This is a genomic window from Streptomyces sp. NPDC085866 (assembly GCF_044541035.1).
Taxonomy (GTDB): domain Bacteria; phylum Actinomycetota; class Actinomycetes; order Streptomycetales; family Streptomycetaceae; genus Streptomyces.
Genome location: NZ_JBITSQ010000013.1, coordinates 110530 through 168200 on the forward strand (window position 1 = coordinate 110530; position 57671 = coordinate 168200).

The window sequence follows — 57671 nt, forward strand, 5'->3', positions numbered from 1 at the left end:
CCCCGCGGACGTCGTCTACGTGGGCCGCCGCTGGACGCTGGGCGGCTGGGACCTCCCCCGGCACCCGCTGTACAACCCGTTCGCCTACGACACACCGAAGAAGAAACGGGACGGCACCCGGGCCGAGGTGATGGCGATGTACCGGGCCCGCCTCCTGGAGCGCCCGGATCTGCTGGACCTGGTCCCGGACCTGCGCGGAAAGACCCTGGCCTGCTGGTGCGCACCCGAGCTGTGCCATGCCGATGTACTGGCGGAACTGGCCGACACGGACGAAGTGGCGCAGCTCTCGTAGCATCCACCGAACAACCCCATGGCGCTGGCCTGCACAAATCGCCAGTAGAATCCGTCTACGTGACTTCAGCGCCCGCCAAGCCCCGCATCCCGAACGTCCTCGCCGGACGCTACGCCTCCACCGAGCTCGCCACGCTCTGGTCGCCCGAGCAGAAGGTGAAGCTGGAGCGGCAGCTCTGGCTCGCCGTGCTGCGGGCCCAGAAGGACCTCGGCATCGAGGTGCCGGACGAGGCGATCGCCGACTACGAGCGCGTCCTCGACACCGTCGACCTGGCCTCGATCGCCGAGCGCGAGAAGGTCACCCGGCACGACGTGAAGGCCCGTATCGAGGAGTTCAACGACCTCGCCGGGCACGAGCACGTGCACAAGGGCATGACCTCCCGTGACCTGACGGAGAACGTCGAGCAGCTGCAGATCCGGCTCTCGCTGGAGCTGATGCGCGACCGCACGGTGGCCGTGCTGGCGCGGCTGGGCAAGCTGGCCGGCGAGTACGGCGAGCTGGTCATGGCCGGCCGCTCGCACAACGTGGCCGCGCAGGCCACGACCCTCGGCAAGCGCTTCGCGACCGCCGCCGACGAGCTGCTCGTCGCCCACGGCCGGGTCGAGGAGCTGCTGGGCCGCTACCCGCTGCGTGGCATCAAGGGCCCGGTCGGCACGGCGCAGGACATGCTGGACCTGCTGGGCGGGGACGCCTCGAAGCTCACCGAGCTGGAGGACCGGATCGCGCGGCACCTGGGCTTCTCGCAGGCGTTCACCTCGGTCGGCCAGGTCTACCCGCGCTCACTGGACTACGAGGTCGTGACCGCGCTGGTGCAGCTGGCGGCGGCGCCGTCCTCGCTGGCCAAGACGATCCGGCTGATGGCCGGGCACGAGCTGGTCACCGAGGGCTTCAAGCCGGGCCAGGTCGGTTCCTCGGCGATGCCGCACAAGATGAACACCCGCTCCTGCGAGCGCGTCAACGGCCTGATGGTGATCCTGCGCGGCTACGCCTCGATGACCGGCGAGCTGGCGGGCGACCAGTGGAACGAGGGCGACGTCTCCTGCTCGGTGGTGCGCCGCGTCGCGCTGCCGGACGCGTTCTTCGCGCTGGACGGCCTGCTGGAGACCTTCCTGACCGTGCTCGACGAGTTCGGCGCCTTCCCCGCCGTGGTCGCCCGTGAGCTGGACCGCTATCTGCCGTTCCTCGCCACCACCAAGGTGCTCATGGGCGCCGTGCGCTCCGGGGTCGGCCGCGAGGTCGCGCACGAGGCGATCAAGGAGAACGCCGTCGCCACCGCGCTCGCGATGCGCGAGCAGGGCGCCGAGCGCAACGACCTGCTCGACAAGCTCGCCGCCGACGCGCGGCTGCCGCTCGACCGGGAGCAGCTGGCGGCGCTGATGGCCGACAAGCTGTCCTTCACCGGCGCGGCCGCCGACCAGGTCGGCGTGGTCGTCGGCCGGATCGAGGAGATCGTCAAGCAGCGCCCGGAGGCCGCCGGCTACACGCCCGGAGCGATCCTCTGACCCTCCCCCAAGCTCTCGGCTCCGCTCGAGCAGGGAAGTACCCCCTTACCCAGGCGGAACTGGAGGCCGCCCGCGACCGTCTCGTCCCTGACGTGGTCGCGGACGGTCTCCAGGTGCTGTTCTGCGGCATCAACCCGGGGCTGATGACGGCGGCCACGGGCCATCACTTCGCCCGCCCGGGCAACCGCTTCTGGCCGGTGCTGCACCTGTCCGGGTTCACCCCGAGGCTGCTGAAGCCCGCGGAGCAGCAGGAGCTGCTGTCGTACGGGCTCGGCATCACGAACGTGGTGGCCCGGGCGACCGCGCGGGCCGACGAGTTGAGCGCCGAGGAGTACGTGGAGGGCGGGCGGCTGCTGACGGCCAAGGTGACGCGACGGCGGCCGAGGTGGCTGGCCGTGGTCGGGGTGACCGCCTACCGGGCGGCCTTCGGGGACCGCAAGGCTCAAGTGGGGCCGCAGGAGCGGACGATCGGGGACACGCGGGTGTGGGTGCTTCCCAATCCCAGCGGGCTGAACGCGCATTGGACGGCGGCGACGATGGCGGAGGAGTTCGCGCTTCTGCGGGAGGCCGCGAGCGGCGCGTCGGATCAGGGGGGATCCGTTTCGGTCACGACGCCGAGGAGTTGAAAGGACAGCTCCTTGTCCCACTGGGAGACGCCGAGGGCGACCCATCGGCCCGTCCCGGCCGCCTCCCACAGGTGGACGTCCGGTACGTGGCCGCTGAGTCCGGCCCACGGCTCGGCTATGTCCTCGCCCTCCGTCGTCCGGCCGAAGACACTGCGCAGGCTGAAGTGCTGCGGTGGCCCCCACCGGTCGGTGAGCCGCTCCGCGAGGCCGTCCCGGTCGGCCTCGTACTGTGCCGCGGTCTCCTCCCGTTCGGTGCCGTCGTCCTCCCAGAACTCGCCGCTGGTCTGTAAGGCGACCACGTGATAGCCGGGCCCGCTCTCGCCGTGCTCCGTCCTGCCGTGCGCCGTGGGGAACTCCCGTGCGCACAGCAGGTCGATGAGGGTCAGACACTTCGCGATGTCCATGTGATCCAGTAAAGCGGGCCCCACTGACAATTGGCGGGCCGTCAGGCATGGCTGCACCAAGCCGTCGGGCCGCCCCGTGCCGGGCCGCCGGAGCCCGGCACTCGCCGGGGTGGGCCCGGCCGAGTACGATCCGCCCAACACGCGCGCGAGCTGGGAGGACGGACGGTGGGGCAGCTGACCGGCGGCGATCCCTCGCTGCTGCGAAGGATCAATTCCGCGGTGGTGCTGCACGCGCTGCGTGCCACGGACTGCGCGACGCTCACCGAGATCACCCGGGTCACGGGACTGTCCCGGCCGACCGTCGAGGGAGTCGTGGAAGGGCTCATCGAGGCGGGGCTCGTCGTCGAGAAGGCGGCCGAGGAGGGCACCGCACGCCGTCAAGGGCGACCGGCTCGCCGGTTCCGGTTCCGTGCCGAGGCCGGGCATCTGCTGGGCCTGGAGATCGGCGCCCACCGCGTCGCCGCGCTCCTCTCCGATCTGGACGGACGGGTGCTGGGCGCGCAGGCCAAAGAGGTGGACGAGACGGCTCCGGCGGACGAGCGCCTGGAGCGGCTGCGCGGCGCCGTCGCCGAACTGCTGCGCCGGGCCGGGGTCGCGCGCAGCTCGCTGCGGGCGGTGGGCGTGGGCACTCCGGGCATCGTGGAGGCCGACGGCACGGTACGACTGGGCACGGCCCTGCCGCAGTGGACGGGCCTGAAGCTCGGCGAGCGGCTCAGCCGCTCCTTCAAGTGCCCGGTGCTGGTGGAGAACGACGCCAACGCGGCGGCCGTCGCCGAGCACTGGAAGGGTGCGGCGACGGAGACGGACGACGTGGTGTTCGTGCTGGCCGGGCTCAGCCCGGGCGCGGGTTCACTGATCGGCGGACGGCTGCACCGGGGATACGGCGGGGCGGCCGGTGAGATCGGCGCCCTGCATCTGCTGGGCCGGGAGGCGACTCCCGAGACGCTGCTGTCCACCACCGACGAGCCGCTGCACCCGCTGGACGAACAGGCGGTCGCCGAGGTGTTCGCACTCGCCCGCGAGGGCGACCAGCGGGCTCGGGCGGCCGTCGAGCGGTTCATCCAGCGCCTCGTCCACGACGTGGCCGCCCTGGTGCTGGCCCTCGACCCGGAACTGGTCGTGATCGGCGGCTGGGCGGCCGGCCTGGACGGCGTACTCGATCCCCTACGCCGCGAACTCGCCCGCTACTGCCTGCGCCCACCCCGGGTGACGCTGTCTCTCCTGGGCGAGGCAGCCGTGGCCACAGGCGCGCTGCGGCTGGCCCTCGACCACGTCGAGGAACAGCTGTTCGCGGTGGAGGGCACGGTCACAGCACGGCGGTGAGACGCGGGCGCGCCCCGGCAGGAGCTCCAGGGCACGGCGAACCGGCGGACTACTGTCCGCGTCCGCCCCGGGTAGCGCTGCCACTCCTCGGCGAGGCAGCCATGGCCACAGGCGCACTGCGGCTGGCCCTCGACCACGTCGAGGAACAGCTGTTCGCGGTGGAGGGCACGGTCACAGCACGGCGGTGAGACGCGGGCGCGCCCCGGAGTTGTTCCGGGGCGCGTTGGGGTCGGCCGGGGCTCAGGAGGCCCGCTGCTCGGGGTCGTGGTGTATCTCCACGTCGGGCGAGTCGCCGAAGGTGAGGCGGCAGGTGTCGGCGCGGTAGGTCGCCACGGAGAGGGCCACGGTGCGGCCGCCCGCGAAGAAGCGGGTGGTGACGACCAGGACGGGTGCGCCGGGCAGCCGGTCGAGATCCTTGGCGTCGTCCGCGCGGGCCGAGCCCAGCTCGACGGCGCGGTCCTGGCCCTCCAGCTCCTGGCGCTGCAGCTCGCGCAGCACCGCACGCGCGCGTGCCGGGCCGGACGGGGCGTCGATCGCGGTGAGATCGGGCACCGAGGCGGCCGGGACGTAGAGCAGTTCGGTGGCGACGAGCTGGCCGTGGGACATCCGGGAGCGGCGCACGATGTGTACCGGCTCGCCCGAGTCGGCCTCCAGGGCGGCGGCCACGGCCACCGGCGGCGCGGACTGGACGCAGTCGACCGGCTGCCACGCGTCGTCCGCGGCCCCCGGCCAGGCGTGCTGCTCGCTGCCGACGGCCACGCCCACGCGCGGGGGTGCGACGGTCGTGCCGACACCGCGGCGACGCTGCAGCCGGCCCTCCAGCTCCAGCTGCTCCAAGGCCTGGCGGAGCGTGGCGCGGGCCACGCCGAAGCGGGCGGCGAGGTCGCGCTCGTTGGGCAGGATCTCGCCGACCGAGAACTCGGAGTCGAGTGCCTCACTGAGCACAGTTTTGAGATGCCAGTACTTCGGTTCCGGCACCGATTCCAGCTGCTGGGTCCCCACCCTGTCCTCCGCAAGAGCCGTGGTCCGGCGGTTTTTAGCGCCCTTGTTTATTAAAGGTTGTTGCACTTATCTGCGACCATAGGGCGGCCGAAACCCTTGGTCAAGACCAATCCTCGATCCCTGAGGCAACGCACAGGGGCGGCGCCGTGGAGCGTTCACGAGGCGTTCGCACGCGGCCGCATGTGTGACATCGCGGCAAAGCCCGCGTCGTACGACCTGGGCTTTCAGGGCGGTACGGCTCATCTGCCGGCCAGGGACCGCAGCTTGCCGGAGTTACGGATGAGGTACACGGTGCTGGTGTGACCGTCCGCGACGTCCACCTGGAAGACGGTGTCGGGCTCCCCCCCGAAAGGGTGAGCATCGCGTGCGCGTCGTTGACCTCGGGCATGCGGTGGGCAACTCCCACGAGGAAGGGCCGGTGCTCTTCGAAGACGTCGGTCGCGATGTCGCCGCTCGCCGTCCCGTCCCATCCCATCCGACACGCCAAGCGGTGATCAGGTGGAATCATCACGTTTTATAACGGCCCAGACCACAATGTCCCGCGGACCGCCGGTGGCCGGCGGCCGGGGTCCGGGAGGTGACCGATGCGCTACGCGGTGCTGGGCACGGGCGAGGTGGGCCGCACACTGGCGGGCAGGCTGGTGGAGCTGGGGTACGAGGTGACCCTCGGTTCGCGGACGAAGGACAATCCGATCGCGGTGGAGTGGGCTACGGCCGCGGGCGGCCGGGCCCACGCGGGCTCGTTCGCGGACGCGGCCGCGGCGGCCGACGTGGCCATCAACGCGGTGGGCGGCCGGGTGGCACTCGACGCGCTGCGGGCGGCGGGGGCCGAGCACCTGCACGGCAAGGTCCTGCTGGACGTCTGCAATCCGCTGGCCTTCGAGGACGGCCGGCTGCGGCTCGACCCGGTGGAGTCGGACAGCGTGGCCGAACAGATCCAACGGGCCTTCCCGCACGCGCGCGTGGTGAAGACGCTGAACACGGTCAACTGCCAGGTGATGGTGGCTCCGGCGCGGGTGCCGGGCGACCACAACCTGTTCGTGTGCGGTGACGACGACGCCGCCAAGCAGCAGGCGACGGAACTGCTCGGGGAGTTCGGCTGGCCGGCGGACCGGGTACTGGACCTGGGCGGCATCCGTTCGGCGCGGGCCGTGGAGATGCTGCTGCCCTTGTGGTTCAACCTCTTTCAGAAGTTCGGGCACGCGGACTTCAACTTCGAGGTGCGCCGAGGGCATTGAGGACGGCGCGAGCGCGGCGGCGCCACATCAGGGGCTACCCGTCGGTAGCAATTGCTGACAAGCTGTCTACGGCGTCCGTCAGCAGCCCAGACGAGGAGCACCCCCATGTCCGCCACCGTCTCCTTCACGGTCCCCACTCCGCACGGCCCGAAGGACGTGATCGTGTCCTACGCGCGCGTGGGACGCGGTGAACCGCTGGTCCTGCTGCACGGCATCGGCCACCACCGGCAGGCCTGGGACCCGGTGGTGGACATCCTCGCCACCGAGCGCGACGTGATCGCCGTGGACCTGCCCGGCTTCGGCGCGTCCCCCGGCCTGCCGGCCGGCCTTGACTACGACCTGCCCACGACCAACTCCGTGCTCGGCGCCCTGTTCGAGGCGCTGGAGCTCGACCGCCCGCACGTGGCCGGCAACTCGCTGGGCGGCCTGCTGGCCCTGGAGCTGGGCCGCGAGAAGCTCGTACGGTCCGTCACGGCGCTCTCCCCGGCCGGCTTCTGGACGCAGCCCGAGCGGCGCTACGCCTTCACGCTGCTGCTCACGATGCGGGGCATAGCCCAGCGGCTCCCGCTGCCGCTGGTGGAGCGGCTGTCGCGCACGGCAGCCGGACGTACCGCGCTGACGAGCACCATCTACGGCCGTCCCGCACGCCGTTCACCCGAGGCCGTGGTCGCCGAGACGCTCGCGCTCGTGGGGGCCACCGGCTTCGACGCGACGCTGCGGGCGGGCGCCACCGTCCAGTTCACCGACGATCTGCCGGGCCTGCCGGTCACCGTGGCCTGGGGCACCCGGGACCGGCTCCTCGTGCGCCGCCAGGGCGTCCGCGCCAAGACGATCATCCCGCACGCCCGGCTGGTGCGGCTGCCCGGCTGCGGGCACTGCCCGATGAACGACGACCCGGCGCTGGTCGCCCGCGTGATCCTCGACGGCAGCCGCTGACCGGCGCCGACGTGCGGGACGCCGCGTAACAGGCAGGCGTTCGCCGAGGAGGCCCAGCGGGCCGGAGCCGAGGACGACCCCGGCTCCGACCAGGGCACTGCCGACGGCCTGCGCGGGGCCGTAGGAGCCGGTGCCGACCAGCGGGGCGGTGCAGGCGGCGGCCACGGGGATGAGTCCGGAGAAGAGCGTGGCGCGCTCCGCTCCGAGCCGCTGCATGCCCATGTACCAGCACACGAAGCCGACGACGGTGACGACCGCCGCCTGCCACAGCAGCGCGGCGGCCTCCGGGGCGTCGGGACGGCGCAACCACGCGCCGCCGTCCAGGACCGCACCGGTGAGCGCGGCCTCGACGGCGGCGAGGGCGCACAGCGTCGCGGACAGCAGCCGCGGCCCGAGCGGCCGCAGCACCGGCACGGCGAGGACCGCGAACCCCACCTCGCCGCCCAGCGCGCACGCCGAGAACGCGATTCCGCGCCCGTCCGTACGGCCCCAGCCCTGCACGGTGAACGCGCCGGCGGCGACGAGCAGGGCGCCGTGGAGCACCGCGCGCTGCGGGCGGCGCCCGTCGAGGAGCGGGACGACGACGGCCACCACGACCGGTGCGCAGCCGACGAAGACACCCGGCACCGCGGGTTCCGCGCCGCGTTCGGCGGCGATGACGGCCAGGTTGAAGCCGACCATGCCGACGGCCGCCAGCAGCCCGAGGCGGAGCCATCGGCGAGGGCCGAGCGCGCGCAGCCGCGGACCGGCGTCCCGCCCGGCGAGCGGGGCGAGCAGCAGGCAGGCGAGCGCGTAGCGCAGGAACTGGCCGCCGGCGTAGGGGTAGTGGCCCAGGACGCTGTTGGCGGTGAAGGACCCGCCGACGAGCACACAGGCGAGGGCGGCCAGGAGCGCGCCGCGCGTGGTGGTGGCTTTCATGACCGTGACGCTAGGAAGCGGCACGGTCCGGATTAAGGTCCACTTCCATGACGTCATCGGGGACCAATGCGGCCGCTCTCACGGGCTCCGCCGCGTGGGAGCTGCTGCTGCCCGCGGCCTCGGCACCGGCACGCGCGCGTGGCCGTGCCCTCCAGGCGGCGCTGCGCGAGGCGATCCGCTCGGGCCGGCTCACGCCCGGCACCCGTCTGCCGTCCAGCCGGGACCTCGCCGCCGACCTCGGCGTGTCACGGGGGTTGGTCACAGAGGCGTACGAGCAGCTGACGGCCGAGGGATATCTGCGCAGCGGCCGGGGCGCGGGAACGTGGGTGGGCGACGCGGTACGGGCGGCCCGGCCCGGCGCACGGGACCTCGCGCCCCGCTCCCCCGGTGCCCGGGCCGACTTCGTCCCCGGCACGCCGGACCTGTCGCTGTTCCCGCGGACCGCCTGGGCCGCCGCACAGCGTGCCGTGCTGGCCGAGTTGCCGCACCACGACCTCGGCTATCCGGACCCGCGCGGGCTGCCCCGGCTGCGCACCGCGCTCGCCGGACTGCTGGCCCGCCGCCGGGGCGTGGTGGCCGACCCGGAGCGGATCGTGGTGGTATCCGGTGTCGCCCAGGCGAGCGCCCTGGTCGGATCCGTGCTCCACGCGCGCGGGATGCGCTCGATCGGGGTCGAGGACCCGGGCAGTCCGCAGCACGACGGCCTGTACGCGGCGGCCGGCCTGGGCACCGTACCGCTGCCGCTGGACGAGGACGGCCTGGCGCTCGGCCCGCTGCGCGCGTCCGGTGTACGGGCCGTGGTGTCCACGCCGGCCCACCAGTACCCCACCGGGATCGCGTACTCGGCGCGGCGGCGTGCCGAACTGCTCGGCTGGGCACGGTCGGTGGACGGCCTGGTGCTGGAGGACGACTACGACGGCGACTTCCGCTACGACCGCGCACCGGTGGGCGCCCTCCAGGGCCTCGATCCGGAACGTGTCGCCTACATGGGCTCGGTCAGCAAGTCCCTCGCCCCCGGGCTGCGCCTGGGCTGGCTGCTGGTTCCCGCGGCCCTGACGGAGGAGATCGTCGAGCGCAAACGGACCATGGACCTCGGCCATCCCTCGCTCGACCAGGCGCTGTTCGCGCACTTCCTGGAGCGCGGCGACTACGACCGGCAGCTGCGCCGCTGCCAGCGCGCCTACCGGGATCGGCGCGACGCCCTGGTCGCCGCCCTGGCCGAGCACTTCCCCGAGACGCGGGTGTCCGGGATCGCCGCGGGCCTGCACGCCATCGCCGAACTCCCCGAACGGTTCGGCCCGCAGGAGGACTTCCTGAAGCGGGTCGCCGACGCCGGCATCGCCGTACGGCCGCTCAGCGCCTGCACGCACGCGCGTACCGGTGACGGCGGTGTGCGCCTGGTGCTCGGGTACGCCCATCTGCCGCCGGCCCGGATCCGGGCCGGCGTACACCTGATGGCCGAGGCGCTCAAGGGGTGACTCCCGGCCGGGCGCCCGGTTGTTCACCTGCGGTTTGCGTGCGCGCCGCAGCGCCCCAGTAGGTGTGGCTCTGCACACTGGCCGGATCCCGTTCCTGGAGGCACAGCCATGTCCCACAGTCCCTTCCCCGGCCGCCGCAGCGTTCTGCGCGGCTCCCTCGCCGCGTCGGCGGCCCTGACCCTGCCTGCGGGCCTCGGCGCGGCACCGGCGTTCGCCCGCTCCGGCCGCCCCCAGGCGGGCTGGGGCGTGCAGACGGGTGACGTGACCGCCGACTCGGGCCTGGTGTGGGTGCGTTCGGACCGGCCGGCCCGGATGATCGTGGAGACCTCGGCCACCGAGTCGTTCCGCAACCCGCGCAGATGGCACGGCCCGCTGCTGGGCGCCGACACGGACTTCACCGGCACCACCCGGCTGCACGGCCTGCACTCCGGCGAGCAGATCCACTACCGCGTGCTGCTCGCCGACCCGGACGACCCGCGCCGCACCGGCGAGCCCGTGACCGGCACCTTCCGCACCGTCTCCCGGCACCGCCGCGACGGCGTGCGCTTCCTGTGGTCGGGCGACCTGGCCGGGCAGGGCTGGGGAATCAACCCCGATCTCGGCGGCTACCGGATCTACGACGCGATGGCCAAGCTGGACCCGGACTTCTTCCTGTGCAGCGGCGACAACATCTACGCCGACGGCCCGATCAGCGCCACCCAGGCCCTGCCGGACGGCTCCACCTGGCGGAACGTCACCACCGAGGAGAAGGCGAAGGTCGCCGAGACCCTCGCCGAGTACCGGGGCAACTTCCGCTACAACCTGCTCGACGAGAACCTGAAGCGGTTCAACGCCCAGGTGCCGTCCGTCATCCAGTGGGACGACCACGAGGTGCGCAACAACTGGTACCCGGGCGAGGTGATCACCTCCGCCGACACCCGGTACTCCGAGAAGAGCATCGACGTGCTGGCGGCGCGCGCCCGGCGGGCGTTCAGCGAGTACTTCCCGATCTCCACGCTGCGGCCGGGCGCGAAGGAGGGCCGCGTCTACCGCGTGCTGCGCCAGGGCCCGCTGCTGGACGTGTTCGTGCTGGACATGCGCACCTACCGCAACGCCAACTCGCCCGACAACCAGACCGTGGACCCGCAGGGCATCCTCGGCCGGGAGCAGCTGGAGTGGCTCAAGCGGGAGCTGTCCCGCTCGCGTGCGGTGTGGAAGGTGATCGCCGCAGACATGCCGCTCGGCCTCGTGGTGCCCGACCCGATGGAGGGCAAGCCGAACTTCGAGGCGGTGGCGCAGGGCGACCCGGGCGCCCCGCTGGGCCGTGAGCTGCAGATCGCCGAGCTGCTGCGCTTCATCAAGCACCAGCGGATCACCGGCACGCTGTGGCTGACGGCGGACGTGCACCACACCTCGGCCCAGCACTACCAGCCTGCGCGGGCCGCGTTCACGGACTTCGAACCGTTCTGGGAGTTCGTCTCCGGGCCGCTGAACGCCGGCGCGTTCCCGGCCAACGCGCTGGACGGCACGTTCGGTCCGGAGCGGGTGTTCGTGAAGGCGCCGACCGCGTCGAACGTCTCGCCCGCCGGCGGCTACCAGTTCTTCGGCGAGGTCGACATCGACGGCGACAGCGGCGAACTGACGGTACGGCTGCGCGAGCAGGACGGCACGGTGCTGTTCACACAGACGCTGCAGCCGGGCCGGGTCGGCCAGTAGGACATCGCGGGGCCACCGGGTCCCGTACGCTCGAAGCCGTGCCGCGCACCGGCGTCATCCCCCGGAGCGCGGCACGGTCAGCCGCCCGCCAACTCCTCGGCCGGGCGAGTGTTTTCGCAGGTCAGACCGATTGTCAGTGGCCGCCTCTACGGTTTTTCCCATGACGCGATCACTGCAGGCCGTGGCCTATCGCCGACCCTCCGCACTCGAGTCCGCGGCGGACGGGCGCCGCCTCGGGCTGGAAACGTCCCGGGGGGCGACACCCACGGGTGTGCAGGACCATCCGCGGTTCTTCGCGGGCTTTCTGACCTCGCCCCAGATCGCCGCCGCGGCGCTGCTCGCGGTGGCCGACGTGGCGGCCGCGCGTTACTACCAGCCACAGTTGCGCGCCTCGCTCGACCCGGTGGTGACCGGCAACGGCGACCGGCTGCGCTTCGAGTCCTTCTCCGGCTGCGGCGGGGTGTACGCCCGGCTGGACGTCCTCACCCCGGGTCTCGACGGCGGCGAGGTGGGGCACGGCACGACGAACGTCGACGTCAACAATCCGCTGCGCGAGGCGCTGTCCCGGATCGGCACGGACGATCCGCTCCATCTGCGGGTCGGCCCGGACGAGTTGACGGTCACCACGCTGGACGGCCCGGTGGTGGAGAAGAAGGTCCCGCTGCCCGACCGGTGGCTGCGCGGCTTCGCCGAGGCCCAGGTGATCGCGGCCGGGTTCGACCTGCGGGCCGAGCTGCCGGCGGACGAGGCGGTGCGGTTCCTGCGCGGGCTGCCGAGGGCGGGGGGTGCGCGGCGGGCCTCGGGCGGACCGCGCTGGGTGGTCCCGGTGGGCCGCGGGCTGCGGCCGACGACGCGGCCGGTGCCGGGCGCGGTGTGCCTGCCGGGTCCGGAGCGGCTGGCCGCGTTGCAGCGGGTGCTGCGGCATGCGACGGCCCTGCGGGTGTACGGCCCCGCGGTCGGCGGTGCGGCGAGTACGGCCGCCGCCTGGGAGGTCGTCCTGCCCGGCATGCGTCTCACGCTCACGCTGTCGCCGGACGCCTCGCGCGGCTTCTCCGGCGAGGGCGGCGTCCTGGACGCGCTCGCCACCGACGAGGCCGCCGGGGACGCCGAGCTCATAGCCGTGCTGCTGACGTGGGAACCCCGCATCGACGTGGCCGACCTCGCGGCCGCCTCGGGCCTCGCACCCGAGCGGGTGCGCGCCGCCCTGGTCCGCCTCGGCACCTCGGGCCGCGTCGGATACGACACGGCGGAGGCGGCCTACTTCCACCGTGAGCTGCCCTATGACGCCGAGCGCGTCGAGAAGCACAATCCGCGACTGCGCTCGGCCAGGGCCCTGGTGGCGGCGGGTGCGGTGACCCTGGACGACTCGCTCGCCACGGTGACCGCCGAGGACGGACATGCGCACCGGGTGCGGGACGAGGCGGGGGTGCTCACCTGCAGCTGTCTGTGGTGGGCGAAGTACCGGGGCGGACGCGGGCCGTGCAAGCACGCGCTGGCGGTGCGGATGGTGCGGCGGGGCGCCGCGGTGGGACTGGACATGGCGGCGATCGACGGGGGCGTGCGATGAGTGAGCTGATGGAGACGGTGCGGGCCGGGCGCACGGCGGAGACGCTGCGGCTGGTGCAGGGCATGACGGCGGCCGAACGGCGCACGTCGCTGCCGGAGCTGAAGGAGCTGCGCAAGGAGTTGCGGGCCGTTCCGCCGTGGGAGGGCCGGTCCGAGAAGATCCGCCCGGCGCTGCACCTGGCCGGGGCCGCCTGCCACACGGGGGCCGCGGCGGCCGCGGCCTGGCTCGCGGCGAGCGACCTGCGGTGGCGGCAGGCGTCCGCGGAGTCGCTGCTGCGGGTGCTGGAGGGCCGGGACACGGGCTGGCTGGCCGATGTGGCACACCGGCTGGCCCAGCGGCCGGTGTCCGCGCAGGTGCCGTACGCCCTGATGGCGGGGCTGGTGAGCCGGTCTGGCTGCGAGGTCCCGGTGACGGACGCCTACGTGGTCGGCTGGATCCGGCACGTCAGCGTCGGCGACGGCAGCTGGCGCCGGGAGGGCGTCGCCGCCGTGCTGCGCCGCGAGCCGAACCTCGCCACGCTGGTCGGCGGCCTGTTCACGCTCTCGGATCTCTCCGAGGTCCGCTGGCTGCTCGGCGAGGGACCGGGCTCCTGGCAGAGCGCCCTCGCGGCACTCGCCCAGGAGGGTTCTCTGGACCGTGAGTTCCTGGTCGACGCCTGTGTCGCCCGGCTGCTGCGCGGCGGCGGCCCCACCGACCACCGGATCTTCCTGCCGATGCTGACGGGACTCGCGCTCACCCGGGAGGAGGAGCGGGCGCGGATCCCGGACTGGACGGCGCTGTCCCGCGACGCGGCCTCCCCCGTCGCCTCGCACGCACAGGCGGTGCTCACCCGCCTGGCACTGGAGGGTGACCTGACCTCCCGACAGCTGGCCGAGGCCTCCGAAGGGCTGCTGTTCCGCAGCGAGAAGAAGCTCGTCCGGGCCCAGCTCGTCCTGCTCGGCAAGGTGCTCTCACGCGACCCCGGCACGTCGGCGGAGCTGCTGCCGGTCGTGGCCCAGGCGTTCGGGCACGAGGACACCCAGGTGCAGGAGCGGGCGCTCAAGCTCGTCGAACGGCACCTGAAGAAGCTCGACGCGAACGAGGTCCGCGAGGAACTCGCCCATGCCGCACAACAGTTGTCCCCGACACTGCGCGCCCGAGCGGCCGCCGCACTGGGCCTCGCGGAGAGCGGGTTCGAGGAGGTGTACGAGGAGGTGCTGCCGCCCGCCCCCGAGCCGTTCCGGCTGGAGCCCGCGCCGCTGACGGCCGAGGAGGTCGCCGAGGAGATGGGGGCGCTCCTGGCCTCCGAGGGTGACGTGGCCGCGTTCGAGCGGGCGCTGGACGGTCTGGTGCGGCACGCTCACCAGGATCCGGAGGCACTGCGCCGGGCGCTCGTGCCGGTGGTCGCGAACCGCTGGTGGGCCACGGACGAGGACCGGCAGTGGCCGCGTACGGACGACATGTTCAGCAACTCCCGCTACGGCCTCTTCAGCGCCCAGCAAGGTCTCGAACTGCTCCTCGCGACCCTGCACGGCAAGGTGAGCACGGCGACGCTCCACGCGTCGGTGCGGAAGGGGCCGCAGGAACACGAGTGCCCGCACAGCGGCCTCGCGCGGGTCTTCGACGCGCGACTGCGCGAGGTGGCGTACCGCCTGCGCACGGAACCGATGCCGCTGCTGCTCGCCACGCCCACCTGGAGCACGGGCCTGCTGGAGCCGGCGGAGCTGGTGGCCCGTCTGGCGGAGTACCGGCGCCTGGACGCCCGGGTCTGCGCGACCGACTTCGCCCAGGCCCTGCTGCGGGTGCGCAGGGACGACCGTGCGGCGGCCGAGGTGGCGGCCGGGCGGGCCAGGGCGCTCGGCACTCCGGAGGGGGTGCGGCTGGCCCGCTGGCTGCGCGGCACCAACGCGGCCCTCCCCGAGGCCAGGCGGCACACCAAGGGCGAGCGGATCCTGCTGGAGCTGGCCGAACTCCCCGAGCTGCAGGACGGTTTCCCACAGGAGTTCCACCGGCTCGGCCGGCCCCTGTCCCTCTTCTCCGGCCGCTGGCACTGCAACCACTGGAACCACGCCGCACGCCGGCACTGGCTCGCCGTGCTCCCGGAGCGGCGGGAGCTGGTCGCGGCCCGGATGCTCCACGATCTGGCCGACACGGCCGTGGACGACGAGCGTGGTACCGGCGTCCTCCCGCTGCTCGCCGAATCCGGCGGCGCGGCGGGCGAGGCCGTACACCTGTGCGTCGCGTACGGGCTCGGTGCGCGGCACCAGGAGGACCGGCTCGCGGCCGTGGACGCCCTGCTGGTGCTCGCCGCGCGGGGGCAGCTCGACGCGGCGCGGCTGGGAGCGGATCTGGGCGAGCTGGTGGGACGCGGTGCGGTGAAGCCGCAGCGGCTGGCCGAGTCGGTGCGGACGGCGGCGGCCACGGGAGCCAATGCGACGATATGGGAGCTGCTCCGGCACGCCCTGCCCGTTCCGCTGGCCAATCTGGCGACCGCCCGCCCGGAAGCGGCGGCCGTGGCGGCCCGGGGCCTCGGGGACCTGATGGCCGTGGCGGCGGAGTGCGCCGAGCGGTCCGGGGCGCGCGGAGAGGTGCCGCATCTGGCAGCGGCCGCCGCGCGTGGCGGCTCCTCCCGTCTGGTCGTCCAGGCGCGGCGGCTGCGGGACGCGCTGGCCGAGGAGGTGGCCGCCTGAGCCGGACCGGCGGGGCCGCCCCACCACAACGGTAGAAAAAGCAACGAAAAGGGCGGAAGCATGCTTTACCCATCGGTCACAAACCGTTCGTGATCACGCAACACCGTTCCTTCACAGTGAGTGCATGACTCCAGACATGTCTCAAGTGACCCGGACGAAGCACGGACGGCCCGTGCACCACTGGCGACGGGATCTCGTCGAACTCGCCGCCCTCTTCACGGCCGTTGCCGTGGCCGACGCGGTGGCGAACCTGATCGGACACGGGCCCGACGGTCCGGCGCTGCTGGTGATCTCGGCGATCGTGCTGGCCGCGACGGCGGGCTTCCACACGTGGTGGGCTCGGCGCCACGGCCACGCACCGCCGACCGAGGATACCGGTGCCCGGTCGGCCGCCGATGCGCGGTCGGCCGGGCCCGTACCGGAAGCGGACGCGCAGGAGGCGCCCGGGACCGGCGCGCTGTGGCGGATGCGGACGACGGTGAAGGACGAACCCGGTTCGCTGGCCGCGCTGTGCACGGCGCTGGCCGGGCAGCGGGTCGACATCCTGAGCCTGCAGACGCATCCGCTGGCCGACGGGACGGTCGACGAGTTCCTGCTGCGGTCGCCCGAGGCGCTGACGGGGGCCGAGATCACCCGGGCGGTCTCGCTGGCCGGCGGTGCGTCCATCTGGATCGAGCGGGCCGACGCCCACGACCTGGTGGACGCCCCCACCCGGGTCCTCGGCCTCGCGGCGCGCACCGCGCTGGACGCGGCGGAACTGCCTCTGGCGCTCAGGCAGTTGCTGGGCCGGTGCACGATCCGTTCGCTGCCCGCCACGCCGGTCGGCGGGGGGCGCGGCCCGGAGCCCGTGCCGGTCGAGGGGGTCCTGGAGGACACCGTGATGCGGCTGCGGGCACCGGAGGGCGGTGTGCTCACCGTGGAGCGGCCGTATCTGCCGTTCACTCCGACCGAGTTCGCGCGGGCCAGGGCTCTGGTGGAGCTGGACAGCCGGCTCGGTCCGCGCATCCCGCGCGGCCAGGACGTGCTGACGCTGCCCGAGGGCAACGACATCGCCGTGCGCCGGGCGGACACCGGCGACCTGGCGGCGGCCCGGGCGATGCACGAGCGGTGCTCGAAGCGCACCCTCGGCATGCGGTACCACGGGCCCGTCGGGGACGCCGAACGCTATCTGAACCACCTGCTCAGCCCCCGGTTCGGGCGGACGCTGGCCGCGCAGACCCCCACGGGCCGGATCGTCGGCCTCGGGCATCTGCTGTGGGACGGCGACGAGACCGAGGTCGCACTGCTGATCGAGGACGACTGGCAGCGGCGCGGCGTCGGCGCCGAACTCCTCGGCCGCCTGGTGGCGATGGCGGTGGAGGCGGGCTGCGAGAGCGTCTATGCCGTGACGCAGGCCTCCAACACCGGGATGGTCGCCGCGATGCGCGGTCTCGGGCTGCCCCTGGACTACCAGATCGAGGAGGGCACTCTGGTCATCACGGCCCGCCTGGACGCCGCCCCGGTCGCCGCGCGCACGCCGTTCGGTGGTGTGGAGCGGCTCGGCGGGGCAGTCCGCCGCGACTGAGCCCGGCTCGACGGACGGACGGCCCGGCGGTTTCCCGCCGGGCCGTGGTCGTGCGCACCCCTGTCAGCGCACGGCTTCCTGCAGCGGCACCGGCGTGGCGGTCCGCTCCCCCAGGGCCTGGTCCAGGTCGGCCCACAGGTCGTCGACGTCCTCCAGACCCACCGACATCCGCAGCAGCCGGTCGCTCACCCCGGCGCCGCGCCGGTCGTCGGCGTCGACGATGCGGTGGCTGATGGAGGCGGGGTGCTGGATGAGCGTGTCCACGCTGCCCAGGCTGACCGCCGGGGTGATCAGCCGGACCCGGGAGATCACCTCGTGCGGGTCGCCGTGGACCTCGAAGGCGACCATCGCGCCACCCAACCGCGGATAACGGACGCGGGACACCCGCGGGTCGGCGGCGAGCCGAGCGGCCAGTTCGGCGGCGTTCGCGGAGGCGGCCCGGACCCGCACCGGCAGCGTGGACAGGCCCCTGAGCAGCAGATAGCCGGCCAGCGGATGCAGGACACCGCCCGTGGCGAAACGTATCTGCCGAAGCTGTCCGGCGAACTCCTCGTCGCAGGCCACCACACCGGCCAGCACATCGCCGTGGCCACCGAGGTACTTGGTGGCACTGTGCAGCACCAGCCGCGCGCCCTGTTCGACGGGGCGCTGCAGGACGGGCGTGGCGAAGGTGTTGTCGGCGAGCAGCGGGACCGAGCCGCAGGCGTGGGCGATCGCCCACAGATCGAGTTCGGCGAGCGTGGGGTTGGCCGGGGACTCGACCATCACGAGACCGGTGTCGGCGCGCAGCGCGTCGGTGATGCCGGCCGGGTCGGTCCAGGTCACCTCCGTACCGAGGAGCCCGGCGGTCAGCAGATGGTCGCTGCAGCCGTACAGGGGGCGTACCGCGACCACATGGCGCAGGCCCATGGCGGAGCGAGCGAGCAGGACCGCGCTGAGCGCCGCCATGCCGCTGGCGAAGGCGACGGCGGACTCGGTGCCCTCCAGCCTGGCCAGGGCGGTCTCGAAGCGGGCGACGGTCGGATTGCCGAGGCGGCCGTAGATCGGCGGGCCGACCGGGTCGGCGCCGTCGGTGGCGAAGGCGTCGATGCGAGCCGCCTCGCCCCGGCTGTCGTACGAGGGGTAGGTGGTGGACAGGTCGATGGGCGGGGCGTGCAGGCCCTGCCGGGCGAGGTCGTCGCGGCCGGCGTGCACGGCCTCGGTGGCCAGTGCTCTCGATGCGGTGCGTACGGCGTCGTAGGCACCCGTGCTCGCTGTGTCCATGGGCGGAAGGTTGAACACAGGACGGGCCACAGGAATCGAACACCGTGCTACGTTCGGCCAATGGCTGAATCCGTCGTACTGGATCCGGTGGATCTCCACCTGCTGCGGCTGCTGCAGAACGACGCCCGGACCACCTACCGCGATCTCGCCGCGCAGGTGGGCGTGGCGCCGTCGACCTGTCTGGACCGGGTGACCCGGCTGCGCCGCGCGGGCGTGATCCTCGGCCACCAGCTGCGGCTGGATCCGGCGAAGCTGGGGCGCGGTCTGGAGGCCCTGCTGTCGGTTCAGGTCAGGCCGCATCGGCGGGAGCTGGTCGGGCCGTTCGTGGAGCGGATCCGGGCGCTGCCGGAGTCGCGGACCGTGTTCCATCTGACCGGGCCCGACGACTATCTGGTGCATGTGGCCGTGGCGGACATGGCCGATCTGCAGCGGCTGGTGCTGGACGAGTTCACGGCACACCGGGAAGTGGCCCGGGTGGAGACCCGGTTGATCTTCCAGCAGTGGGACTGCGGACCGCTGCTGCCTCCGGCCACGCCCAGAGCGGAATCACGAATACCTGGGTGACGCAGGCATAGTCCCCGTACGAGGATGGGCGGCATGTCTGAGATCCAGAGCCCGCTGCCCCGCCAGGTCGCCGACACCTACGTGGACGACCTCATCGCCCTCGACCCGGTCACCGGCACCTACCTCGGTGTGAAGGAGAGTTCGAACAGGCTGCCCGACTACTCGCCGCAGGGCCAGGAGGCCCTCGCCGAGCTGGCGCGGACCACCCTCGCCCGGCTCGACGAGGCGGAGCGACAGCCCGGCGCCGACAGCGACGTCGAGCGTCGCTGCGGGCGGCTCCTGCGGGAGCGGCTGACCGCCGAGCTGGCCGTGCACGAGGCCGACGAGCACCTGCGCGCGGTCGGCAACCTGAGCACGCCCGGCCACTCGGTGCGCGAGGTCTTCACGGTCATGCCGACGCAGACGGAGGAGGACTGGACGGCGATCGCCGAGCGGCTGCGTGCCGTGCCGGGGGCGCTCGCGGGCTACCGGGAGTCCCTGGCGCTCGGTCTGGAGCGCAAGCTGTACGCGGCGCCGCGGCCGACCGCGACCTTCGTCGAGCAGCTCACCGAGTGGTCGGACACCGACGGCAAGGGCCTGGGCTGGTTCGAGGACTTCGCCGCCGCCGGTCCGGACGCGCTGCGCGCGGAGCTGGACGCGGCGGCCCGCGCGGCGAGCGCCGCCGTGGTGGAGCTGCGGGACTGGATGCGGGACGTGTACGCGCCGGCCATCGAGGGCGCCCCGAACACGGTGGGCCGCGAGCGCTACGCGCGCTGGTCCCGCTACTTCAACGGCACCGACCTTGATCTGGACGAGGCGTACGCGTACGGCTGGTCGGAGTTCCACCGCATCCTCGGCGAGATGCAGCAGGAGGCGGAGAAGATCCTGCCCGGCGCAAAGACCCCGTGGGTGGCGCTCGCGCACCTGGACGAGCACGGCCGGCACATCGAGGGTGTCGACGAGGTGCGCGAGTGGCTGCAGGGCCTGATGGACAAGGCCATCGAGGATCTGGACGGCACGCACTTCGACCTCGCCGAGCGGGTGCGCAAGGTGGAGTCGTGCATCGCCCCGCCCGGCGGTGCCGCGGCCCCGTACTACACGCCCCCGACGGAGGACTTCTCGCGTCCCGGCCGCACCTGGCTGCCGACCATGGGGCAGACCCGGTTCCCGGTGTACGACCTGGTCTCGACCTGGTACCACGAGGGCGTGCCCGGGCATCACCTGCAGCTCGCGCAGTGGGCGCACGTCGCCAAGGACCTCTCCCGCTACCAGGCCACGGTCGGCGGGGTCAGCGCCAACGCGGAGGGCTGGGCGCTGTACGCGGAGCGGCTGATGGACGAACTCGGCTACCTCACCGACCCGGAGCAGCGGCTCGGCTACCTGGACGCGCAGATGATGCGGGCGTCCCGGGTGATCGTCGACATCGGCATGCACCTGGAGCTGGAGATCCCGGCGGACTCCCCGTTCCACCCCGGTGAGCGCTGGACGCCGGAGCTGGCCCAGGAGTTCTTCGGGGCGCACAGCAGCCGGCCCGCGGACTTCGTGGAGAGCGAGCTGACCCGGTACCTGACGATTCCGGGCCAGGCGATCGGCTACAAGCTCGGCGAGCGGGCGTGGCTGCTGGGCCGCGAGAAGGCCCGTGCGCGGCACGGCGACGCCTTCGACCTGAAGGCCTGGCACATGGCGGCCCTGTCGCAGGGTTCGCTCGGCCTGGACGACCTGCTGGACGAGCTGTCCCAGCTCTGACCTCGCTCGGGTCTCAACGCCGGAAGCCGCCCTCGGAGTTGATCACCTCGCCGGTGACCCAGCCCGCCTCGTCCGTGGCCAGCCACGCGACGAGCCGGGCCGGGTCGTCGGGCCCGCCCCAGCGTCCGGCGGGGAACATCGCGGCCACGGCCGCGTGGTCCGCACCGGTGGCGTAACCGGTGTCCACGGGACCGGGGTTGACCGTGTTCACGGTGATGCCGTGTTCGACGAGGATGGTGGACAGGGAGCGGGTGATCGAGGCCAGGGCGCCCTTCTGCAGGGCGTAGGCGATCTCGCGGGGCATCCCGCCCGCGAGGTCCTGTCCGGAGGTCATCATCACCACGCGTCCGCCGGGCGTGCCCTTCGGCAGCCGGGCGCGCGAGCGGGCGTACGCCTGGACGAGCAGCAGCACCGAGCGGGTGTCCACCGCCCAGTGGGCGTCCAGCATCGCCGCGTCGATCTCGTCCAGGGTGCCGTCGGACCCGCTCAGCGCGTGGTTGGCGACGAGGATGTCGAGCCGCCCGAACTCCGCGACGACCGCGTCGACCAGCCGGGCCGGTGCCGCCGGGTCGGACAGGTCGCCGGGTCCCGAGGTGACGCGTGCCCCGGGGTCGCCGAGCGCCTCACGCACGGAGTCGGCGACGGCTTCGGGGCTGTCGGCGCCCCAGGGCATCGCGGTGTCGTGCGGCACATGGTGATGCAGATGGACGCTCGCGCCGTACGCGGCCAGCCGCCTCGCCACCGCATGCCCGATGCCGGCACGTCTGCTCGCTCCCGTGACGAGCGCGGTGCGGCCGCGCAGGGGCAGGGGGTCGCGGCGCAGTTCCTCGGGGGTGGGGAGCGTGGGTGTGGTCATGGCCGATCACGCTACGGAGGGTGCCGGGGCCGGCGCGAGCGAATAGGAGCGACCGGGACCCGAGCAGCGGACCGCACCCCGTTCGGCCGTACGGCCGCCGCCCGGTGGCGGAGCCGGTGGTGAGGCGGCTTGCTGGTGGCGAGGGGCGAATCGGAGGAGGCGGGCCGGGTATGCAGGGAAAGGGGCCGGGTCAGGAGGCGATGGAGACCCCGCGGGCCGCCGGGCTGGCCGGAGTGCTGTTCGCGCTGCTGCTGGCGGCGGCGATCGTGCTGATCCGGCTGGGCCTTCCGGAAGGGGCCGACGCGGTCAGCGCCCAGGGGTTCACGGACTCCGCGCGGCGAGGCGCGCTGCGGACCGCACTGGCGCTCGTACCGTTCGCCGGCATCTTCTTCCTGTGGTTCGTCGGCGCGGTCCGGGCCCACGTCGGGGCCGTCGAGGACCGGTTCCTCGCGACCGTCTTCCTCGGCAGCGGACTGGTCTTCACCGCCACGATGTTCGGCGCCGCCGCGGCGGCCGACGCCGTACTGGCCCTCGCGCACCCCCCGGGAGCCAGTCCCGGGCTGCCCACCTGGGACTTCGGCCGCCACTTCGCGTACACGCTGATGACGGGGTACGCGATGCGGATGGCGGCCGTGTTCGTGTGCTCCATGTCGGTGATCGGGCACCGCCTCGGCGTGCTTCCGCGCTGGCTCTCGGTGCTGGGCTTCCTCACCGCCCTGATCCTGCTCTTCGTCTCGTCGAACGTCCCCTGGGCGGAGCTGGTCTTCCCCGCCTGGTCGCTGGTGCTCAGCATCTACATCATCGTGGCGAGCGGTCGCACCAGGTCGCGTCTCACGGCGTCCGCGTGACCCTGCGGGACCGTTCACTCGAACGGCATGCCTGAGCGCGCGAGGCCCCCCTCGTCGCTCGCATGCTGGCGAGCGGGACATGACCGCCGTCCGAAGGCGCCCGCGCGGAACGTGGTGGCGCGCACCGGACCTGGCCACCTGAAGGACGGAGCGTCGATGAGGCTCGTCGTCGATCTCAACAAGTGTCAGGGGTACGCGCAGTGCGCGTTCCTCGCGCCCGACGTCTTCGCCATGCACGGCGAGGAGGCGCTGGTCTACAACCCGCGGGCGCAGAAGGAACAACGGGAGCGACTGGCCCGTGCCGTCGCCGCCTGCCCGGTGCAGGCGATCACGGCCGACGGGCTGGACGGCACGGGTGACGACGCCGTGTCCGGCCAGGAGGCGTTCGATGGTCACTGACTACGTGGACTGGCTCAGGCGCGAGGGCCGGATCGTGATCGTGGGCGCCTCGCTGGCCGGTCTGCGAGCCGCCGAGACGCTGCGCGCCGAGGGCTTCGAAGGTGAACTCACCCTGATCGGTGACGAGCCGTACGAGCCCTACGACCGGCCGCCGCTGTCCAAGAGCGTCCTGCTGGGCAAGGCGGACCCGCTCCACACCGAACTGCCCCGGCGCCGCGAGATCGACGCGAAGTGGCGCCTCGGCGTCGCGGCGGCGGGTCTCGACATGACCTCGAAACGGGTACGGCTGGCCGACGGGGACGAGGTCGAGTACGACCGCCTGCTCATCGCGACCGGGGTGCGCGCCCGGCCCTGGCCGAAGGAGTCGGAGGCGCAACTGGACGGCGTCCTGCTGCTGCGGACCCGGAACGACGCGGCCGCCCTGTACCGGCGGCTGAAGGCCGGGCCGCGCCGCGTCCTCATCATCGGCGCCGGGTTCTCCGGGTCGGAGATCGCCTCGGCCTGCCGGGAGATGGGCCTCGCAGTCACCGTGGCGGAACGCGCGGGCGCTCCCCTGGTGGGAGCCCTCGGCGGGGTGATCGGCGCGGTGTCCGCGGAGCTGTACCACCAGAACGGTGTCGACCTGCGCACCGGTGTCATGGTCACCGGCCTGGAGGGCGACTCGGTGGGCCGGGTGAGGGCCGCCCATCTGTCCGACGAGAGCGTCGTCGAGACGGACCTCGTGGTCGTCTCGCTCGGCTCGATGCGCAACACCGAGTGGCTGACCGGGTCGGGGCTCGGCGCGGGTCCCCGGGGCATCGCCTGTGACGCCGGCTGCCGGGCCTTCGACTTCCGGGGCATCGTCACCGACGACATCTTCGTCGCGGGCGACGTCGCCCGGTCCCCGCACGCGCTGTTCGGCTACCAGTTCCTCTCCCTGGAGCACTGGGGCAACGCCATCGCGCAGGCCGAGATCGCCGCGCACAACATGATCAGCCCCAGCAGCGAGCGCCGCCCGCACCTGTGGGTGCCCGCCTTCTGGTCGTCGCAGTTCGGCGTGAACATCAAATCCGTCGGGGTCCCGCCCATGGGCGAGGAGATCATGATCACGCAGGGCTCCCTGGCGGATCGCCGTTTCGTCGGCGTGTACGGCTACCAGGGCCGCGTGATCGCCGCCGTGAGCTTCGACAACACCCGGTGGCTGGAGTTCTACCAGCGGGAGATCGAGCGAGGTGCGCCGTTCCCGGTGGAGTACCTGACGGTCGACCGCCGCCCCGAGGGTCGCCGGCCGGTCCCGGCCGAGTTCCCCGACCCGTCGCTGCCGACTCACGGCCCGGGCGTGACCCTCAGCGGCTACTCACCGACCGACCGGCAGCTCGTCTTCACCCCGGCCCACTGACCCGGCGCCCGGACCCTGCTCCCACTCCACGGACCTTCACGCCCCAAGGACTCCGCATGACGCACGCCCCGCTCCTGCGCCAGATCACCGACTTCGCCAACCGCGCCAACCCGTATCCGCTGTACGAGGAGCTCCGCAAGACCCCGGTGCTGCACGAGGAGGAGGACGGTCCGTACCTCATCAGCTCGTACTGGGACATCAAGAACCTGCTCCACGACCCGCGGATCAGCTCCGACGCCGCCAACCTCAGCGCCCCGGGCGACGACGAGCTGTCCGGGCCGGAGGCAACGGGGCTGCCGCCGAGCTTCATCCGGCTCGACCCGCCGGAGCACGACCGGCTGCGGCGGATCGCCAACAGCTCCTTCGGACCGCCGCACCGGCCCACCCGGGTCGACTCGATGCGCGGCGAGCTCGCCCAGATCGTCACCGACCTGATCGACGGGTTCGGGGACGCGCGGCAGATCGACGTGGTCGACCAGTTCGCGTACCCCTTCCCGGTGACCGTGATCTGCCGGCTGCTGGGCGTGCCGCGCGAGGACGAGCCCCGCTTCCGTTCCTGGGTGGACCCGATCGTCGCCGGCCTGGACCCCGACACCCGCACGAGCGCCGAGTCCATGAAGACCGCGCAGGAGGCCCGGCTGCAGCTGGGCATGTACCTGAACGGGCTGGTGGAGAAGCGCGCCAGGGAACCGCACGACGACATGCTGTCCGACCTGGTGAACAGCCGGGGTCCGGACGGCGCGATGACCACGATGGAAGTACTGAGCACGGCGGTGCTGCTGCTCATCGCCGGTCACGAGACGACCGTCAACCTGATCACCAACGGCATGCTCACACTGCTGCGGTACCCGCAGTACCTCCAGCGGCTGCGTGACGACCCGGGCCTGTCCGTGAAGATCGTCGAGGAACTCCTGCGCTACGAACCGCCGGTGCAGCTCGTGCCGCAGCGCACCTGCATCGCCGACATCGAGGTGCGCGGTGTCACCATCCCCAAGGGCTCGCGGATCTGGCTGGTCCTCGGCGCGGGCAACCGGGACCCGGAGCGCTTCCCCGAGCCCGACCGCTTCGACCCGGACCGCTCGGACATCCAGCACCTCGGGTTCGGAAGCGGCATCCACAGCTGCTTCGGCGCTCCGCTGGCCCGGCTGGAGGCCCAGATCGCGCTGGCCGAACTGGCCCGGCGGCTCGACAATCCCCAGCTGGTCGAGGACCCGCCGCCCTACCGCCCGAACGCCGTGCTGCGCGGCCCGCGCCACCTGAACATCACCTTCGACGCCCTGCGTTGACGGCGGGCGCGCCCTGACTCAGGCCGCGAGCCGTCTGAGCTGGACCAGGCCGACCCAGGTCTCGGGGCCGGGCTGGGCGTAGGCGGCGCGCACCACGTACGGGCCCGGTTCCAGCGGGACGCGCAGGTGCTCCTCGCCCTGCGCCGCGCCGCCCGGCCAGGCCGAGTCGAACAGCACCACCGGGCCGGGCACGTTCCAGCGGATCTCGTGTTCCCACACGGCCGCGTCGAGCGCGCCGGGGATCTGGGCCAGCAGCTCGCTCTCGGAGTTCGCGGCGGACCAGCGCACGAAGGTGCCGTGGTCGGGCAGGTACGAGGTGGCGGCGGGCTCGTCGCCGAAGACGAGGGCAGCGCTGTCGCCGACCGGGAGCAGGCCGACGTAGCCGTCGACCTCGCACGCGCGGTCGTAGTCCGTGGCGAGCTCCTCGCTGTCGGCGCCCGCCCAGAACGGCAGCACCGTCTCCGGTACGGCTATCAGCGGGCCGCCGCCCGACTCCACCCACTCCAGTGCGCCTGGATCCGCGTATCGAGCCATGGGCAGAACCTACACGGCGGGCGTCAGCAGCCGCACTCGCCGTCCACGGGTGCCGTCAGCGGGTCGGCGTCCCGGCGTGCCGGCCCCTGCCAGGTCTCGTAGGCGAAGCCCTCCCGCGCCCAGTACTCGAAACCGCCGAGCATCTCCTTGACCTGGTAGCCGAGTTCGGCCAGGGCGAGGGCGGCGCGGGTGGCGCCGTTGCAGCCGGGGCCCCAGCAGTACGTCACCACGGGCACGGACTTGTCGAGGAGCTGCTCGGCCTGCTCGGGGATGAGCGCGGTGGGCAGGTGGACCGCGCCGGGGACGTGTCCCTGGTCCCAGGACTCGGTGGAGCGGGAGTCGATCACGACGAAGCCGGGGTCGCCGTCGGCCGCGAGCGCGGCGGCCACGTCGGAGACGTCGGCGTGGAAGGCGAGACTGGCCCGGAAGTAGGCGGCGGCCTCGGCGGGGGCGGCGGGGGCGACCCGCAGGACGGGGTTCACGGAGTTGGTGATCATGGCCAGAAATCTATGGCGCTCGGCCCGGTCCCTGAAGTGGGGATCCCCGGGCTTCCCCTTGATCGGCCGGGCATTTCCCTGCTATCCATCCGGGATGACCGTGTATTCCCCGGACGCCACCGACTGGCGCATCCTCGAGGTCCTCCAGCGGGAGGGCCGGGCCAGCTACGCCGAGCTGGCGCGCGCCGTCTCCATGTCGCCGAGCGCGGTCACCGAACGGGTGCGCCGGCTGGAGGAGGCCGGTGTCATCCAGGGGTACGCGGCGGTCGTGGACCCCGAGCGCCTGGGCCTCCCCATCCTCGCCTTCGTCCGGCTCCGCTACCCGAACGGCAACTACAAGCCCTTCCACGACCTGGTGGCGGTGACCCCGGAGATCCTCGAGGCCCACCACGTGACCGGTGACGACTGTTTCGTCATCAAGGTCGCCGCGCGGTCGATGCCGCATCTGGAGGAGATCTCCGGCCGGATCGGCGCGCTGGGTTCGGTGACCACGAGCGTGGTGTACTCCTCGCCTCTGCCCCGGCGTCCGCTCGGCCGCTGACCGTCACCCGCCCCGCTGCCGCAGCGACGACCCCGACCTGCCCTTGACGACCTCCAGCTGGGCGTGGATCCGGCGGCGCAGGTCGGCGACATGGCTGACGATGCCGACGCTGCGGTCGCGTTCGCGCAGCGAGTCGAGGACGTCCAGGACCTCGTCCAGGGTCTGGTCGTCGAGGCTGCCGAAGCCCTCGTCGATGAAGAGGGTGTCCAGGCGGACGCCTCCGGCCTCGTCGGTGACGACGTCGGCGAGGCCCAGGGCGAGGGCGAGGGAGGCGAAGAAGGTCTCGCCGCCGGACAGGGTGGCGGTGTCCCGCTCGCGGCCGGTCCAGGCGTCCACGACGTGCAACCCGAGCCCGCTGCGGCCGCGTCCGGTGCGGTCGTCGGAGTGGACGAGGGTGTAGCGGCCGGACGACATGCGCTGCAGCCGTACGGTCGCGGCGGCGGCGACCTGCTCCAGGCGGGCCGCCAGGACGTACGACTCCAGGCGCATCTTGCGTTGGTTGTCCGCGGAGGTGCCCGCCGTGAGCGCGGCCAGGCGGGCCACCCGGTCGTACTCGGCGCGCAGCGGGGCGAGTGCGCGTACTCCCGCGGCGGCACGGGCGGAGAGTCGGTCCAGCTCGGTGCAGCAGCGGGCGGCCGCGTCCCGTGCGGAGGCGGCCGCGCGCAGCCGACGCTCCGCCTCGGCCGCCGTCCGCTCCGCCTCGGCGAGGTCGGCGGGCGGCTGCTGCGCGGCGGCCGCGGTGTCGGCCTCGGCCAGCACGGCGCGCACGGCCGCCTCCTCCGACTGCCAGGCGTCCAGGCGGTGTTGGAGGTCGCGGTGGGCCGCGTCGTCCAGCAGCGCGGCGGCCGCGGCCTGCGGGGTGTCGAAGCCGGCGCGGTAGGCGGCGTCGGCGAGGCGGGCGTCGGCGTCCTTGAGCCGCTGGGCGGCGTCCTGTGCGGCGCTCGCGGCGTGGGCGGCTTCGGTGAGCAGCGCCGCCTGCCGCTCCAGCTGTGCGGCACGGGCGGCCACGCTGGCCGCTGCTCCGCGCGCCTGCGTCAACTCCTGCTCCAGAAGGCCCTGTTCACGTTCCAGGGTCTCGCGCCGGGTGAGCCGGGAGGCGGCTCGTACGGCGGCCTCCTGACGGGCCTGAAGGCGTTGCTCGCGCTCGCGCTCGGCCTTGCGCAGCTCCTCCTGAGCGGCGTGCAGGGCGGAGGCGTCGCGGCGTGCGCGCGCGTAGTCCTGCTCCAGCTGGTCGGCCTCGGCGGCGAGCCGCGCGGTGGGGGCGTCGCCGGCCTCGGCGGTGGCGGCGGCCAGCGCCTCGCGCACGACGCCGAGGCGCCGTTCGTCCTCGGTGCGCTGTTCCTCGGCACGCTGGTGTGCGGCCTGGGCCCGCTCCTCGGTCTCGCGGTCGACGTGTCCGGCGACCTTGCGGGCCGGGGCGGGGTGTGCGGTGGCTCCGCAGACGGCGCAGGGTTCGCCGTCGGTGAGGTGCGCGGCCAGCTCGGCGGCGATGCCGGTCAGGCGCTGTTCCTTGAGGTCGAGCCAGTGGGCGCGGGCATCCAGGGCGCGCTGCCCGGCGGCGAGGGCACGCCGCCGCGCCTCCGCCAGGTCGGCGGCCAGCCCGTCCCGGGTCCGTGCGGCGTGCAGGCGCCGTCGTGCGGGTTCGCGCTGGACGGCGAGCTGTTCGGCGCGGGTGGCCGCCTCCTGTGCGGCCTCGGTGCGGGACTGCAGGGCCGTGCGCGTGGCGTCCCACTCGGCGAGCCAGCCGTCGGCCTCGCGCAGGACGTCCTCGTCGGCCCGCTCCTGCCGGTCCAACCCGGCCCGCTCCTCGACCAGTTCGGCGAGCCGCCGTTCCGCGCGCCGGGCCGACTCGAGACCGCCCAGCTCCTCGGCGGCGCGGCGGGCGGCGGCCGCGAGGCCCGCGGGACCGGCGTCGGCGTAGGAGTCGGGGAGCTCACGGCGTGCTTGTGCCTCGGCCTCGGCGGCCTCGCCGTGCTCGGTCTCGGCGGCCTCCCGCAGCTCCAGCGCGGGCGCCACCGCCTCCGCCTTGCGGGCGCGCGCCATGCGCTCCTGCGCCTCCCGGTGGGCGTCGGCCCGCTCCTGAAGGCGTTCGGCCCGCTGCCGGGCCTCGGCGAATCGGCCCTGCAGCCGGGCTAGTTCACGTTCGTCGTCCAGGGTGCGCTGCGCCGCGGCCCGGCCGGAGTCGGCGGCGGCCAGGCGGCTGTGGGCGACGGTGAGGCGCTCCCGCACGGTGCTGCGGGCCACGGCAGCGGCACCGAGGACGGCCTCGGCCAGGCCGGGCTCGCCGGGGCTCAGCCCGGGCAGCTCCATCGCGTCGCCGGCCTCCTGCTGCATGCGGTGCGCGTCGGCCAGGAGCGCGGCGTCACCCTCCCGCACCCGGGCCTCGGTCGTGCGCCGGCGCTCCGCGAGCCGCTTCTCGACGTCGGCGAAGCGCTGGGTGTCGAAGAGGCGGCCCAGGAGGCGGCCGCGGGCCTCGGCGTCGGCGCGCAGGAAGCGGGCGAAGTCGCCCTGGGGCAGCAGGACGACCTGGCAGAACTGCTCGCGGCTCATGCCGAGCAGCTGGGTGATCTCCTCGCCGATCTCCTGGTGGGAGCGGCTGAGGTCCTTCCAGGCGCGGGCTGTGGCGTCGTACTCGCGCAGCCAGGTCTGGGCCTTGTCGACGGTGGTGCCCGTGCCGCGCAGCTTCTTCCGTTCCCACGGCGGCTGCCGGGTGACCTCCAACCGGCGTCCGGAGACGGTGAGTTCGAGGCGGACCTCGGTGCGGGTGCCGGGCTCGGCGTGGTCGCTGCGCAGATGCATGCCCTGGCCGCTCTGCCGGGCGCCGGGCACGGCGCCGTAGAGCGCGTAGCAGACGGCGTCCAGGACGGAGGTCTTGCCCGCGCCGGTGGGGCCGTGCAGCAGGAAGAGTCCGGCGGCGGACAGCGCGTCGAAGTCGACGGTCCGGGAGCCGCCGAAGGGGCCGAAGGCGGTGATGTCGAGCCGGTGCAGCCTCATCGGGCCACCTCCCGGACCGCGTCGTCGGCGCGCACCGCGTCGAAGGCCTCGCCGAGCACGGCCGCCTCCTGCTCGTCGGGCCCGGCACCGCGCACATGGGCCACGAAGTCCTGGGCGATCTGCTGGTCGCTGCGGCCGGCCAGGCGCCGGGCGTACGACACCTCAGGGTCGTCCGGGGCCCGTTCCGGGTCGAAGACCAGGCTGAGGGTGTGCGGGAAGCGCTCGGTGAGCCGGGCCATGGGGTCGGCGGGGCGGACCGGGTCGGTGAGGGTGGCCTCGACCCAGGCGTCCTTGTGGCGGGCGAGAGCGGGGTCGGCGAGGAGGTCGTCCAGGGCGCCCCGGAGGCGCGCCAGCGGGCGCGGCACCGGGCAGTCGAGGCGTTCGGCGGTGACCGAGCCCTCGGCGTCCAGGTCGACGAGCCACATGCTCTTGCGGTGGCCGGCCTCGGAGAAGGAGTACGCGAGCGGGGAGCCGGAGTAGCGCACGCGCTCGGTGATCGTCTGGCAGCCGTGCAGATGGCCGAGCGCCACGTAGTCGACGCCGTCGAAGACCCCGGCGGGTACGGCGGCGACTCCGCCGACGGTGATGTCCCGCTCGCTGTCGCTCGCCTGGCCGCCGGTGACGAAGGCGTGGGCGAGGACGACGGAGCGGGTGCCCGGCGGGCGGCCGGCGAGGTCGGCGCGGACGCGGTCCATGGCGGCGCCGAGCACGGCCTCGTGGCCGACCCTGTCCACCGCGAACTCGTCCTTCACCAGGGCCGGTTCGAGGTACGGAAGCCCGTAGAAGGCCACATCGCCGTGGGGGTCGGCCAGCACGACCGGGGTGCCGGCGGCGGACGGCTCGGTGCGCAGATGGATGCCGGCGCGGTCGATGAGTCCGGCGCCGACGCCGAGGCGGCGCGCCGAGTCGTGGTTGCCGGAGATCATCACCGTGGGTACGCCGAGGGCGGCGAGGCGGTGCAGGGCGTCGTCGAACAGCTCGACCGCGGCGAGCGGGGGTACCGCGCGGTCGTACACGTCCCCGGACACGACCACCGCGTCCACCGCGTGCTCGCGCACGGTGGTGACGAGGTGACCGACGAAGTCGGACTGGGCTCCGAGCATGCTCACCCGGTGGAAGGCCCGGCCGAGGTGCCAGTCGGACGTGTGCAGCACTCTCACGAAACCGCTCCGGCCCGCACGACTACCCCATCCACACCTCAAGGACCCACACGAACCCGGACAGGCTCGCGCACAGCACCCACCACGCTAATGCCTCGGCACACCGGATCCACCACGGACCTCGATGCGCGACCGGGAACCATGCCCGGTACGACCGGAAATCACCTTTATGTGAGCATGAGTCGGCCGCTGCACGACCGGACGGTCGTCGTGCGCGTCACGTGCCGACCTCCGCGTCCCGCAAGCCGTTCGGGCGGGCGCTGCGGGCGATGGCCTCGGCCGCGGCGCGGACGTGGGGCAGCAGACGGACCGGCTGGATGAGGTCGACGCGCCCGACCGCCCCGACGGCGGCGACGACGGCACCACGGCTGTCGCGCACCGGGACGGCGAGCCCGCCCCATCCCTCGGTGAGCATGCCGTGGACCAGCGCGTGCCCCTCGCGTCTGACCCGCACGAGGCAGCGGCCCAGTGCGGCGCCGTCCGTGATGGTGGCGGTCGTGTACGCGGACAGCGGACCGGCGCAGATCGCGCTCCGCACGGACTCGCCGGCATGGGCGAGCAGCACCAGACCCACCGAGGAGGCGTGCAGCGGCAGGCGGCCGCCCGGGTGGGTGTACAGCTCGGCGAGATCGGCCTGGTTGGTCATGACGGACAGGCAGACGCTCTCCACGCCGTCACGTATGGCCAGCGTCGCCCCGACCGAGGTCTGTCTGTGCAGCTCGACCAGGTACGGCTGGGCGGTCTCGGCCAGTGACGAGCTGCGCGGGGCCAGCACGGCCGTCTCCCACAGGCGCAGGCCGATGCTGTAGCCCCCGTCGGAGCATCGTTCCAGGGCTCCCCAGCCGGTGAGCTTGTTGACGATGCGGTGAACGGTGGCGACCGGGAGCCCCGAGCGCCGGCTGATGTCCGACAGCGTCAGGGTCCGGTTGTCGCGGTCGAAGGCGCCGAGGATGCTCAGCGTCCGGTCGACGACGGAGCGCTCCGGGGCGCCCGAGGGGGAGGTGGTCATCCCGTTCAGTTCCCTTCACCTGCACGTCAGGGGTGCTTGTGTACTCGTGCTGGCACCAGGCGTGAACTGGTGACGGGCGGCCACGGCTATCATCAAGTCTTCAAGCAGCCCTAGGAAGGTCGATCCCGGAACGTTCATGGTCGATTTCGCTTCGTTACCGATCCCTGTCGTCCCGTACACCCCGATCTGCCGACCAGGCCTCGGTATCGCGATGTCGACCCTGCGCGACCTGCGCCGACGAGCCCCCATGGAGTTGCTCGCCGCTCCACATCGGCTCGAATTCCACCAGATCATGCTGGTGACGAAGGGCCGGGGAAAGTACTCGGTGGACTCCGCTTGCATACCGTGCTCCGCGGGCACGCTGCTGTGGACCCGGCCGAACCAGGTGATCCAGTCGTTCCCGGACGACTTGGAGGGCGAACTCCTCATGTTCACCGAGGCGTTTCCGCTGCCGATGCACGCCGGGCTCGGGTTGCTGGACGATGTGCTGCGCCCCAGCCACTGGCAGCTTTCCGGCACCGAAATGCCCCTGTTACAAAAGGGCCTGACGCTGCTCCAGGAGGAGTTCGCGCGGCCCGACCGGGGCATGGGCGAGCAGGTGCTCAAGCATCTGCTGGCCGTGGTACTCATCCGCATCGACGAGGTGTGCCGCCTGCGCCACGACGAGGCCCACACCGGCGCTCCGAGCGGTGAGGCGGGCGAGCTGTTCGTCCGCTTCCGCCAGGAGCTGGAGAACGCGTACCGCTCCACCAGACTGGTGGAGGACTACGCCACCAGGCTGAACTGCAGTACCCGCGCCCTGTCCCGGGCCTGTCACGCCGTCGCCGGCACGTCCGCCAAGGACGTGATCGACGCCCGGGTCGCGCTCGAGGCGCGCCGGCTGCTCGTCCACACGGACCTGCCGCTCGCCGCCATCGCCCGCCATCTCGGCTTCTCCGAGGTCACCAACTTCGGCAAGTTCTTCGTGCGGCGCGTGAATATGGCACCCGGTGCATTCCGGCGGGACGCCAGGGCCCTCAACCAGCCCGAATCCCACGATTCCGGCGGACATTTCACCTCCCGGTAACGCATTCGACCATCACGTCAACTCCCGTAACCAGGATTTCTTTCCACTCTCCGGAAGAGCGGTTGTTCAGGAATCCGGAAGCTGGCAAGACTGTGCTCTGCGTGCTTCGGGCGGCCACTCCGAAGGCACCATGGACCTGCAGGTCCATACCAGAAAGCGCGAACTGACGATCGTTCAATCCGACCACCCGCCAGATTACTGACGAGTTGTTTTCTGCCCGCCCCGGGCAGTTGAATCCTCCCCCGAAGAAGAACACCGCTCAAAACTTCCCCGTTTCCCCGGCCGGCCGGACTTCAGGGCCGGCGTTCCGGGTTCGAACCCCGCCGACCGGGCGGAAACCCGGCCGGCCACGGGGTCATGCGCACCGCACCGTCGACGGCCGTCGTGCACCCGTACGGGTCGACGCACTGCCGTATGCCCGTACGCCCCCGGCACGACGGGCTGGTGCACGACACCCACATCAACGCACGCGCCTCCGGCACGCCCGGAGCCGCGCCCGAGGAAGGACGACCCACCATGGCCGCAGTGACCGCTTCCGAGGCCGAGACCTGGCTGATCGAGAAGATCGCCCACCGCCTCGGCGTGGCGCCGGGCGAGGTGTCGCGCGAGGTGTACTTCGACGAGCTGGACCTCGACTCGACCGAGGCGCTCATCCTCGCGGGCGAGCTGGAGAACTGGCTCGGCTTCGAGCTGAGCACGACGACGCTCTGGTACCACCCGACCATCAAGGACCTGGCGTCCTTCCTGGCCGAGGAGAGCGACCGGCGTGCGACCGCCGCGTGACCGACGGCCGCCGGTCGCCCTGGAGTTCAGGGCTGCCGCGGCCGGCCGCCGTACCGTCTACGTCGTCCATCCCGGTGCGCTCGCGGCGCAGGTCCACCGGGGCCTGGCGGACGCGCTGCCGGAGGGCGACGGGCTGACCGTTCTGGATCTGGGCGCGCTCGACGAGTACGCACGGGCGGCACTGAACGGCGGCCGGGCCGACACGACCGTGGAGGCCCTGGCCGGCCGGCTGCTCGCCGCGATGGACCCGGTCCGGGTGCCGTACACGCTCGCCGGCTGGTCCTTCGGCGGTGTGCTCGCCCTGGCGATGGCCCAGGTGATGCCGGCCGAACGGCGCCCCGAGCGTCTGGTGCTCCTCGACAGCATCGCGCCCGCCGAGGCGTACAAGCAGCCCGACGAGGCGCTCGAACCCGACCTGCTCCTCGGCTGGTTCGCCATGTACCTGGGGGCCAAGCGGGGCAGGCCGATCGGGCTCGCCCCCGAGGCGCTGGCCGGCCGCGGGGTGGACGACGGACTGCCCGTCGTGCTCGACGCGGCCGTCGCCGCCGGGGCCCTGCTCCCGGGCACTCCGCTGCCGGGCCTGCGCAAGCTCTACGACACCTACGTGGACGGGCTGTTGCGCAACAACCGGCTGACGGCCCCGTACCGGCCCGCCTCCGCACCGCTGCCCCTGGTGCTGGTGCAGGCGGAGGGCAGCCTCGTCCCGGACGACCCCACGCTCGGCTGGACACCGCTCGCCCCGCACGGTCTGACCCGGCACAGCTGTCCGGGCGACCACTACACGATGCTCAGCCGTCCCGACTCCCTCGCTGTGATCGCCCCGCTGCTGCACGCAGCCTGAACCTGCCTCGCTCCTCTTCGCGCGTCACCCGCAGGTCCCGAACCGATCCGGGCCATACCCCCACAGGCCCCGCCGTTCCGACCAAGAGAGCCTCGCCGTGAACGCTTCGCACCCTTTTGACCTCGATCGCCGGCTCGCCCGGGATCCGATCGCGATCGTCGGCCTGTCCGCCCTGTACCCCAAGTCGCGTGATCTGCGCGAGTTCTGGGCCAACGTCGTCTCCGCGGCCGACTGCATCGAGGACGTGCCCGCGACCCACTGGGACGTGTCGGAGCACTACGACCCCGACCCCGCCGCGCCCGACAAGACGTACGCCAGGCGCGGCGGCTTCATCCCCACCGTCCCGTTCAACCCGCTGGAGTTCGGGCTGCCGCCCAACACCCTCGAAGTCACCGACGTACTGCAGCTGCTGAGCCTCGTCGTGGCCCGTGACGTGCTCAAGGACGCGGGCGCCGACCAGGCCTGGTACGACGCCGCGCGCACCGGTGTGGTGCTGGGCGTGACCGGCGCCAACCAGCTCACCCAGCCGCTGACCGCCCGGCTCCAGACGCCGGTCCTGAAGGAGGTCGTCCGCAGCTGCGGGCTGTCCGAGCGGGACGCGGAGGAGATCGCGGAGAAGTTCAAGCTGGCCTTCGCGCCCTGGGAGGAGAACTCCTTCCCCGGCATGCTCGGCAACGTCGTCGCCGGCCGCATCGCCAACCGCCTGGACCTCGGCGGCACCAACATGACGATCGACGCGGCGTGCGCCAGCTCGCTCGGCGCGGTCAAGGCGGCGGTCAGCGACCTGCTGGAGCGGCGCTCGGACACGATGCTGGTGGGCGGCTGCGACGCCGAGAACACCATCTTCATGTACCTGTGCTTCAGCAAGACTCCCGCGTTCTCCAAGCAGGGCAGCATCCGCCCGTTCGACGCGGATGCCGACGGCACCCTCATCGGTGAGGGCATCGGCATGCTGGCGCTGCGCCGGCTCGCCGACGCCGAGCGGGACGGCAACCGGATCTACGCCGTGCTCCGCGGCATCGGCTCCTCCAGCGACGGCCGCTTCAAGTCCATCTACGCCCCGCGCAAGGAGGGGCAGATGACCGCGCTGCGCCGGGCGTACGAGGACGCGGACTGCTCCCCGGCCTCGGTCGAGCTGTTCGAGGCGCACGGAACGGGCACGGCGGTCGGTGAGGCGACCGAGCTGTCGGCGCTGTCGGCGGTCGTGTCGGAGTTCACCAAGGAGCGGCAGTTCGCTGCGGTCGGCAGTGTGAAGTCGCAGATCGGCCACACCAAGGCGGCGGCGGGCGCGGCCGGGATGATCAAGCTGGCGCTGGCCCTGCACCACAAGCTGCTGCCGCCCACCATCAACGTGGACCGGCCGAACCCGGCGCTCGACTGGGCCGAGAGCCCGTTCTACGTGGGCACCCGCACCCGGCCCTGGATCCTCGACCCGGCCCGGCCGCAGCGGAGGGCGGGCGTGTCGTCTTTCGGCTTCGGCGGCACCAACTTCCATGTGGTGATGGAGGAGTTCGGCGACGGCTCCGACCTGCGGGTGATGTTCCCCGTGAACCGGGTGTTCATCTGGCATGCACCTGACATTGAGCAGCTGGTGCGGGCCGTCGACGAGGGCGGGGAGCCCCGTACCGAACCCGCCCCGGCCGATCATCCCCGGCTCGCCCTGGTCGCCGGCGGCGACGCCGAACTCGCCGAGCTGCGCGCCCTGGCCGCGGCCGAGCTGCGCGCCAAGCCGTCGGCCGAGTCCTGGTCGCACCCCAAGGGCGTCTACTTCCGCCGGTCCGCCGCCTCCACCGGCAAGGTGGGCGCGCTCTTCGCCGGGCAGGGCAGCCAGTACGTCGAGCCCGGCCGCACGGCGGTGCTCGCGCTGCCTCCGCTGCGGGAGGCCTTCGACCGGGCGAACGCGGCCTTCGCGGGACACGAACTCCCGCTGTCCCGCATCGCCTTCCCGCCGCCCGCCTTCGACGAGGCGACCCGCACGACCCAGGAGACGGCCCTGCGCCGCACCGAGTACGCCCAGCCCGCGATCGGCGCGCTGGCGGCCGGCCACTTCCGCTACCTGACCGAACTGGGCTTCGTCGCCGACGGGTTCCTCGGCCACAGCTTCGGCGAGCTGGCCGCCCTGTGGGCCGCCGGGGCCCTCGACGACGACACGTACTTCACCCTGGCCCGGGCCCGGGGCGCGGCGATGGCACCGCCCGCCGACCCGGACTTCGACGCCGGCGCCATGGCCGCCGTCAGCGCCTCCGAGGAGCAGGTGCGCGAGCTGCTCGCCGCCCACCCCGAGCTGACCGTCTGCAACCGCAATGCCCCCGACCAGGTCGTGGTGGGCGGCGCCACCGAGGCCGTGGAACGGCTGGTGGAGGCGGCCGGCGCCGCCGGGACACGGGCGCTCAGGCTGCCGGTGTCCGCTGCCTTCCACACGCCGTTCGTCGCCCACGCCGTGGAGGAGTTCGGGCGGCGGGTGGCCGGCGCCGAGGTGGGCGAGCCGCGCCGTCCGGTGTTCGCCAACTCGCCGGGCGCCTCCTACGGCCCGGACGCCGACGCCAACCGGCGCACCCTGGTGGAGCAGCTGGTCAAGCCGGTCGAGTTCGCCGACCGTATCGAGGAGATGTACGCGGCGGGCTTCCGCACGTTCGTCGAGTTCGGCCCGAAGGGCGTGCTGACGCAGCTGGTCCGCCGCATCCTCGGCGAGCGCGAGCACTTCGCCGTGCAGCTCGACCCCGGCGACAAGGGCGACGCCGAGCTGACGCTGAAGCGGGCCGTGGCCCAACTAGCCGTCCTGGGCGTTCCGTTGGCCGTCGCCGACCGCTACGTGGCCGAGCCGCCGCACGAAGAGCCGGCCAAGGGCATGACCGTGCCGCTCAACGGCATCAACCACGTGCCCGAGGCCCGGCGGGCCGCCTACCGGGAGGCCGTGGAGAACGGCTACCGGGTCTCGTCGCCGACGGCGAGCGCCGCTCCGACGTCGGCCGCCGTTCCGGCCGCGGCAGCAGCGGCCCCACCGGCCCCCGCGGCCGTCCCGGACCCGGCGGTCGTCGCGGCTGCCGCCGGTGCCTCGGCCCCCGCTCCGCAGCCGGTCGCCCGGCAGGTCACGCCGGCCGAACGGCCCCCCGCCCCGCAGGCCGCGCCCCTGGCGCAGCCCGCCCCACCGGACGTCCTGGAGAACGAGTTCATGGCAGAGGAACACCGGGCCCCCGCGCCCGACGACCGGCTCGCCGGACTGCTCGCCGACCATCTGGCCCTGCACGACGACTACCTCACCGGTCAGCTGTCCAGCGCCCAGCGCCTGATGGGGCTGCTGGAGCGGGCCGACGAGCAGGGCCGCGTCGACGACGTGCTCCCGGGGGTCGCCTCCGTCAAGGAGCACGGACTGGCGATCGGGCGCACCCATCTGCGGGCCAACGAGATCCTGCGGGACCTGGCGGCCCTGGAGTACGGCGCCGCCGCCACCGCTGACCCGGCGGCCGCTCCGGTCGCCGAGGCCCCCGCGGTCGTGACCCCCGTGCCCGCACCGGCGGTGCCGGCGCTGCCCGAGGCTCCCGCCGTTCCGGCGCCCGCGGCCCTGGCGGCCCCGGCGGCCCCTGCCCCGGCGGCTCTTCCCTCCGCCGAGCCGCTCGCCGAGCCCCCGGCCTCCGGCGCCTCGGCGGGCGACGTCCGGGCCGCGCTGCTCGACGTGGTGTCCCAGAAGACCGGCTACCCGGCCGACATGCTCGATCTGGACATGGACGTGGAGGCGGACTTGGGCATCGACTCCATCAAGCGGGTCGAGATCATGGGCGTCCTCCAGGAACGCTTCCCCAGCCCCACCCCCGTCGGCCCCGAACAGCTCGCCGAACTCCGCACGCTCAGCGAGATCGTGGACTTCGTGCTCAGCCTCGGCGGGGTGCTCAGCGACACGTCCGCACCGACGGCAGCGGCGAACGTGACCGCCACGGCCCCCAGGGTGGTCGCCGGCAGCGCGGACATCGCCGCCGCCCTCCTCCGTGTCGTCTCGGAGAAGACGGGTTACCCGGCGGAGACGCTGGACCTCGGCATGGACGTGGAGGCCGACCTCGGCATCGACTCCATCAAGCGCGTCGAGATCATGGGCGTCCTCCAGGAACGCTTCCCCAGCCCCACCCCCGTCGGCCCCGAACAACTCGCCGAACTCCGCACCCTGAACGAGATCGTCGGCTTCGTCTTCGAGCTGAACGCCCCGGCCTCGCAGGCCCCCGCCCCCGCTGCAAGCGCTCCCCCGGCGCCCGCCGTCTCCGCCGACGACGTACGCGGCGCGCTCCTGGACGTCGTCGCGCAGAAGACCGGCTATCCGGCCGACATGCTCGACCTGGGCATGGACGTGGAGGCGGACTTGGGCATCGACTCCATCAAGCGCGTCGAGATCATGGGCGTCCTCCAGGAACACTTCCCCAGCCCCACCCCCGTCGGCCCCGAACAACTCGCCGAACTCCGCACCCTGAGCGACATCGTGGGCTTCGTGACCGGTCTGTCCGGCAGCCCGGAGCCCGTGTCCCGGCCTCGGCCCGAGCCGAAGGGCGAGACCGACGCCCCCGCCTCCGACGCTCCCGCCCCCGGGGCCCTCGGCCGCGGGCAGGCCGCGCTCGTCGAGCTGCCCGCTCCGGACCAGCTCGTCGGGGCGTACCCGCAGGACGGTGTCGTACTCGTCGTGGACGACGGCAGCGAGGTCGCCGCGGCCACGGCCGCCCGGCTCGGGGAGGCCGGCCGGCGGGTGCGCGTGCTCCGGCTGCCCGGCGTGCCGCAGCGGGTCACGGGGGCGCAGGACACCGCCCTGACCGGCTGGGGCGCCACCGAACTCGCCGCCCGCATCGAGGAGTCGGCCACCGACCCGGTGCATCTCGTGCTCGTCTTCGCCGCGGCGGACGGCCTGCCGTGGGCGGAGGGTGTACGACGGCTCGCGCACACGTTGCTGGTCGCCAAGCACTCGGTGGCCCCGCTGACCGCCGCCGCCCAGCGCGGTCACCGGGCCGCGTTCGTCACCGTCACCCGGCTCGACGGCTCCTTCGGTCACGGCGGTGTCGCCGAGGACGCGGCGCCCGCCGGCGGCGTCGGCGGTCTGGTGAAGACCCTCGCGGTGGAGGAGCCCGCGCTCTTCTGCCGGGCGCTGGACCTGAGCCCGGCTCTCGGCGCGGCCGAGGCGGCGCGCCTGGTGCTGCAGGAGGTGTACGACGCCGCCGCGGGCCCCGTCCAGGTGGGCCGTGACGGCACGCGCCGGGTCGGCCTGACACTCGGCGAGCAGCCGGCCGTGCCCGCCGTTTCCGGTGCTCCGCTCGGCTCCGGCGATCTGCTCGTCGTCACCGGCGGCGGACGTGGCATCACCGCCCGCTGCGCCACCGCCCTGGCCGCGGCGTACCGTCCCGGCCTGCTGCTGCTCGGCCGTACCGCCCTCGGCGCGGAGCCGGAGTGGGCACGCGGCCTGACCGACGCGGCCGCGCTGAAGGCCGCGGCCGTGGAGCATCTGAGGGGCACGGGCGAGAAGCCGACCCCGAAGCGGGTCGAGCAGCTCTACCAGTCGGTGATCGGCGAGCGCGAGGTCCGCGCCACCCTCGACGCGGTCCGTGCGGCGGGCAGCGAGGTCGTCGAGTACCTGCCGGTGGACATCACCGACGCCGCCGCGACCGCGGCCGCCCTGGCGCCGTACCGGGAGCGGATCACCGGTCTGGTGCACGGCGCCGGAGTCCTCGCGGACCAGCTGATCAGTGCGAAGAAGGCGGCCGAGATCGAGCGGGTCTTCTCCGTCAAACTCGGTGGCCTGCGCTCCGTGACGGCCGCGGTGCCGGCCGAGCGGCTGCGCCACGTGGTGCTGTTCTCCTCGGTCGCCGGGTTCTTCGGCAACCGCGGGCAGTCCGACTACGCGATGGCCAACGAGGTCCTGAACACCTGGGCCGCCACGTTCAGGCGCAGCCACCCCACTGCCCACGTCACCGCGCTGAACTGGGGCGCGTGGGACAGCGGGATGGTGTCACCGCAGATCAAGGCGGTGTTCGAGGAGCGCGGCATCACCCTCATCCCGGAGGACACCGGAACCCGCCTGTTCACCGAGCAGTTCGCGCCCGAGCGGTCCGGTGACGTGATCACCGTCCTCGGCCCGACCACCCCCCTGTCGGCGCCGGAGCACACCGCGCCGACGTCCCCGGTCGTCCTGGAACGGGACCTGTCCGGCCTGGCCGGTGAACCGCTGGTCGCCGACCACGTGATCGGGGACGCGCCGGTGCTGCCCGCCGCGGCGGCCCTCGGCTGGGCCGCGGGCGCCGTCGAGCGGCTGTCCGGCGCCGCGGTCACGGAGATACGGGACTTCGTGGTCCACAAGGGCGTGGTCTTCGACGGCGGCCTCGACGGCAGCCGCTTCCAGCTCTCGGTCGACCCGACGCCCGACGGCGCCGAGGCGGACGTGGCGATCCGATCGGTCACCGGTGACGGGGTCGTACGCCCGCACTACGCGGCCCGCGTGCTCCTGCGCGGCACCGGCGGTCAGCGGCCGGGACACGTGACCGGTCTGCCCGCCCTGGGCGGCGGCAGCGACGCCCAGGTCTGCTACGCCGACGGCACCCTCTTCCACGGCACCTCCCTGCGCGGGCTGCGCCGGGTGCTGGAGTCCGCCGAGGCACGGCTGGTCGTCGAGTGCGCCCTGCCCGAACACCGGCCCGCCGGTGGCGCGTTCGGGAGCGGCCGGTACGCGCCCGGCACCGCCGACCTGCTGCTGCAGGCCGCGCTGGTGTGGATGCGGCGGTACCGCGACACGGCGAGCCTGCCGATGTCCGTGGGGCGGGTCGACCTGTACGAGGCGCTGCCGGACGGCGGACCGTTCGTCGTGGTGGTGGAGCCGGTGACGGCGAACGGCACGACCGCGAGTCTCACGGTGACGGCGTGCGCCCCGGACGGACGGGTGCTGTCCCGGTTCACCGACGTCTCGCTCGTGTCCACCCCGCAGCTGGCCGCCAAGTTCGCGGGCCGCTGAGCCGACATACGGACCGCCGGTCCCGGCGGGCGGACACCCTCACCGCCCGCCGGGACCGGCACCTCGGAGGAAGCAGCTGCTATGCACAAGTTCGCCATCGTCGGGATCTCCTGCCTGTTTCCGGGTGCCCGGACCCCCGAGGAGTTCCGCCGGAACCTCCTCGCCGGTAAGGACAGCCGCCGCGACGGCGGTACGGAGGTCTTCGGCCCGGAGCCCGACGAGCGTGACCTCGACCCCCGCCACCGCATCACCTCCCGCCGCGGCGGGTTCATCACCGACTTCGCGTTCGACCCGGCCGGTTACCGGCTGGACCCCGGGTATCTGGACCGGCTCGACCGGATCTTCCACTGGTCCATGCACGCCGCCCGGGAGGCGTTGCGGGACTGCGGCCTGGGCGACGACCGGCAGACCCTGGCGCGCACCGGCCTGGTCATGGGCAACTACTCGTTCCCGACGCCGACTTCGGCCCGGGTCAGTGTTCCGCTGGCGCAGGAGGCCGTGCTGGCCGGCCTCGGCCGGGTGCTCGACGGCCTGCCGGGCGCGCGCCCGCTGGTCGACCGGGACGCCCTGGTGCCGGAGAACCTGCGGGTGAGCGGCTCGCCCGCGGCCGTCACCGCGGCCGCCCTCGGGCTCGGCGGGCCGCGCTACTGCCTGGACGCCGCCTGCTCGTCGGCGCTGTACGCGCTCAGCCTGGCCTGCGGGCATCTCGCGGCGGGCGAGGCGGACACGGTGCTCGCGGGCGGCGTCTGCGCGCCCGATCCGACGCTGATCCACCTGTCGTTCTCCGATCTGCACGCCTACCCGGAGGACGGGTTCAGCCAGCCCTTCGACAGCCGCTCCGGCGGAATCGTCACCGGTCAGGGCGCCGGCATGGTCGCGGTCAAGCGGCTGGCGGACGCGCTGCGCGACGGCGACCGCGTCCACGCCGTCGTGGACGGCATCGGCCTGTCCAACGACGGCGCGGGCCGGCATCCCCTGGTGCCGCGCAAGTCCGGCCAGCTGGACGCCCTTGCACGCGCCTACGCGAATGCCGGTGTCGACCCGGCCGACATCGACTACCTGGAGTGCCACGCCACCGGTACCCCGATCGGAGACGCGACCGAGGCCGAGTCCGTCGCCGAGTTCTTCGGAGCGCACGGCCGGGTGCCGCTGCTGGGCTCGGTCAAGGGCAACATCGGGCATCTGCTGACCGTCGGCGGGCTGAGCAGCCTGCTCAAGGTCATCCTGGCCATGCAGGACGGCACGATCCCGGCGACCATCGGCGTGGAGCAGCCGGTCACCTCCGCGGACGGCGGGGTCGGTGCGCGGAACCTGGTGCGCGCCTCCCGGCCCTGGCCCGAGGGACCGGGTCCGCGCCGGGCGGCGGTGTCCGCCTTCGGGTTCGGCGGCACCAACGCGCACGTCGTGCTGTCGGCGGGGCCGGACACGACGGCTGCTCCGGCTCCCCCGGCCCCCTCCGCTCCCCCGGCTCGCCCCGCTCCCCCCGCTCCCCCGGCTCCCGCCGCGCTGCCCGCCCTGGACGTCGTGGGCCTCGGGGCGCACTTCGGGTCGCTGGAGTCCGTGGACGCCTTCGAACGTGCCCTGCACCGGGGCGAGCACGATCTGCGGCCGCTGCCCGAGCACCGCTGGCGGGGTCTGGACCGCACCGACGGCGGCACCCTGGAACAGGCGGGCCTCACCGGTGACGCGCTGCGCGGGGCCTTCGTGGACGGGGTCGACGTCGACCCGGCCGAGCTGCGGGTACCACCGTCCGACCTGCGCATCTACAACCCCCAGCACGCGGTGCTGACCAAGGTCGCCGACGAGGCGCTGCGCGACGCCGGGTACCGGCTCGGTGCCGGGGCGCGGGACACCCCCGAACCGCGCCGGGTCGCTGTGGTGGTGGTGACCGAGATCGAGCCGTACACGCACGCCCGGCTGAGCCGGTACGGCCTCGGGGCTTTCCTGCGCCGCGAGTTGGACCGGGCGGGCGTCCGGCTGACCGAGGAGCAGCGGGCCGCGCTCACCGAGGTGTCCCGGGACGCCGTCGTGGACCCGATCGGCGCCAACGAGGTGCTCAGCTACATCGGCAACGTGATGGCCGGGCGGATCTCCTCGCGCTGGAACCTCACCGGACCGTCGTTCACCGTGTCCGGCGACGGCGCCGGTACCGCCGAGGCGCTTCAGGTCGCACGGCTGCTGCTGCTCGACCCGGACCTGGAGGCGGTGCTGGTCGGCGCGGTCGACCTGGCGGGTTCGGCGGAACATCTGCTGACCCGGCCCGAGCCGTCCGGGGAGCCGGGGCTCGCCTTCGCCGAGGGCGGCCGGGGGCGGCGGGTCGGCGAGGGCGCCGGAGCCCTGGTCGTCACCCGCGCGGACACCGTCCCGGGCCGGGTGCACGCCCGTGTCGACGGGCTGGCCGTGCGGTACGCGCCGGCGTCCGGCTCGATGCCCGGCGCGGTCGCCGCCCCGCTCACCGAGGCGGCGGAGGCGGCCCTGGCCGATGCCGGCGTGGCAGCCGCCGAGGTGAGCTATCTGGAGGCCCATGCGGGCGGTACCGCCGAGGAGGACCGGAGCGAGATCGACGCGCTGGCACGGGTGTACCGCGCGGGTGCCGGCGCCACCGCTCTGGGCAGCGTCAAGGCACAGCTCGGCGACGCCGGTTGTGCGGCCGGCGTGGCCGGACTGATCCGGACCGTGCTGTGCCTGCGGCAGGCGTATCTGCCGGGCACGCGTGGCTGGCGCCGGCCCGAGCCCGACCTCGCGGACGCGTTCGCCGCCTCCGCGTTCCACGTCCCCGACGCCCCTCGCCCCTGGCTGCGCGAGCGGGCGGACAGCCGCCGGCATGCCGCCGTGAGCATCCGGGGTGCCTCGGGCTCGCACGCCCATGTGGTCCTCTCCTCCGTGCCGGATGCCGAGCGTCCGCGCCCGACGGCCGACTGGTCGCGGGCGGGCGGGCCGGTGCTGCTGGTCGTCGCCGCGGACACGCCGGACGGGCTGCTCGCCGAGGCCGGCCGTCACCGTGCGCTGCTGGAGGACGGCGCCGATCCGCGGGCGCTGGCCCGGGACGCCGCGCACGGGCCGGGTGGGCGGCGGCTGCGGATCGTGCTCGTCGGCCAGGACCGCGAAAGTCTGCTGCGGCAGCTGGAGTTGGCGGTCCGGGACATACCCGGGGCGCACGCCGAGGGCAGGGAGTGGGCCACCCCGGCCGGCTCCTTCTTCACCCCCCGGCCGCTCGGCCCCGAGGGGCGGGTCGCACTCGTCTACCCCGGCGCCTTCAACAGCTATCCGGGCCTCGGCGCGGACCTCTTCCGGGCCTTCCCGTCCCTGCTGGACCGCTTCGAGCGGCAGGCCGCCGAGCCGGCCCGGATGCTGCGGGCAGCCCAGCTCTACCCGCGGACCCTGGAGGCCCTCGACCGGCGCGGCCTGATGCGGCTGGAGGAGAGCCTCGGCGACGACGTCCCGTTCATGCTCGCCACCGGTACGAGTTTCGCGATCCTCTACACCACGCTGGTCCGCGAGGTACTGGGCATCACCGCGCACGGCGGCTTCGGCTACAGCCTCGGCGAGTCCAGCATGCTGTTCGCCACCGGCGGCTGGGACCCGGCGGGGCGCAGTGACTCGCTGATCAGCGACAGCCCGATCTTCCGGAACCGCCTGTGCGGACCGCGCCGGACCGTACGGGAGCTGTGGGATCTGCCCGCGGAGACCCCCGACGGGGACGTGTGGGCCTCACACGTGCTGCTGACCTCGGCCGAGCCGGTGCGTGCGGCGCTCGTCCGCCACGACCGGGTCCACCTCACGCATGTGAACACCCCACGCGAGCTGGTGATCGCCGGTGATCCGGCGCAGTGCCGGGCGCTGATCGAGGAGTTGGGCTGCCCCGCCGCCCGCTCCCCCGTCAACGTGGTCATGCACTGCCCGGTCGTCGACCCCGAACTCGACGGTCTCGCCCGGATGAACGACTACCCGATGGGCTCCTTCGGGGACCTGGAGCTGTTCAGCGCGTACGACTACCGGCCCCTGCCTGCCGAGTTGCTCGCCGAGTCCCCGCGGCGCATCGCGCACACCCTGCGTTCCACGATCGACTTCCCGCGGCTCGTGCACGCGGCCTACGAGCGCGGCTACCGCTACTTCATCGAGGTCGGGCCCGGCGCCACCTGCTCCCGCTGGATCCGGGACACCCTCGGCGACGCCCCGCACGTGGCCGCCTGCGTGGACCGCCGGGGGGTCCCGGCGACCACACCGCTGGCCCACCTGGCGGCCCGCCTCGTCGGCCACGGCCTCCCGGTCGACCTCACGGCCCTCCAGGACCCGGCCCCGGCCCCGTCCGACCGCCCCGCCCGCCGTCTGCCCCCGGTCCGGGTGGGCCGCGGCGAGCCGATCCCGGACCGCATCGCCCGCGAGGCGGCCAAGGCCCTGACCGCCGTCTCCGCCGAACCGGCCACTCCGGCCCATGGGGTCCCCACAGCGGCGGCGCCCGTCCCGGCCGGGCACCAGCAGGCCGCCCCCCTGGCCGGTCCGGCCGATGAAGCGCCCAGGTCCGACTCCGGGCCCACCCGCCCGGCGGGTGCAACGACCGCAGCGCTCCGCGCATTCACCGGCCCGACGCGCACAGGTGCCTCGGCGACCACCCCCGCACCCACGCACCCGTCGGGAGCAACAACCACAGGCCTCACCATCTCGGCCTGCCAGGCAAGCACAAGTACCGCGGCCACCAACGCACCCGCCCACCCGTCGGCTGCGACAACCACAGACCTCCCCACCTCCGCCGGCCCGGCAAGCACCCATACCGCGGCCACCAACGCACCCACCCACCCGTCGGGAGCAACAACCACAGACCTCCCCACCTCCGCCCGCCCGGCAAGCACCCATACCCCGGCCACCAACGCACCCACCCACCCGTCGGGAGCAACAACCACAGACCTCCCCACCTCCGCCGGTCCGGCAAGTGACCAGGCAGCGGCAGCTCCCGCACCCGCGCGCGCGTCGGCCGACGCTCGCGCCGCCCGCCCCACCCCTGCCCACTCGGCCGCCGGGGTTCCCGAACCCGTCGCACCCGTCCTTTCCGTCCCGCCGGAGGAGCCCGCCGCCATGCCTGCCGACCCGACGCTGGAGATCTCCGAGGTGATCACCTTCGACGGGGATCCGATCACGGCCCTGCCCTGGGGCGCTCCGCAGCCGCCCGCGGCCCTGGCCCCGCCCGTGACCTCCCCGCCCGCCCAGCCGTCGTACCCCCCGCCGTCCGGACAGGGCCGTCGACCCGCCGCCGAGCTGGTCCACGACCTGCGCCGGGAGATGCTCGCCGCGCACGGCGTGGTGATGGAGACCCACCGGGTGCTCCAGGCGGCGACCCTGGACCGGGCCGAGGCCCTGCTCGATGCGACGGCGCCCGCCACGACCGCGGCTCCGGTGCCTCCGGTCCCCGCTCCCGCCCCCGCTGTCGAGGGCACGGCTCCCCCTGCCCTGCCCGCCGTCCGTCCCGAGCCCCCCGCCTCGGCTCCGGCCCGTGAGGGCGTCATCTGGGACGAGGCCGATCTGCTCGAGTTCGCGACCGGCTCCGTGGCCGAGGTGTTCGGGCCCCGGTTCGCCCAGATCGACACCTTCGCCGCGCGTGTTCGGCTGCCCGCACCGCCGTACCACTTCGTCACCCGGGTCACGGAGCTGGAGGCCGAGCCGGGTGTGCTCAAGCCCGCCCGGATCACCACGGAGTACGACCTGCCCGAGGACGCCTGGTACGCCGTGGACGGCGGGGTGCCGCCGGCGGTGACCGTGGAGTCCGGGCAGTGCGACCTTCTCCTGGTCAGCTATCTCGGCATCGACTTCCGCAACAAGGGCGAGCGGGTCTACCGGCTGCTGGACAGCTCGCTGATCTTCAAGGGCGGCCTGCCCACGACCGGTCAGACGCTGCGCTACGAGATCTCCATCGACCGGTTCGTGCACCAGGGCGACACCACGATCTTCTTCTTCAGTTACGACTGCTTCGCGGACGGCGAGCTGATCCTCCAACTCCGCGACGCCTGTGCCGGGTTCTTCAGCAAGCAGGAGCTGGCGACCCCGCTCGGCGTCGTCCTCACCGACAAGGACCGGGCCCGCCGCGCCGCGCTGCCCAAGGGCACGTTCAAGCCGCTGGCCTACGCCCGCAAGCACCGACTGGACGCGCACGACCTGGAGTTGCTCGCCCAGGGCCGTCCCGGGGACGTGTTCGGCCCGGACCACGCGCAGGACCCGGGCCTCAACCCGGCGCTGCGCCTGCCGGACGAGCGGCTGCGCATGGTCGACGAGGTGACCGTCGACCGCAAGGGCGGGCCCTGTGGGCTGGGCCTGATCACCGCCGTCAAGCGGCTTGAGCCGGACGCCTGGTACTTCACCTGCCACTTCCCGGACGACCCGGTGCTGGCCGGTTCCCTCATCGCCGAGGGTGCTGTGCAGCTGCTGCAGATCTACCTGATGCACCAGGGCCTGCACCTCACGCTCCCGGACGCCCGTTTCCAGACGGTGACCGAGCGCCGGATCGACGTCCAGGTGCGCGGCCAGGTCACCCCGAAGGACGCCGAGATCCACTACGAGGTGGAGGTCACCGAGCTGACCCTGCTGCCCCGTCCCACGGTGATCGCGGACGTACTGGTGTACCTCGGGGACAAGCCGGTGGTCCGGATGCAGAACCTCGGCCTGCAGATCGTGGAGAAGCCGGGGACGCCGTACCGGCCGGAGATCGGCGGCGTGCCGCAGTTCCTCGGCCGGCGCAACCGCAGCGGCGAGCCGGCGATGATCAACGAATTGCATCTGGCCCACTCCGCCAAGGGTCTGCTGGACATGGCGATGGGCCCGGAGTTCGAGATCTACCGCACGAGCCGCGCCCCCTACATCCCCAACGGCGACTTCCAGTTCGTCGACCGGGTCATGAAGCTGACCGGCACCCGCGGCGACCTGAGCCCCGGCTCGGAGATGGTCACCGAGTACGACTCGCCGGACGACGCCTGGTACTACGCGCAGAACTCCTCGCCGTACATGCCGAACTGCGTGTACATGGAGTCCTCGCTGCAGGCCGCCATCTTCCTCGGCTACTACCTGGGCGCCACCCTCCGGCAGCCCGAGGAGGAGTACGCCATCCGCAACCTCGACGGCCGCGCGACCCTGGTGAAGGACATCGACCTGCGCGGCAAGACGATCCGGCACCACTCGAAGCTGCTAATGACGAGTGTCGTCTCCGGTGCGGTGCTGCAGAACTTCTCGTACGAACTCAGCGCGGACGGCGAGGTGTTCTACACCGGCGAGTCGCTGTTCGGGTACTTCAGCGCGGCCGCGCTGTCCAACCAGGTCGGTCTCGACAGCGGCACCTACGTCAAGCCGTGGATCGAGGCGGAGACGCCGGCCGCCGGGCGGGTCAGGCGCATCGAGCCGGCGGGCGGCACGGCGCCCGCCCTCCGCGACACCTCCGGAGGCGAACTGCGCCTGCCCGGCGGCCGGTTCGACCTGGTGGACCGGGTCGACCTGGTCGCGGACGGCGGCCGCTTCGGCGCCGGCTATGTGCACGGCTTCCGCAGCATCCGGCCCGACGAGTGGTACTTCGACTGCCACTTCCACCGCGACCCGGTGATGCCCGGCTCCCTCGGTGTCGAGGCGGTGCTGCAGGGCATGCGGCTGTTCGTGCTGGAGCAGAACCTCGCCGAGGGCATGCCCCGGCCCCGGTTCGCGACGGCCACGGGAGTGGAGATGTCCTGGAAGTACCGGGGCCAGATCCTGCGCGAAGACCGCGAGCTGTTCTTCGACGTGCACATCAAGGAGGTCCGCCGGGAGGCGGACCGCCTGCTGCTGATCGCCGACGCGGACCTGTGGAAGCCGGGCCTGCGCATCTACGAACTCACCGACGTGGCCATCGAGGTCCGCCCCGACGCCGGCTGACGCCGCGCACAGCCGAGGAGCACTGTTGTCCATGAGCACCCCCCAGGCCCCTCTCCGCTGGTACGGGGACGGGTATCCGAGCGTGGAGCCGGCGGGGATCAACCAGGTCCTGAGCCGGGTGGAAGAGCCCTGCTTCATCGTGTCCACGGCCCAGGGCACCGGCGCGGTGGCCGGCGGCACGGCCGCCCCTGGCGGGGACGGTCCTGGCGTCCTGGCCGCCGCCCCGGCGCTGCCCCCGCAGCGGCTCGGCTCGGCCGGTTTCCGTGCCGCGCACGGTGTGCGGCAGTCGTACATGGCCGGCGCGATGGCGGGCGGCATCGCCTCCGCCGACCTGGTGATCGCGCTGGCCCGGCAGGGCTTCCTCGCCTCGTTCGGCGCGGCGGGCCTGCTGCCGGAAACCATCGGGAAGGCGCTGGGCCGGTTCGCGGCCGAGATCCCCGGTCTGCCGTACGCCGTCAACCTGATCCACAGCCCGAGCGAGGACCGGCTGGAGCGCGAGGCGGTCGAGCTGTTCCTGCGGGGCGGAGTGCGCTGCGTGGAGGCATCGGCCTTCATGGGGCTGACCCCGCATCTGGTCCGGTACCGGCTGGCCGGGCTGCGGCAGGACCCGTCGGGGCGGGTGGTGGCCGAGAACCGGGTCATCGCCAAGGTGTCCCGGGCCGAGACCGCCGAGCGGTTCATGCGCCCCGCCCCGGCCGCGCTGGTCGACACGCTGCTGCGGGACGGTCTGGTCACCGCCGAGCAGGCGCGGCTCGCGCATCTGCTGCCGCTCGCCGACGACATCACGGTGGAGGCGGACTCCGGCGGGCACACCGACCGCCGCCCGCTGCCCGCGCTGTTCCCGGTCATCCTGCGGGTGCGCGACCAGATCCAGCGCGAGCACCGCTACGCCACCCCGATCCGGGTCGGCGCGGCCGGCGGTCTCGGCACCCCGACGGCGGTGGCCGCCGCGTTCGCCATGGGCGCCGCCTATGTGGTGACGGGATCCGTCAACCAGTCCTGTCTGGAGTCCGGCACCTCCCCGGCCGCCCGCGAGCTGCTCGCGCAGGCGGACGTCGCGGACTGTGCGATGGCCCCGGCGGCCGACATGTTCGAGATGGGCGTGGAGCTCCAGGTGCTGCGCCGGGGCTCGATGTTCGCGATGCGGGCGCAGCAGCTGTACCGGCTCTACCAGGCGTACGGCGGCATCGAGGCGCTGCCCGCCGAGGAGCGGGCGCGGCTGGAGTCGCAGATCTTCCGGCGTCCGCTGGAGGACGTCTGGCAGGAGTGCGTCCGGTACTTCACCCGGCGCGACCCCGAGCAGCTGGCCCGGGCGGCGGACAGTCCCAAGCGCCGGATGGCCCTGGTGTTCCGCTGGTACCTGGGCATGGCCTCGCGCTGGGCGGTGACCGGCGAGGCCGACCGGGCGGCCGACTACCAGATCTGGTGCGGCCCGGCGATGGGCAGCTTCAACGCCTGGGTGTCCGGCAGCTATCTGAAGACCCCGGAGAACCGGACGGTGGCCGATGTCGCCCACCACCTGATGCGCGGCGCGGCCTTCCACACCCGGATCGCCCAGCTGGCCACCGCCGGCGTGACCCTGCCGTCGGCGGCGGCCGACTACCGCCCGGTCCCGCTGGAGCTGCCCGCCCTGACGGAGGCCGTGTGATGGGCGAGCTGACACCCGAGTCGGTGGAGGAACTCCTCGGCGATCCCGAGGACCCGGGCAATCCGTACGGGTTCGCCGCGGCGGTCGCCCGGGACGAGGCCGACGCCCACCCGGAGGAGCTGTGCGACCGGCTGGTCTCGGCGGGCTTCCACCTCAACTACCTGCCGAGGGAGTGGGGCGGCGCGTTCGAGTCGTTCGACCGCAGCCTGACCCTGGTGCGCGCGGCGGCCCGGCGGGACGTGAACGTCATGCCGGGCACCATGTTCGGCATCATCGCCGCCACCTGTCTGCAGCTGCACGGCGACGAGGACCAGCGGACCCGGACGGCGGACATCCTCACCCGGGGCGGCACGGTGGCGTTCGCGCTGACCGAGGCCGAGCACGGCAGCGACCTGCTGTCGGGCCAGGTGCGGCTGGACGACGACGGGCTGCTGCACGGCGAGAAGTGGATGGTCGGCAACGGCCTGCGCTGCGAGGCCGTGTACGTGGTGGCCCGCACCGGCGCCCGCGGTCCGGGTGCGTTCTCCGCCTACCTGCTGGACGCGCAATGGGCCGGGCGCAACGGTCTGGTCCGGGAGCCGGCCGCCCGTACCGGCGGCATGCGGGGCGTGGACACCGCGCGGCTGCGCTTCGCCGGCCTCCCGGTTCCCGAGCACGCCCTGGTGGGCAAGGTCGGGGAGGGTCTGGAGGTGGCGGTCCTCGCCCAGCAGGCGGTGCGGCTGATGAGCATGGCGGGCAGCCTCGGCTGCGCGGACACCGCGCTGCGCCTGACCCTCGGCTTCGCCGCCGAGCGCCGGGTCGCCCGTGTGCCCCTGCTCGACGTGCCCCATCCGCGCCGGGACCTGGCTGTCGCCTCGGCGGCGCAACTCGCGGCCGACGCGGTGGCGCTGGCCGCCGCACGGGGCGTGCACGTCGTGCCGGGGGTGTTCAGCGTCTGGGCGCTCGCGGCCAAGCACGTCGTCGCGGAGGCCACGGACGACCTGGTCCGGCGCTGTGCCGCAGTGCTCGCCACCCGCGCGGTGCTGCGTGAACAGGCGCCCGGCGCGGGCATGTTCCAGAAGATCCAGCGGGACGTGGCGGTGGTCCGGGTGATCGACGCGAGTCCGCTGGCGAACCTGCGCGCCTATGCCGCCCAGATCCCGACTCTGGTCACCCGGGAGGAGGCGCCCGCCGCGGACACCGTGCGCCGGATCTTCGCGCTGGACGCCGAACTGCCGTCGTACGACCCCGCACGGCTGGACCTCGTCGCGCGCGGCGCGGACCCCGTCCTCGGCGCTCTGCCCGGGGTCGCCGCCGGGACCCTGGAGCACCTGGGCGACGACCCGGCGGCCGCCCTGGTGCGCCGGCTCGGCGGTGCCGTGACCGGGCTCGGTCCGCGGGCGGCCGCCGTGCGTGAGCGGGACGCCGATCCCAACGCGCTGGTGGACCTGGCCGAGCGGTACGCCTGGGTGCACGCGGCCGCCGCCTGCCTGCACCTGTGGTGGCACAACCGGGACCGGCCGCTGTACGGCGCCGAGCCGGGTGCCACCGGCTGGCTGCGGGCGACGCTCGCCTACCTGCTCGCCCGCGCCGAAGGCGTCGACCCGCGCCGCCACGGCCCCGACCTGCTGCCCGCCCTCGACACCACGCTGGCGCTCGGCCGGTCCGGACGGCTGATGACCGCCGTGCCGGTGCGTCTCGCTTCCGCCTCTCACCCGATGGAGGACTCCTGATGTCCCAGGCCGAGTTGACCGAACTGGCCGAGCGGCTCGAGCAGTACCTCGGCGATCCGCACGACCCGGAGAGCCGGATGTCGTTCGCCGAGGTGCTCGACCACGACGAGCGCGACGCCTTCCCGTACGGGTTCGTCAGTCTGCTGCGCCGCTGGGGGTTCCTGGACTACGGTCTGCCCGCCGAGCAGGGCGGCAAGGCCGGCAACCCGGAGACCGGGTTCACGCTGATGCGGCTGGTGGCGCGGCGCGACGGGGCGACGGCCATCGCGCTCGGGCTGACCAACGCCGCGTTCACCCCGCTGTGGATCGCCGGCAGCGACGAGCAGAAGCGGCGTCAGATCGACGCCGTCCACCAGGGGGTCGGGCTCGCCTGGGGGCTGTCCGAGGCCGCGCACGGCAGCGATCTGCTCAGCAACGAGGTGGTCGCGGAGCGGGTCGAGGGCGGCTACCGGCTCACCGGTGAGAAGTGGCCGATCGGCAACGCCACCTTCGCCGACCGGATGGTCGTCTTCGCGCGCACCGGGGCGCGTCAGGGCGCCGGGGACTACTCGATCCTCGTGGTCGACAAGTGGCGGGCCGAGGCCGGGACGGTCCGCGAGACGCCCCTGCTGAAGCTGCACGGCGTACGGGCCCTGGACCTGAGCGGGCTGCGGTTCGACGGCGTCCTCGTCCCGGAGTCCGACCTGGTCGGCGCCGAGGGGCAGGGGCTGGAGATCGCCCTGAAGACCAGCCAGACCGCGCGCCTGGTCATCCTCAGCCTGGCCCTGTCGGGCGTGGACACCTCGCTGCGCACGGCGCTGGAGTTCGCCCAGGACCGGATCCTGTTCAACCGCCCGGTCGTGGAGGTTCCGTACACGGGGCGTCAGTTGGCGGAGTCCTTCGCCGATCTGATGGTGGCGGACGCGGTGTGCCTCGGCGCCGTCCGCAGCGTCCAGGCCTCGACCGGACAGGTGAGCGTCTTCTCCTCCGCCGCCAAGTACCTGGTGCCGACCCTGCTGGAGGAGACCCTGGCGCGGCTGAACGTGGTGCTCGGGGCTCGCGTGTTCCTGCGCACCCACCCCCGCTTCGGCATGCACCAGAAGATGCTGCGCGACATCCTGGTGACCAACATGGCCGACGGGAACACCGTCGTGAACCTGCGCAACATCGGCCACCAGCTGGGCTCGCTGCTGGAGAAGGGCCGCAGCGCCGATGCCGACGTGCGCGCCGAGGCGGCGTCGCGGGTGGCCGTGCTCTACAGCATGGATGCCGAACTTCCGCTCTACCGGCCCGCGTTGCAGGAGCTGTCCAACCGGGGCCTGGACGACGCGGTGCTGGCCGCGCCCGACTCCCTGATCCGGCTGCGGGTGCTGGCCGACCGGGCCGCGGACAAGGACCGCGACCGGCTGCTGCTGGCCGCCGACGTGGCGACCGAACTGCTGGGCCGGCTGCTCCCGCTGGAGGAGCGGGCGGACCGGTTGCGCGCCGAGCTGGGGCGTGGCTTCGCGCACTCGGCCGAGCTGTTCGACCTGGCCAAGGAGTACTGCCTGGTGCACGCGGCCGCCGCGTGCGTGCACACCTACGTCCACTCGCACGGTCTGATGGCCGAACCGCTGCCGAGTCCCTCGCTGCTCCTGCTCCAACTGGAGCGCATCAATCGGCAGTTCCACCCGTACGAGGCCTACCGTGACCCGGCCGCCGTGGACGAGGTCCTCGCCGTGCTGACCCGGCTGCACGACGACAACCGGCTGCTGTCGCACTGGCCGATCACGCTGGCCGAGCGGACCGCGCCCACGGAGGGTGCCCGGTGCGCGGAAGCCCGCTGACGCACGCCGCCGCGGCGCCGGGCGCGGGAGTGGCCGATCTGTGGACGCTGCCCGAGCACCGGGTGCCGGAGCTGGCCGCGCGGCTGGGCGGCCCGGACCTGCTGGCCCCGGACGAGCGCACCCGGCACGACCGGCTGCTGCGGACCGGCTCCCGGCGCCGTTTCCTGGGCGGACGGCTGCTCGCCCGGCTGGCCCTGAGCAGTCGCACGGGGCTGCCGCCGGACACCTGGCGGTTCGTCCGCGGTGCGGGCGGGCGCCCGGAGCCGGTCCCGGACACGGACGGGCTGCGCTTCAACCTGTCGCACACGGACGGTCTGATCGTCTGTGTGCTCACCCGCGGTCGCGGTTGCGGTGCGGACGTGGAGCGCGTCCCCTTCGACGCGGAGAAGACGCGTCTGCTGCACGCCTTCCTGGGCCCGGCGGACCCCGACCTGGCCACGAGCGAGCGATGGGTGCTGGCCGAGGCCTATCTCAAGGGGGTGGGCGTCGGTCTCGCCGGGGGCCTGAAGGACCTCCGCTTCCGGCACCAGGGCGGCGGCCGGTTCGCCGTCACGGACGGGGGCCGGCCGGACCTGGCGCACCGCTGGCGGCTCGACCTGCTGCGCCCCTCCCGGCACCACCTCGTGGCCGTGGCGACCGAGGGCGGCGGCACCCTGCGCCGGCACGAGCCCGGAACCGCCCTCCCCCGTACTCCCCTCACCTCCCTTCCCGACCCTCTGCGACCGTAAGGACCTGCCATGTCCCAGCACACGCCGACCGTCGCCGTGATCGGCGCCGGCCCCGCCGGTCTGTCCGCCGCCTACCATCTGCGCGACCGGGCCCGGATCACCGTCTTCGAGCGTGAGGACCGCCCCGGCGGCCACGCCAACACCGTGGAGGTCGAGGAGAGCGGGCACGTGCTCGGCCTGGACACGGCGTTCATCGTCTGCAACCGCCGGTTCTACCCGCAGCTGACCGGGTTCTTCGACGAGCTCGGCGTGGACACCGTCCCGCATCCGGGCGGCTTCACCTTCTTCGACCTCGACAACGGGCTCGAGTACGGCACCGAGGAGCTGGAACTCGACGAGGGCGCGATCGAGGAGCGGTACGCCGCCCGGCACCCCGGGTTCCCGGACGTCTGGCGGGAGGTGCGCCGCTTCCACGAGGAGAGCCGGCGCGACTTCGTCCGCGGCCGCGCCGACATGTCGATGGGTGACTACCTCGACCAGGGCGGATACAGCGAGGAGTTCCGCCACTCGTATCTGATCCTGCTCTGCTCGGCCGTCTGGTCGGTGCCGGCCGAGCTGGTCTGGGAGATGCCGGCGGCCACGGTCATCGCGTTCTTCGTCGGCCACGACGAGGGCGGCCTCGGCGGCCGCCGGGTGGACTGGCGCACGGTGGGCGGCGGTTCGATCTCCTACGTGCGCAAGGCGCTCGCGGCGACCGGCCCCGACCTCCGGGTGTCCTCACCGGTCACCGCCGTACGGCAGGAGGCGGACGGGGTCAGCGTGACCACGGCCGCCGGCTCCGAGCGGTTCGACCACGCGGTGCTGGCCACGCACGCCGACGAGGCGTTCGCCCTGCTGCAGAACCCCACGAGCGCCCAGCGCACCGCGCTGGAGGGCGTCCGTTACAGCAGGTCGCGCGTGGTGCTGCACACCGATCCGACGCTGATGCCCACCGCCGCCGAGAGCTGGCGGGCCTGGAACTACGGCAAGGTCCAGGTGGACGGCGCGACCCGCTGCTTCGTCACGTACTACCTGAACCGGCTGCAGGACTTCGAGGCCGAGCGGGACTATTTCGTCACCCTCGACCCGCCCCGCCCGGTCGGCCCGGAGACGGTCGTCCGCGAGTTCGACTACACCCACCCGGTCATCGACATGGCGCTGCGCGAGCGGCAGTCCGTGATCTACGAGGCCAACGAGGGCACCCGGGTCAAGCTGGCGGGGTCGTACTTCCACTCCAAGCAGCTGGGCCCGGATCTGATCGGGTCCCACGAGGCCGCGTTCGCGGCCGGGTCTCAGGCCGCGGCCGAGATCCTGCGCGAGCTGTCCTGACGCGTCTCAGTGCTCGGTGTGCCGCCGTGCCGACTCGTTCTCCTGAGCCATGCGCCTGAGCGCCAGCAGCGCGGGCTCCAGGAGGACGGTCAGCAGCAGCGCGTGCTCGGCCAGTTCCAACGGGTCCTCGATGCCGTCCAGTTGGTCGAGATCGAGGACCGCGGTCCGCTCGGCGAGCCGGGCGTACGGCAGCAAGGTGCGCCAGTCCCGCGGGACGCCCAGCGAGCGCAGCGAGGCCAGGGTCTCGGCGAGCGCGGCACGGGCGGGCGCCGACTCGTGCACGTCCCAGCCCAACTCCTTGACCAGTGCGTCGACTTCGGCCGTCTCGGGGGCCTGCTCGGCGGGCTCCTCGGCCAGCCGGATCGCGCCGAGGGCGAGGCCGAGGGTGCGGTGGGTGTCGCCGGTGTGCTGGTCCAGGGCGTCGAGGAGGTCCCGGGTGGTGCTGACGGACAGCCCGCGCACGCCGGTCAGCGCGCGGATCAGACGGAGCCGGCGCAGGTGCTGCTCGTCGTACTCGGCCTGGGTCGCGGCGGTCTGCCGGCCGGCCGGGAGCAGGCCCTCACGAAGGTAGTACTTGATCGTCGTGACGGAGACGCCGCTGCGGCGGCTCAGCTCGGACATGCGCATCGGATCGGCTCCGCTCTTGAAAACTGGA

Annotated in this window: 38 protein-coding genes and 1 pseudogene (1 of these 39 running past the window's edge); 28 read left to right on the forward strand and 11 right to left on the reverse strand. The window is 73.4% G+C overall.

Going from position 1 to position 57671, the window contains the following annotated elements; translation table 11 throughout:
• From ACIF83_RS31105 to mug, 3 genes are all read left to right on the forward strand, one after another.
• On the forward strand, nt 1-292 hold the 3' portion of the coding sequence (locus tag ACIF83_RS31105; protein ID WP_399731871.1) for a DUF4326 domain-containing protein. 65 nt of this gene lie to the left of the window's left edge; only the last 292 of its 357 coding nucleotides appear in the window; its start codon lies beyond the left edge, outside the window; it ends in the stop codon at nt 290-292.
• Between the two features lie 59 nt (nt 293-351).
• Entirely contained in the window at nt 352-1794 is a 1443-nt protein-coding gene (gene purB / locus ACIF83_RS31110) for an adenylosuccinate lyase (RefSeq protein WP_399731873.1), read from the forward strand.
• A 92-nt stretch (nt 1795-1886) separates the two neighbouring features.
• A complete protein-coding gene (gene mug / locus ACIF83_RS31115) occupies nt 1887-2420 on the forward strand; it encodes a G/U mismatch-specific DNA glycosylase (protein WP_393482291.1) in 534 nt (177 codons plus the stop codon).
• Here mug and ACIF83_RS31120 read toward each other — a convergent pair.
• Nucleotides 2381-2824 carry a hypothetical protein gene (locus ACIF83_RS31120; protein ID WP_393482293.1) on the reverse strand — a complete coding sequence of 148 codons (444 nt, stop codon included), beginning with the start codon at nt 2822-2824 and terminating at the stop codon, nt 2381-2383. The genes mug and ACIF83_RS31120 overlap by 40 nt on opposite strands.
• A gap of 165 nt (nt 2825-2989) precedes the next feature.
• On the opposite strand from ACIF83_RS31120, the gene ACIF83_RS31125 reads away from it, so the two are divergent.
• Complete coding sequence (locus ACIF83_RS31125) at nt 2990-4147, forward strand: ROK family transcriptional regulator (RefSeq protein ID WP_389186121.1); 1158 nt, start codon at nt 2990-2992, stop codon at nt 4145-4147.
• Between the two features lie 240 nt (nt 4148-4387).
• Here ACIF83_RS31125 and ACIF83_RS31130 read toward each other — a convergent pair whose 3' ends face one another.
• Entirely contained in the window at nt 4388-5149 is a 762-nt protein-coding gene (locus ACIF83_RS31130; RefSeq protein ID WP_386579822.1) for a GntR family transcriptional regulator, read from the reverse strand.
• Nucleotides 5150-5733: 584 nt separating this feature from the next.
• Between ACIF83_RS31130 and ACIF83_RS31135 the strand changes: the two genes are divergently transcribed.
• Both ACIF83_RS31135 and ACIF83_RS31140 read left to right on the forward strand, forming a co-directional pair.
• Nucleotides 5734-6387: an NADPH-dependent F420 reductase gene (locus tag ACIF83_RS31135; RefSeq protein ID WP_393482304.1), complete on the forward strand. Its 654-nt coding sequence runs from the start codon at nt 5734-5736 to the stop codon at nt 6385-6387.
• Between the two features lie 105 nt (nt 6388-6492).
• Nucleotides 6493-7323, forward strand: a complete 831-nt coding sequence (locus ACIF83_RS31140; protein WP_393482307.1) for an alpha/beta fold hydrolase — start codon at nt 6493-6495, stop codon at nt 7321-7323.
• A 129-nt stretch (nt 7324-7452) separates the two neighbouring features.
• On the opposite strand, the pseudogene ACIF83_RS31145 reads toward ACIF83_RS31140, so the two are convergent.
• Nucleotides 7453-8298, reverse strand: a pseudogene (locus tag ACIF83_RS31145) (EamA family transporter); the annotation flags it as partial.
• Between ACIF83_RS31145 and ACIF83_RS31150 the strand changes: the two are divergent.
• The 5 genes from ACIF83_RS31150 to ACIF83_RS31170 all read left to right on the forward strand — a co-directional run bounded on the left by ACIF83_RS31150 (nt 8289) and on the right by ACIF83_RS31170 (nt 17214).
• Nucleotides 8289-9719 carry a PLP-dependent aminotransferase family protein gene (locus ACIF83_RS31150; RefSeq protein WP_399731879.1) on the forward strand — a complete coding sequence of 477 codons (1431 nt, stop codon included), beginning with the start codon at nt 8289-8291 and terminating at the stop codon, nt 9717-9719. The pseudogene ACIF83_RS31145 and the gene ACIF83_RS31150 overlap by 10 nt on opposite strands.
• Nucleotides 9720-9827: 108 nt before the next feature.
• Complete coding sequence (locus ACIF83_RS31155; RefSeq protein WP_399731882.1) at nt 9828-11414, forward strand: alkaline phosphatase D family protein; 1587 nt, start codon at nt 9828-9830, stop codon at nt 11412-11414.
• 160 nt (nt 11415-11574) lie between these two features.
• Nucleotides 11575-12981: an SWIM zinc finger family protein gene (locus tag ACIF83_RS31160; RefSeq protein ID WP_399731885.1), complete on the forward strand. Its 1407-nt coding sequence runs from the start codon at nt 11575-11577 to the stop codon at nt 12979-12981.
• Nucleotides 12978-15650: a DUF6493 family protein gene (locus tag ACIF83_RS31165; RefSeq protein WP_399731888.1), complete on the forward strand. Its 2673-nt coding sequence runs from the start codon at nt 12978-12980 to the stop codon at nt 15648-15650. The genes ACIF83_RS31160 and ACIF83_RS31165 overlap by 4 nt, the downstream gene beginning before the upstream one ends.
• A gap of 124 nt (nt 15651-15774) precedes the next feature.
• Nucleotides 15775-17214: a GNAT family N-acetyltransferase gene (locus ACIF83_RS31170; RefSeq protein ID WP_399731891.1), complete on the forward strand. Its 1440-nt coding sequence runs from the start codon at nt 15775-15777 to the stop codon at nt 17212-17214.
• A 63-nt stretch (nt 17215-17277) separates the two neighbouring features.
• Here the strand turns inward: ACIF83_RS31170 and ACIF83_RS31175 are convergent, their stop codons facing one another.
• Complete coding sequence (locus ACIF83_RS31175) at nt 17278-18477, reverse strand: trans-sulfuration enzyme family protein (protein ID WP_399731894.1); 1200 nt, start codon at nt 18475-18477, stop codon at nt 17278-17280.
• 60 nt (nt 18478-18537) lie between these two features.
• Here ACIF83_RS31175 and ACIF83_RS31180 point away from each other — a divergent pair, with 60 nt between their 5' ends.
• Entirely contained in the window at nt 18538-19041 is a 504-nt protein-coding gene (locus ACIF83_RS31180; protein WP_094219622.1) for an Lrp/AsnC family transcriptional regulator, read from the forward strand.
• 33 nt (nt 19042-19074) lie between these two features.
• Nucleotides 19075-20766 carry a DUF885 domain-containing protein gene (locus tag ACIF83_RS31185; protein WP_393482327.1) on the forward strand — a complete coding sequence of 564 codons (1692 nt, stop codon included), beginning with the start codon at nt 19075-19077 and terminating at the stop codon, nt 20764-20766.
• A gap of 13 nt (nt 20767-20779) precedes the next feature.
• On the opposite strand, the gene ACIF83_RS31190 is transcribed toward ACIF83_RS31185, so the two are convergent.
• Entirely contained in the window at nt 20780-21622 is an 843-nt protein-coding gene (locus tag ACIF83_RS31190; protein WP_399731898.1) for an SDR family oxidoreductase, read from the reverse strand.
• 170 nt (nt 21623-21792) lie between these two features.
• Between ACIF83_RS31190 and ACIF83_RS31195 the strand changes: the two genes are divergently transcribed.
• From ACIF83_RS31195 to ACIF83_RS31210, 4 genes are all read left to right on the forward strand, one after another.
• A complete protein-coding gene (locus ACIF83_RS31195; protein WP_399731901.1) occupies nt 21793-22470 on the forward strand; it encodes a hypothetical protein in 678 nt (225 codons plus the stop codon).
• 156 nt (nt 22471-22626) lie between these two features.
• On the forward strand, nt 22627-22869 hold the full coding sequence (locus ACIF83_RS31200; RefSeq protein WP_393482336.1) for a ferredoxin: 243 nt from the start codon (nt 22627-22629) through the stop codon (nt 22867-22869).
• Nucleotides 22859-24247 carry an NAD(P)/FAD-dependent oxidoreductase gene (locus ACIF83_RS31205; RefSeq protein ID WP_399731904.1) on the forward strand — a complete coding sequence of 463 codons (1389 nt, stop codon included), beginning with the start codon at nt 22859-22861 and terminating at the stop codon, nt 24245-24247. The genes ACIF83_RS31200 and ACIF83_RS31205 overlap by 11 nt, the downstream gene beginning before the upstream one ends.
• A 56-nt stretch (nt 24248-24303) precedes the next feature.
• Nucleotides 24304-25533: a cytochrome P450 gene (locus ACIF83_RS31210; protein ID WP_398139647.1), complete on the forward strand. Its 1230-nt coding sequence runs from the start codon at nt 24304-24306 to the stop codon at nt 25531-25533.
• A gap of 18 nt (nt 25534-25551) precedes the next feature.
• Here the strand turns inward: ACIF83_RS31210 and ACIF83_RS31215 are convergent, their stop codons facing one another.
• Both ACIF83_RS31215 and ACIF83_RS31220 read right to left on the reverse strand, forming a co-directional pair.
• Complete coding sequence (locus tag ACIF83_RS31215) at nt 25552-26067, reverse strand: immunity 21 family protein (protein WP_393482345.1); 516 nt, start codon at nt 26065-26067, stop codon at nt 25552-25554.
• A gap of 23 nt (nt 26068-26090) precedes the next feature.
• Nucleotides 26091-26564: a rhodanese-like domain-containing protein gene (locus ACIF83_RS31220; RefSeq protein WP_393482348.1), complete on the reverse strand. Its 474-nt coding sequence runs from the start codon at nt 26562-26564 to the stop codon at nt 26091-26093.
• A 94-nt stretch (nt 26565-26658) separates the two neighbouring features.
• Between ACIF83_RS31220 and ACIF83_RS31225 the strand changes: the two genes are divergently transcribed.
• A complete protein-coding gene (locus ACIF83_RS31225; RefSeq protein WP_145884978.1) occupies nt 26659-27105 on the forward strand; it encodes an Lrp/AsnC family transcriptional regulator in 447 nt (148 codons plus the stop codon).
• Nucleotides 27106-27108: 3 nt separating this feature from the next.
• Here the strand turns inward: ACIF83_RS31225 and ACIF83_RS31230 are convergent, their stop codons facing one another.
• The 3 genes from ACIF83_RS31230 to ACIF83_RS31240 all read right to left on the reverse strand — a co-directional run bounded on the left by ACIF83_RS31230 (nt 27109) and on the right by ACIF83_RS31240 (nt 32268).
• On the reverse strand, nt 27109-30099 hold the full coding sequence (locus ACIF83_RS31230; RefSeq protein WP_399731909.1) for an AAA family ATPase: 2991 nt from the start codon (nt 30097-30099) through the stop codon (nt 27109-27111).
• Complete coding sequence (locus ACIF83_RS31235; RefSeq protein ID WP_399731912.1) at nt 30096-31259, reverse strand: exonuclease SbcCD subunit D; 1164 nt, start codon at nt 31257-31259, stop codon at nt 30096-30098. Before ACIF83_RS31235 ends, ACIF83_RS31230 begins: the two co-directional genes overlap by 4 nt.
• Nucleotides 31260-31476: 217 nt before the next feature.
• Nucleotides 31477-32268: an IclR family transcriptional regulator gene (locus tag ACIF83_RS31240; RefSeq protein WP_393482358.1), complete on the reverse strand. Its 792-nt coding sequence runs from the start codon at nt 32266-32268 to the stop codon at nt 31477-31479.
• A 211-nt stretch (nt 32269-32479) separates the two neighbouring features.
• On the opposite strand from ACIF83_RS31240, the gene ACIF83_RS31245 reads away from it, so the two are divergent.
• From ACIF83_RS31245 to ACIF83_RS31290, 10 genes are all read left to right on the forward strand, one after another.
• Complete coding sequence (locus tag ACIF83_RS31245; protein WP_393482361.1) at nt 32480-33334, forward strand: AraC family transcriptional regulator; 855 nt, start codon at nt 32480-32482, stop codon at nt 33332-33334.
• Between the two features lie 357 nt (nt 33335-33691).
• Complete coding sequence (locus tag ACIF83_RS31250) at nt 33692-34117, forward strand: acyl carrier protein (protein ID WP_399731916.1); 426 nt, start codon at nt 33692-33694, stop codon at nt 34115-34117.
• Nucleotides 34101-34958 carry a thioesterase domain-containing protein gene (locus tag ACIF83_RS31255; protein ID WP_393482367.1) on the forward strand — a complete coding sequence of 286 codons (858 nt, stop codon included), beginning with the start codon at nt 34101-34103 and terminating at the stop codon, nt 34956-34958. The genes ACIF83_RS31250 and ACIF83_RS31255 overlap by 17 nt, the downstream gene beginning before the upstream one ends.
• 97 nt (nt 34959-35055) lie before the next feature.
• Nucleotides 35056-41931, forward strand: a complete 6876-nt coding sequence (locus ACIF83_RS31260; RefSeq protein ID WP_399731919.1) for an SDR family NAD(P)-dependent oxidoreductase — start codon at nt 35056-35058, stop codon at nt 41929-41931.
• 81 nt (nt 41932-42012) lie between these two features.
• Nucleotides 42013-49815 (forward strand): beta-ketoacyl synthase N-terminal-like domain-containing protein, encoded by a 7803-nt coding sequence (locus ACIF83_RS31265; RefSeq protein ID WP_399731922.1) that lies wholly within the window; start codon nt 42013-42015, stop codon nt 49813-49815.
• A 31-nt stretch (nt 49816-49846) separates the two neighbouring features.
• Nucleotides 49847-51463, forward strand: a complete 1617-nt coding sequence (locus tag ACIF83_RS31270; RefSeq protein ID WP_399731925.1) for a PfaD family polyunsaturated fatty acid/polyketide biosynthesis protein — start codon at nt 49847-49849, stop codon at nt 51461-51463.
• Nucleotides 51463-53175 (forward strand): acyl-CoA dehydrogenase family protein, encoded by a 1713-nt coding sequence (locus ACIF83_RS31275; protein ID WP_393482379.1) that lies wholly within the window; start codon nt 51463-51465, stop codon nt 53173-53175. Before ACIF83_RS31270 ends, ACIF83_RS31275 begins: the two co-directional genes overlap by 1 nt.
• The gene (locus ACIF83_RS31280) at nt 53175-54980 is read left to right on the forward strand and encodes an acyl-CoA dehydrogenase family protein (protein WP_393482381.1); all 1806 of its coding nucleotides are present in this window, start codon (nt 53175-53177) and stop codon (nt 54978-54980) included. The genes ACIF83_RS31275 and ACIF83_RS31280 overlap by 1 nt, the downstream gene beginning before the upstream one ends.
• Nucleotides 54962-55708 carry a 4'-phosphopantetheinyl transferase family protein gene (locus tag ACIF83_RS31285; protein ID WP_398139655.1) on the forward strand — a complete coding sequence of 249 codons (747 nt, stop codon included), beginning with the start codon at nt 54962-54964 and terminating at the stop codon, nt 55706-55708. Before ACIF83_RS31280 ends, ACIF83_RS31285 begins: the two co-directional genes overlap by 19 nt.
• A 9-nt stretch (nt 55709-55717) precedes the next feature.
• The gene (locus ACIF83_RS31290; RefSeq protein WP_399731929.1) at nt 55718-57016 is read left to right on the forward strand and encodes an NAD(P)/FAD-dependent oxidoreductase; all 1299 of its coding nucleotides are present in this window, start codon (nt 55718-55720) and stop codon (nt 57014-57016) included.
• A gap of 6 nt (nt 57017-57022) precedes the next feature.
• On the opposite strand, the gene ACIF83_RS31295 is transcribed toward ACIF83_RS31290, so the two are convergent.
• Nucleotides 57023-57643, reverse strand: coding sequence for a MerR family transcriptional regulator (locus tag ACIF83_RS31295; RefSeq protein ID WP_393482390.1), 621 nt, complete (start codon nt 57641-57643; stop codon nt 57023-57025).
• Nucleotides 57644-57671 lie beyond the last annotated feature (28 nt).

Excerpts from the sequence above, each read along its gene's own strand:
- ACIF83_RS31120 (WP_393482293.1), bottom strand. The coding sequence starts at position 2,824 with ATGGACATCGCGAAGTGTCTGACCCTCATCGACCTGCTGTGCGCACGG.
- ACIF83_RS31135 (WP_393482304.1), top strand. The coding sequence starts at position 5,734 with ATGCGCTACGCGGTGCTGGGCACGGGCGAGGTGGGCCGCACACTGGCG.
- ACIF83_RS31140 (WP_393482307.1), top strand. The coding sequence starts at position 6,493 with ATGTCCGCCACCGTCTCCTTCACGGTCCCCACTCCGCACGGCCCGAAG.
- ACIF83_RS31150 (WP_399731879.1), top strand. The coding sequence starts at position 8,289 with ATGACGTCATCGGGGACCAATGCGGCCGCTCTCACGGGCTCCGCCGCG.
- ACIF83_RS31155 (WP_399731882.1), top strand. The coding sequence starts at position 9,828 with ATGTCCCACAGTCCCTTCCCCGGCCGCCGCAGCGTTCTGCGCGGCTCC.
- ACIF83_RS31160 (WP_399731885.1), top strand. The coding sequence starts at position 11,575 with ATGACGCGATCACTGCAGGCCGTGGCCTATCGCCGACCCTCCGCACTC.
- ACIF83_RS31165 (WP_399731888.1), top strand. The coding sequence starts at position 12,978 with ATGAGTGAGCTGATGGAGACGGTGCGGGCCGGGCGCACGGCGGAGACG.
- ACIF83_RS31170 (WP_399731891.1), top strand. The coding sequence starts at position 15,775 with ATGACTCCAGACATGTCTCAAGTGACCCGGACGAAGCACGGACGGCCC.
- ACIF83_RS31175 (WP_399731894.1), bottom strand. The coding sequence starts at position 18,477 with ATGGACACAGCGAGCACGGGTGCCTACGACGCCGTACGCACCGCATCG.
- ACIF83_RS31180 (WP_094219622.1), top strand. The coding sequence starts at position 18,538 with ATGGCTGAATCCGTCGTACTGGATCCGGTGGATCTCCACCTGCTGCGG.
- ACIF83_RS31185 (WP_393482327.1), top strand. The coding sequence starts at position 19,075 with ATGTCTGAGATCCAGAGCCCGCTGCCCCGCCAGGTCGCCGACACCTAC.
- ACIF83_RS31190 (WP_399731898.1), bottom strand. The coding sequence starts at position 21,622 with ATGACCACACCCACGCTCCCCACCCCCGAGGAACTGCGCCGCGACCCC.
- ACIF83_RS31195 (WP_399731901.1), top strand. The coding sequence starts at position 21,793 with ATGCAGGGAAAGGGGCCGGGTCAGGAGGCGATGGAGACCCCGCGGGCC.
- ACIF83_RS31200 (WP_393482336.1), top strand. The coding sequence starts at position 22,627 with ATGAGGCTCGTCGTCGATCTCAACAAGTGTCAGGGGTACGCGCAGTGC.
- ACIF83_RS31205 (WP_399731904.1), top strand. The coding sequence starts at position 22,859 with ATGGTCACTGACTACGTGGACTGGCTCAGGCGCGAGGGCCGGATCGTG.
- ACIF83_RS31210 (WP_398139647.1), top strand. The coding sequence starts at position 24,304 with ATGACGCACGCCCCGCTCCTGCGCCAGATCACCGACTTCGCCAACCGC.
- ACIF83_RS31215 (WP_393482345.1), bottom strand. The coding sequence starts at position 26,067 with ATGGCTCGATACGCGGATCCAGGCGCACTGGAGTGGGTGGAGTCGGGC.
- ACIF83_RS31220 (WP_393482348.1), bottom strand. The coding sequence starts at position 26,564 with ATGATCACCAACTCCGTGAACCCCGTCCTGCGGGTCGCCCCCGCCGCC.
- ACIF83_RS31225 (WP_145884978.1), top strand. The coding sequence starts at position 26,659 with ATGACCGTGTATTCCCCGGACGCCACCGACTGGCGCATCCTCGAGGTC.
- ACIF83_RS31230 (WP_399731909.1), bottom strand. The coding sequence starts at position 30,099 with ATGAGGCTGCACCGGCTCGACATCACCGCCTTCGGCCCCTTCGGCGGC.
- ACIF83_RS31240 (WP_393482358.1), bottom strand. The coding sequence starts at position 32,268 with ATGACCACCTCCCCCTCGGGCGCCCCGGAGCGCTCCGTCGTCGACCGG.
- ACIF83_RS31245 (WP_393482361.1), top strand. The coding sequence starts at position 32,480 with ATGTCGACCCTGCGCGACCTGCGCCGACGAGCCCCCATGGAGTTGCTC.
- ACIF83_RS31250 (WP_399731916.1), top strand. The coding sequence starts at position 33,692 with ATGCGCACCGCACCGTCGACGGCCGTCGTGCACCCGTACGGGTCGACG.
- ACIF83_RS31265 (WP_399731922.1), top strand. The coding sequence starts at position 42,013 with ATGCACAAGTTCGCCATCGTCGGGATCTCCTGCCTGTTTCCGGGTGCC.
- ACIF83_RS31270 (WP_399731925.1), top strand. The coding sequence starts at position 49,847 with ATGAGCACCCCCCAGGCCCCTCTCCGCTGGTACGGGGACGGGTATCCG.
- ACIF83_RS31275 (WP_393482379.1), top strand. The coding sequence starts at position 51,463 with ATGGGCGAGCTGACACCCGAGTCGGTGGAGGAACTCCTCGGCGATCCC.
- ACIF83_RS31280 (WP_393482381.1), top strand. The coding sequence starts at position 53,175 with ATGTCCCAGGCCGAGTTGACCGAACTGGCCGAGCGGCTCGAGCAGTAC.
- ACIF83_RS31290 (WP_399731929.1), top strand. The coding sequence starts at position 55,718 with ATGTCCCAGCACACGCCGACCGTCGCCGTGATCGGCGCCGGCCCCGCC.
- ACIF83_RS31295 (WP_393482390.1), bottom strand. The coding sequence starts at position 57,643 with ATGCGCATGTCCGAGCTGAGCCGCCGCAGCGGCGTCTCCGTCACGACG.